Source organism: Providencia sp. PROV223 (assembly GCF_028479245.1).
Lineage (GTDB): Bacteria > Pseudomonadota > Gammaproteobacteria > Enterobacterales > Enterobacteriaceae > Providencia > Providencia rettgeri.
The window spans coordinates 1-42112 of record NZ_JAMPNG010000026.1 but is presented as its reverse complement, the minus strand read 5'-3'; the positions used below and the strand labels follow the sequence as shown (position 1 = coordinate 42112).

At 41.0% G+C, this 42112-nt stretch carries 38 protein-coding genes; 24 read left to right on the top strand and 14 right to left on the bottom strand.

Going from position 1 to position 42112, the window contains the following annotated elements; translation table 11 throughout:
• The 4 genes from ftsY to rpoH form a co-directional block, all read left to right on the top strand.
• A partial coding sequence (gene ftsY, locus PR767_RS19815; protein WP_272520847.1) for a signal recognition particle-docking protein FtsY occupies positions 1-1023 on the top strand: 1023 nt, incomplete at its 5' end.
• Positions 1024-1029: 6 nt separating this feature from the next.
• Positions 1030-1695 carry a cell division ATP-binding protein FtsE gene (gene ftsE / locus PR767_RS19810; RefSeq protein WP_004908148.1) on the top strand — a complete coding sequence of 222 codons (666 nt, stop codon included), beginning with the start codon at positions 1030-1032 and terminating at the stop codon, positions 1693-1695.
• The gene (gene ftsX, locus PR767_RS19805) at positions 1688-2665 is read left to right on the top strand and encodes a permease-like cell division protein FtsX (protein ID WP_109911659.1); all 978 of its coding nucleotides are present in this window, start codon (positions 1688-1690) and stop codon (positions 2663-2665) included. Before ftsE ends, ftsX begins: the two co-directional genes overlap by 8 nt.
• A gap of 257 nt (positions 2666-2922) precedes the next feature.
• A complete protein-coding gene (rpoH, locus tag PR767_RS19800) occupies positions 2923-3801 on the top strand; it encodes an RNA polymerase sigma factor RpoH (RefSeq protein ID WP_004908152.1) in 879 nt (292 codons plus the stop codon).
• A gap of 109 nt (positions 3802-3910) precedes the next feature.
• Here the strand turns inward: rpoH and gloA2 are convergent, their stop codons facing one another.
• The gene (gene gloA2, locus PR767_RS19795; protein WP_272520846.1) at positions 3911-4297 is read right to left on the bottom strand and encodes an SMU1112c/YaeR family gloxylase I-like metalloprotein; all 387 of its coding nucleotides are present in this window, start codon (positions 4295-4297) and stop codon (positions 3911-3913) included.
• Positions 4294-4698, bottom strand: coding sequence for an aspartate 1-decarboxylase autocleavage activator PanM (gene panM, locus PR767_RS19790; RefSeq protein WP_123382261.1), 405 nt, complete (start codon positions 4696-4698; stop codon positions 4294-4296). The genes gloA2 and panM overlap by 4 nt, the downstream gene beginning before the upstream one ends.
• Positions 4699-5077: 379 nt before the next feature.
• On the opposite strand from panM, the gene PR767_RS19785 reads away from it, so the two are divergent.
• From PR767_RS19785 to PR767_RS19730, 12 genes are all read left to right on the top strand, one after another.
• Positions 5078-6187 (top strand): branched-chain amino acid ABC transporter substrate-binding protein, encoded by a 1110-nt coding sequence (locus PR767_RS19785; RefSeq protein WP_004908157.1) that lies wholly within the window; start codon positions 5078-5080, stop codon positions 6185-6187.
• Between the two features lie 102 nt (positions 6188-6289).
• Positions 6290-7216 carry a high-affinity branched-chain amino acid ABC transporter permease LivH gene (livH, locus tag PR767_RS19780; RefSeq protein WP_272520845.1) on the top strand — a complete coding sequence of 309 codons (927 nt, stop codon included), beginning with the start codon at positions 6290-6292 and terminating at the stop codon, positions 7214-7216.
• Positions 7213-8484: a high-affinity branched-chain amino acid ABC transporter permease LivM gene (locus PR767_RS19775; RefSeq protein ID WP_272520844.1), complete on the top strand. Its 1272-nt coding sequence runs from the start codon at positions 7213-7215 to the stop codon at positions 8482-8484. Before livH ends, PR767_RS19775 begins: the two co-directional genes overlap by 4 nt.
• A complete protein-coding gene (gene livG, locus PR767_RS19770) occupies positions 8481-9260 on the top strand; it encodes a high-affinity branched-chain amino acid ABC transporter ATP-binding protein LivG (protein ID WP_004908162.1) in 780 nt (259 codons plus the stop codon). Before PR767_RS19775 ends, livG begins: the two co-directional genes overlap by 4 nt.
• A complete protein-coding gene (livF, locus tag PR767_RS19765; protein ID WP_004258508.1) occupies positions 9260-9961 on the top strand; it encodes a high-affinity branched-chain amino acid ABC transporter ATP-binding protein LivF in 702 nt (233 codons plus the stop codon). Before livG ends, livF begins: the two co-directional genes overlap by 1 nt.
• A gap of 790 nt (positions 9962-10751) precedes the next feature.
• On the top strand, positions 10752-12419 hold the full coding sequence (gene hutU, locus PR767_RS19760; RefSeq protein ID WP_272520843.1) for a urocanate hydratase: 1668 nt from the start codon (positions 10752-10754) through the stop codon (positions 12417-12419).
• Positions 12420-12475: 56 nt separating this feature from the next.
• Complete coding sequence (locus PR767_RS19755; RefSeq protein WP_004908167.1) at positions 12476-13660, top strand: CaiB/BaiF CoA transferase family protein; 1185 nt, start codon at positions 12476-12478, stop codon at positions 13658-13660.
• Positions 13657-14796, top strand: a complete 1140-nt coding sequence (locus PR767_RS19750) for an acyl-CoA dehydrogenase family protein (protein WP_004908169.1) — start codon at positions 13657-13659, stop codon at positions 14794-14796. Before PR767_RS19755 ends, PR767_RS19750 begins: the two co-directional genes overlap by 4 nt.
• A gap of 275 nt (positions 14797-15071) precedes the next feature.
• Positions 15072-16511 (top strand): purine-cytosine permease family protein, encoded by a 1440-nt coding sequence (locus tag PR767_RS19745; protein WP_004908172.1) that lies wholly within the window; start codon positions 15072-15074, stop codon positions 16509-16511.
• 152 nt (positions 16512-16663) lie between these two features.
• Entirely contained in the window at positions 16664-17419 is a 756-nt protein-coding gene (locus PR767_RS19740; protein ID WP_109911663.1) for an electron transfer flavoprotein subunit beta/FixA family protein, read from the top strand.
• Between the two features lie 15 nt (positions 17420-17434).
• The gene (locus PR767_RS19735) at positions 17435-18385 is read left to right on the top strand and encodes an electron transfer flavoprotein subunit alpha/FixB family protein (RefSeq protein WP_004908175.1); all 951 of its coding nucleotides are present in this window, start codon (positions 17435-17437) and stop codon (positions 18383-18385) included.
• Between the two features lie 11 nt (positions 18386-18396).
• Positions 18397-20079: an electron transfer flavoprotein-ubiquinone oxidoreductase gene (locus tag PR767_RS19730; RefSeq protein WP_272520842.1), complete on the top strand. Its 1683-nt coding sequence runs from the start codon at positions 18397-18399 to the stop codon at positions 20077-20079.
• An 89-nt stretch (positions 20080-20168) separates the two neighbouring features.
• Here PR767_RS19730 and PR767_RS19725 read toward each other — a convergent pair whose 3' ends face one another.
• Positions 20169-20882 (bottom strand): UTRA domain-containing protein, encoded by a 714-nt coding sequence (locus tag PR767_RS19725; RefSeq protein ID WP_004908180.1) that lies wholly within the window; start codon positions 20880-20882, stop codon positions 20169-20171.
• A 276-nt stretch (positions 20883-21158) separates the two neighbouring features.
• Between PR767_RS19725 and PR767_RS19720 the strand changes: the two genes are divergently transcribed.
• The 7 genes from PR767_RS19720 to PR767_RS19690 all read left to right on the top strand — a co-directional run bounded on the left by PR767_RS19720 (position 21159) and on the right by PR767_RS19690 (position 29002).
• Complete coding sequence (locus PR767_RS19720) at positions 21159-22412, top strand: hypothetical protein (protein WP_164529171.1); 1254 nt, start codon at positions 21159-21161, stop codon at positions 22410-22412.
• Positions 22409-23536, top strand: coding sequence for a hypothetical protein (locus PR767_RS19715; protein WP_272520841.1), 1128 nt, complete (start codon positions 22409-22411; stop codon positions 23534-23536). The genes PR767_RS19720 and PR767_RS19715 overlap by 4 nt, the downstream gene beginning before the upstream one ends.
• A gap of 532 nt (positions 23537-24068) precedes the next feature.
• Positions 24069-24743, top strand: a complete 675-nt coding sequence (locus PR767_RS19710) for a CsgG/HfaB family protein (RefSeq protein WP_110731665.1) — start codon at positions 24069-24071, stop codon at positions 24741-24743.
• Between the two features lie 9 nt (positions 24744-24752).
• Positions 24753-25106 carry a DUF4810 domain-containing protein gene (locus PR767_RS19705; protein ID WP_004908184.1) on the top strand — a complete coding sequence of 118 codons (354 nt, stop codon included), beginning with the start codon at positions 24753-24755 and terminating at the stop codon, positions 25104-25106.
• On the top strand, positions 25103-25759 hold the full coding sequence (locus PR767_RS19700) for a DUF799 domain-containing protein (RefSeq protein WP_004908185.1): 657 nt from the start codon (positions 25103-25105) through the stop codon (positions 25757-25759). The genes PR767_RS19705 and PR767_RS19700 overlap by 4 nt, the downstream gene beginning before the upstream one ends.
• A 528-nt stretch (positions 25760-26287) precedes the next feature.
• Positions 26288-27691, top strand: coding sequence for a tryptophanase (locus PR767_RS19695; RefSeq protein WP_004908186.1), 1404 nt, complete (start codon positions 26288-26290; stop codon positions 27689-27691).
• 63 nt (positions 27692-27754) lie between these two features.
• The gene (locus PR767_RS19690) at positions 27755-29002 is read left to right on the top strand and encodes an aromatic amino acid transporter (protein WP_004908187.1); all 1248 of its coding nucleotides are present in this window, start codon (positions 27755-27757) and stop codon (positions 29000-29002) included.
• 91 nt (positions 29003-29093) lie between these two features.
• Here the strand turns inward: PR767_RS19690 and PR767_RS19685 are convergent, their stop codons facing one another.
• Both PR767_RS19685 and PR767_RS19680 read right to left on the bottom strand, forming a co-directional pair.
• On the bottom strand, positions 29094-30071 hold the full coding sequence (locus tag PR767_RS19685; protein WP_164529168.1) for an energy transducer TonB: 978 nt from the start codon (positions 30069-30071) through the stop codon (positions 29094-29096).
• A 20-nt stretch (positions 30072-30091) separates the two neighbouring features.
• Positions 30092-32227 carry a TonB-dependent receptor gene (locus PR767_RS19680; RefSeq protein WP_227024202.1) on the bottom strand — a complete coding sequence of 712 codons (2136 nt, stop codon included), beginning with the start codon at positions 32225-32227 and terminating at the stop codon, positions 30092-30094.
• Positions 32228-32701: 474 nt separating this feature from the next.
• On the opposite strand from PR767_RS19680, the gene PR767_RS19675 reads away from it, so the two are divergent.
• Complete coding sequence (locus PR767_RS19675) at positions 32702-34252, top strand: methyl-accepting chemotaxis protein (protein WP_109911670.1); 1551 nt, start codon at positions 32702-32704, stop codon at positions 34250-34252.
• A gap of 64 nt (positions 34253-34316) precedes the next feature.
• On the opposite strand, the gene fis is transcribed toward PR767_RS19675, so the two are convergent.
• The 9 genes from fis to PR767_RS19630 form a co-directional block, all read right to left on the bottom strand.
• Positions 34317-34613, bottom strand: coding sequence for a DNA-binding transcriptional regulator Fis (gene fis, locus PR767_RS19670; protein ID WP_004258438.1), 297 nt, complete (start codon positions 34611-34613; stop codon positions 34317-34319).
• Between the two features lie 7 nt (positions 34614-34620).
• The gene (gene dusB / locus PR767_RS19665; protein ID WP_004908195.1) at positions 34621-35604 is read right to left on the bottom strand and encodes a tRNA dihydrouridine synthase DusB; all 984 of its coding nucleotides are present in this window, start codon (positions 35602-35604) and stop codon (positions 34621-34623) included.
• Between the two features lie 317 nt (positions 35605-35921).
• Positions 35922-36806 (bottom strand): 50S ribosomal protein L11 methyltransferase, encoded by an 885-nt coding sequence (prmA, locus tag PR767_RS19660; RefSeq protein WP_272520848.1) that lies wholly within the window; start codon positions 36804-36806, stop codon positions 35922-35924.
• A gap of 198 nt (positions 36807-37004) precedes the next feature.
• Positions 37005-38465, bottom strand: a complete 1461-nt coding sequence (gene panF / locus PR767_RS19655) for a sodium/pantothenate symporter (protein ID WP_004908200.1) — start codon at positions 38463-38465, stop codon at positions 37005-37007.
• The gene (locus PR767_RS19650) at positions 38455-38697 is read right to left on the bottom strand and encodes a DUF997 family protein (RefSeq protein WP_004908202.1); all 243 of its coding nucleotides are present in this window, start codon (positions 38695-38697) and stop codon (positions 38455-38457) included. The genes panF and PR767_RS19650 overlap by 11 nt, the downstream gene beginning before the upstream one ends.
• Before the next feature lie 176 nt (positions 38698-38873).
• The gene (accC, locus tag PR767_RS19645; RefSeq protein ID WP_004908205.1) at positions 38874-40220 is read right to left on the bottom strand and encodes an acetyl-CoA carboxylase biotin carboxylase subunit; all 1347 of its coding nucleotides are present in this window, start codon (positions 40218-40220) and stop codon (positions 38874-38876) included.
• A 12-nt stretch (positions 40221-40232) separates the two neighbouring features.
• A complete protein-coding gene (accB, locus tag PR767_RS19640; protein ID WP_004908206.1) occupies positions 40233-40703 on the bottom strand; it encodes an acetyl-CoA carboxylase biotin carboxyl carrier protein in 471 nt (156 codons plus the stop codon).
• 18 nt (positions 40704-40721) lie between these two features.
• Positions 40722-41186, bottom strand: coding sequence for a type II 3-dehydroquinate dehydratase (aroQ, locus tag PR767_RS19635; RefSeq protein WP_004908209.1), 465 nt, complete (start codon positions 41184-41186; stop codon positions 40722-40724).
• A gap of 232 nt (positions 41187-41418) precedes the next feature.
• Positions 41419-42112: acrylyl-CoA reductase family protein (locus tag PR767_RS19630; RefSeq protein ID WP_272520840.1), on the bottom strand; the 694-nt coding region annotated here is incomplete at its 5' end.

The following is a 42112-nucleotide window of genomic DNA, read 5'->3' as shown; positions in this document are numbered from 1 at the left end:
GCCGCCGAAGATGCGAGAATTGCAGAGGAAGAAGCTGAAGCTGAGCGCTTACGTTTAGAAGAAGAAAAAAATAATTTACCAACAGAGCAAGAAAAACCTAAAAAAGAAGGTTTCTTTGCTAGGCTAAAGAAAGGGTTATTAAAAACTCGCCAGAATTTAGGTTCAGGTTTTTTTGGGCTGTTTTCAGGTAAAAAAATTGATGATGACTTATTTGAAGAGCTTGAAGAGCAGCTATTGATTGCTGATGTCGGGGTTGATACCACTCGCAAAATCATTGATAACTTAACGGCACATGCGAGCCGTAAAGAGCTCAAGGATGCAGAAGTGTTATATGGCAAATTGCGTGAGGAAATGTCTGATATTTTAGCGAAAGTGGATAAACCACTCGTGATTGAAGACAAAAAACCCTATGTTATTCTTATGGTTGGTGTTAACGGGGTCGGGAAAACGACAACAATTGGTAAATTAGCACGTCAATATCAGTCGGAAGGGAAAAGCGTCATGTTAGCCGCGGGGGATACTTTCCGTGCAGCAGCCGTTGAGCAACTTCAAGTATGGGGAGAGCGCAATAAGATCCCTGTGGTCGCTCAACATACTGGCGCAGATCCTGCATCGGTTATTTTTGATGCGATTCAATCAGCGCAGGCGAAAGGGGTTGATGTTTTAATTGCAGATACCGCTGGGCGCTTACAAAATAAATCGCACTTGATGGAAGAGTTGAAAAAAATTGTCCGGGTGATGAAAAAACTCGATGAAAATGCTCCCCATGAAATTATGTTAACGCTAGATGCAAGTACTGGACAAAATGCGGTAAGTCAGGCAAAACTTTTTGATGATGCGGTCGGTTTAACAGGTATAACATTGACTAAGCTCGATGGCACAGCAAAAGGTGGCGTAATTTTCTCTATTGCCGACCAATTTGGTATTCCAATTCGTTATATTGGTATTGGTGAGGGTATTGAAGATTTACGTCCATTTAAAGCAGATGACTTTATCGAGGCTCTATTTGCCCGAGAGGAATAATTTTCGATGATTCGCTTTGAACACGTTAGTAAAGCTTATCGCGGTGGCCGCCAAGCACTCCAAGGGGTTGATTTTCATCTTCAACCTGGAGAAATGGCATTTCTAACAGGCCACTCAGGCGCAGGTAAAAGTACATTACTTAAACTGATTTGTGGAATTGAACGCCCAAGTGCGGGTCATATTTTATTCAATGGTCATGATATCAGTCGCTTGAAAAATCGAGAGATCCCGTTTCTGCGCCGGCAGATCGGGATGATTTTTCAAGATCACCACCTGTTATTTGATCGAACGGTATATGACAATGTCTCAATGCCGCTAATCATTTCTGGTGCTAGTACCGAGGATATTCGTCGGCGAGTTTCCGCTGCATTGGATAAAGTTGGGTTATTGGACAAAGCGAAAAACTTCCCAATTCAGTTATCTGGTGGGGAGCAACAACGTGTCGGTATTGCCCGAGCGGTGGTGAATAAGCCAACGATGTTATTAGCGGATGAACCAACAGGTAACCTTGATGGTGAATTGTCTGAAGGAATCATGCGTTTATTCGAAGAATTCAATCGTGTAGGGGTGACCGTTTTAATGGCGACCCATGATATTGCATTGATTGAGCGTCGTAACTGCCGTGTTCTTACATTGAGTGAAGGTCGTATGCTTGGAGGTCAACATGGCTAAGAATGTCCGTAAAAGCAAACCGGAACGAGCCAAGCAATCGAAAAGTAAAGCATTAAAAGGCGGTTGGAAAGAGCAGTGGCGTTACTCGTGGTTGAATGCGCTCGCTGACATGCTAAGACAGCCTTTGGCCACCTTTTTGACTATCATGGTTATTGCGATTTCACTCACATTACCGAGCCTTTGTTATATTGTGTGGAAAAACGTTTCGCAAGCCGCGGAGCAATGGTATCCAACACCACAACTCACTGTTTATCTTGATAAATCTCTTGATGAACAAGGTGGGCAAAATGTAGTAACACAACTGCAGGCTCTTGATGGGGTTGACCATGTGAATTACCTTTCACGTGACCAAGCCATGAGTGAGTTTCGCAGTTGGTCCGGTTTTAGTACTGCACTCGATATGCTAGAGGAAAACCCACTGCCTGCAGTCGCAATAATTACGCCTAAAATTGATTTTGAAGGTTCTAATGTATTAACAACACTGCGTGATAGAGTCAGCCAAGTCGATGGCATTGAAGAAGTTCGCATGGATGATAGCTGGTTTGCGCGGTTAGCTGCACTAACGGGTTTGGTTGGGAAAGTCGCTTCTGTCATTGGGGTTTTAATGATTGTGTCACTATTCCTTGTGATAGGTAATAGCGTACGGCTCAATATTTTTGCTCGCCGCGATACGATTAATGTGATGAAGTTAATTGGTGCTACTGATGGGTTTATCATGAGGCCATTTTTAAATGGTGGCCTTGTATTGGGTGCATTAGGTGCCATTATTTCCCTAATTATGACCTTTCTACTTGTTTGGCAGTTAGCGGACGGTGTGGCAAAAGTAGCCAGTGTATTTGGTACGCAATTTCAGATTGAAGGATTGTTATGGGAAGAGTCTTTATTGATTCTACTGTTATCCGCTATGGTTGGTTGGATAGCGGCATGGTTGGCAACACTTCAACATTTACGACACTTTACACCTGAGTAATATGTTGTTTTTTCATCATTTTTATTCAAGAGTCATGATTTGATTATATCATGACTCTTTGATTCTATTGCAAATTTTCGTTAAAAATGAACTTAGTCTGAATTGTTTTGTCCTACATTGACCTACTGTTAACAAATTTTGTATATAATTTATTTAACGCGGTTAAACTGGTAGACTAAAAATGTTTACCTCATGGCTAACCAATGCGGTTATCAATACAAACTAATCTGTTTCCTATTATTTTATTGAGGATCTGAATGACCAAAGACATGCAATCATTAGCTCTTGTTCCACAAGGAAGTATTGAAGCCTATGTTCGGGCTGCTAATGCTTACCCGATGCTCACCGCTGAGGAAGAAAAGGAACTTGCTGAACGGCTGCATTACCATGGTGATCTGGATGCTGCAAAGCAACTGATCTTATCGCACTTGCGCTTTGTTATTCATGTTGCTCGTAGTTATGCAGGGTATGGTTTACCACAAGCTGACTTAATTCAGGAAGGTAATATCGGCCTGATGAAAGCGGTGCGTCGTTTCAATCCTGAGGTTGGCGTTCGTCTTGTTTCCTTTGCGGTTCACTGGATCAAAGCTGAAATTCATGAATATGTTTTACGTAACTGGCGTATTGTCAAAGTCGCGACAACAAAATCGCAACGTAAGCTATTCTTTAACTTAAGAAAGAATAAAAAGCGTCTTGGTTGGTTTAACCAGGACGAAGTTGATATGGTTGCCCAAGAGTTAGGGGTAAGTACTAAAGATGTGCGTGAAATGGAATCACGTATGGCTGCACAAGATATGGCATTTGATATGTCAGATGACGATGACAGCAGTGATTTTGGTGGCCCTGTAGCCCCAGTCTTATACTTACAAGACAAAGCATCAGACTTTGCCGGTTCAATTGAAGATGATAACTGGGAAAGCCATGCAACTGACCGCTTAGCAGATGCGTTGGATTCTTTGGACGAGCGCAGTCAGGATATCATCCGAGCTCGTTGGTTAGACGATGACAACAAAACGACGTTGCAAGAACTCGCTGATAAATACGGTGTTTCTGCAGAGCGTGTTCGTCAGCTTGAAAAGAACGCAATGAAGAAGTTACGTTTGGCGATGGAAGAAGACGAAGATAGCGAAATGTAATTTATGACTGGCCAATTCGTTGTTCACTAAAATTATCTGCATTTATTACCCGTTAAGAGGTGGATAAATGCAGATAATCATTTCTACTTTTACATTTTTTATTGTTCAATTAATCACCGTATAACTCTAGCGGTAAGCCATCGGGATCTGTGAAAAATGTAAAACGCTTTTGGGTATAGGGGTCGATGCGTATGGCCTCACAAGCCACACCTTGTTCAGTTAAATAAGTGACCCATTTATCTAAATCATCAACACTGAAGGCTAAATGGCGCAGCCCCGTGGCTTCAGGATAACTCAACCTTGCTGGCGGATTAACAAAACTGAATAATTCAATTTGGTAATGTTCACCAAAGGCTAAATCCGCTTTCCATGAATTATTTTCTGGGCGGAAATGTTCTTCAAGTAGATTTAACCCCAAAATACGGCAATAAAAATCCTTACTGACCTCAAAATTGGATGCAATAATAGCAACATGATGAATTTTATTTAACTTCATGCTGTTTTTCCCCATATATCAGGTTGTGCGGTGGTATTGAAGCCATTAGCAGCCAAGAATAGCCGCACCGCTTCTTTTTCTTGTAGGGCTACCCCGCTAATATCAAATTTCCATAGTGTAATGTCAGGAATAGCTTGGCAAATTTCTTCTAATAAATATGAGCCAACACCGCGTCGGCGAGTGACCTCTCGTACGCAAAAATCCTGCAAAGTGGCAGTGTTATGATCCACCGTAATTTTTGCAGCTCCAAGAAGGCGTTCATTAAAACGGGCGGCATAGAATAGGTCACCTGCTTTGCACATTTTGGCTAGTTCAAAAGGACTCTGGTCAGGCCAGATTTTATGTAAGTCCAGATATTGTTGCTCAGTAGGATTGACCAGCGGGATAATAGTAAGTCTCATGATATTTTGTTTGTTTCCCTGTAAGAGTTGCAGTCACTCATCCTGCCAGAGTGATCTACAACCGATTTTTTGATTTTAGAGAGAAAAATTTGGTGATACTGAATTTTCCGAATTTCACTCGGATTAATTTAAATTTAACCCGAATATAACACTAGTATTTACAAAAAACCTACTTTAACACATCAGTTTTTTATTCTGCTTCTAATGTAAAAACCTGCTATATACATTTGCTATTTAGCATAATTATCTTGTTTAATGTTATGAAATATATAGCCTTATTCGCTGTATTTTGAAATCTCAGGCATTGTACCTGTCAACTATAATAATCTACTACAAATCAAACACAAACACTCAGAACCACGAAGACGGGGACGATAAAATGAAGAATATGAATAAAGCATTATTAGCGGGCTGTATTGCGATGGCATTCAGTTCAGCAGGATGGGCAAAGGAAATTAAAATAGCGGTTGTTGGCGCGATGTCAGGGCCTGTAGCTCAATATGGTGATATGGAATTTACAGGGGCACGCCAAGCGATCGCAGATATTAATGCTAAAGGTGGCATTAATGGAAACACATTAGTGGCAGTAGAATATGACGATGCCTGTGACCCGAAACAAGCGGTTGCGGTGGCAAATAAAGTGATTAACGATGGTATCCGCCATGTTATTGGGCATTTATGTTCCTCTTCAACACAGCCGGCATCCGATATTTATGAGGATGAAGGTGTCATTATGATCACCCCAGCTGCAACTAATGCGGATTTAACCACACGTGGTTATCAAATGGTTCTGCGTACAACCGGTTTGGATTCGGACCAAGGACCCACTGCAGCTAAGTTTATTATGGAAGATATCAAACCAACTCGTATTGCTGTTGTGCATGACAAACAACAATATGGGGAAGGTTTAGCCCGTTCTGTACGTGAAAGCCTCAATAAAGCTGGCGTTAAAGAAGTGATGTTTGAAGGGGTAACGGCGGGTGACAAAGACTTTTCCGCTTTAGTGGCAAAATTGAAGAAAGAGAATGTTGATTTTGTTTACTTTGGGGGATATTACCCAGAGATGGGGCAAATTTTACGCCAAGCGAAGCAAGCTGGCTTGAATATTCGCTTTATGGGGCCTGAAGGCGTCGGTAACTCTTCATTATCAAATATTGCAGGTGATGCCTCTGAGGGCATGTTGGTAACTTTACCAAAACGTTACGACCAAGTTGCGACTAACCAACCAATTGTTGATGCCATCAAAGCGAAGAAAGAAGACCCAACAGGGCCATTTGTTTGGACAACTTATGCTGCTATCCAAGGTTTAACGACGGCAATGGAGCGTACTGGCAGTATTGAGCCTGAAGATTTAGTGAAAGACCTGAAAGCAAATCCGGTCGAAACTGTCATGGGAACATTAAGCTGGCAGCCAAACGGTGACCTGAAAGGGTTTGAGTTTGGTGTATTTGAGTGGCACAAAGATGGTACTTCCACCTCTGTAAAATAGTACTCAGCAGTGTTCCAGCATAGTGAATAAGAACCGGAAGTAAGTCACTTGCTTCCGGCTTCTGTTCTCTATAGAGGACAAGTAGTTCGAAAGGATAGTCTTATGTCAGATCAAATTCTGTATTTTATTCAGCAACTTCTGAATGGTTTAACCCTCGGTAGCACTTATGCACTGATAGCTATCGGCTATACGATGGTGTATGGCATCATTGGGATGATTAACTTCGCCCACGGCGAAGTGTACATGATTGGTAGCTATGTCTCTTTTATTGTGATCGCAGGCTTAATGATGTTTGGGATTGATATCGGTTGGATCCTTGTTGCTGCGGCCTTCATTGCGGCAATTGTGGTCTCTAGTGCCTATGGTTGGAGTATTGAACGGGTTGCTTATCGGCCGGTCCGTCATTCTAAGCGATTGATTGCATTGATCTCTGCGATCGGAATGTCTATTTTCCTGCAAAACTATGTCAGTTTGTCACAAGGTTCGCGTGATTTAGCCCTACCCAGTTTGATTACAGGGCAATGGGTTCTCGGTGAAAGCGATGGTTTTGAAGCCACGGTGACTAAGATGCAATTGACCATCTGGGTGGTTACCGTGCTTGCGATGTTAGCTTTGACGCTATTTATTCGCTATTCAAAAATGGGAAGAGCCTGCCGAGCTTGTGCAGAAGATCTTAAAATGGCCAGTTTATTAGGCATTAATACCGATCGCGTCATTTCATTAACTTTCGTTATTGGTGCCGCAATGGCGGCTGTAGCGGGTGTGCTATTGGGGCAATTTTATGGTGTGATTAACCCCTATATTGGTTTTATGGCAGGAATGAAAGCATTTACTGCGGCGGTATTAGGGGGAATTGGGAGTATTCCCGGCGCCATGTTAGGTGGTTTAATCTTAGGTGTTGCAGAAGCGATGACCTCTGCATATTTAAGTACAGAATATAAAGATGTTGTGTCATTTGGTTTATTGATTGGTGTGTTGTTAATCATGCCAACCGGCATTCTGGGACGCCCGGAGGTCGAAAAAGTATGAGAAAAGAAAATTGGATTAATGCCATTGTGGCTTCAGTGACTTTTTTCGTATTGGCTCTGTTCATGATGGGGTTGCAGCTCACTCTTGATGGCACAAAACTGGTTGTTACGGTTGGGGATTCTGTACGTTGGAACTGGATCATTGCGGGTATTATTGTCATCTTTGTTTACCAGTTGGTTCGTCCGACATTAAATAAAGTATGGCAAGGAGTTCCTAAAAAGGCGTGGGCGATCCCTGATTTTGATGGTTCGACAGCCAAGCAAAAGATTCTTGCAGCTGTAATTATTATTGCCGCAATTATTTGGCCGTTTATTGTTTCTCGCGGAAGCGTGGATATTGCCACCCTGACATTAATTTATGTGATGTTAGGCTTAGGGTTAAATGTGGTTGTTGGGTTATCTGGGTTACTGGTTCTTGGGTATGCCGGCTTTTATGCCATTGGTGCTTATACTTTTGGTTTATTAAATCATTACTATGGTTTTGGTTTCTGGGAAAGTTTACCGATTGCAGGGTTAACCGCTGCGTTAGCCGGTTTTTTATTGGGATTCCCTGTTCTAAGGTTGCGGGGGGACTATCTTGCAATAGTGACGCTCGGCTTTGGGGAAATTGTTCGTATTTTATTACTGAATAATACCGAAATCACTGGCGGGCCAAATGGGATCAGTCAATTACCGAAACCGACTTTCTTTGGTTTGGAATTTAGCCGTACCGCTAAAGATGGCTGGGATACCTTCCATAACTTTTTTGGCTTAGATTACAGCCCTGGTGACCGTATTATTTTCCTGTATTTTGTCGCCTTGTTATTAGTAGTCTTAACTTTATTTGTTATCAATCGCTTACTGCGTATGCCATTAGGTCGTGCATGGGAAGCATTACGCGAAGATGAAATTGCCTGTCGCTCATTAGGGCTAAGCCCAACTCGAATAAAATTAACCGCATTTACTATTAGTGCGGCCTTTGCGGGATTTGCAGGGACGTTATTTGCCGCACGACAAGGCTTTATCAGCCCAGAATCTTTTACCTTTGTGGAGTCGGCATTTGTGTTAGCCATCGTCGTTTTAGGGGGAATGGGCTCACAAACTTCCGTGATTTTAGCCGCAATTATCTTAGTCGTATCACGGGAAATGATGCGTGACCTTAACCAATACAGCATGCTGTTATTAGGGGCATTGATGGTGCTGATGATGATCTGGCGACCACAAGGCCTATTACCGATGAAACGTCGTCAAATGCAGGTGAAAAAAGTCCCTGAAGGGGAGGGCGTATGAGCCATATAACAACGCCTTTGCTACAAGTTAATGGCTTAACAATGCGTTTTGGTGGGTTACTTGCCGTCAACAATGTTGAGTTAACCATTAATCAAGGGGAAATAGTTTCACTGATTGGCCCGAATGGGGCGGGTAAAACCACCATTTTTAACTGTTTAACGGGGTTTTATAAGCCGACCAGCGGCACGATTTTATATCGTGAAAAACACCTTGAAGGGCTGACAGGGCAGTCTATTGCTCGCCTTGGTGTCATCCGAACATTTCAGCATGTGCGGTTATTTAAAGAAATGACGGTGATTGAAAATTTACTTGTGGCGCAACATCAACATTTAAAAAGTGGCATTTTTTCTGGGCTATTGAAAACCCCTGCGTTTCGTCGGGCAGAAGCTGAAGCGCTTGATAATGCGGTAAAATGGCTTGAGCGTGTTGATTTACTCCCCTTTGCCAATCGACAAGCGGGTAATTTAGCCTATGGGCAGCAGCGTCGGTTAGAAATTGCTCGCTGTATGGTCACTCGCCCTGAAATATTAATGTTAGATGAACCAGCAGCAGGTCTTAACCCTAAAGAAACCAATGATTTGGATGACTTGATTGCTGAGTTACGAGCTCATCATAATGTTTCAATTCTCTTAATTGAACATGATATGAAATTAGTCATGGGAATTTCAGATCGCATTTATGTCGTGAATCAAGGAACGCCATTAGCGAATGGGACACCGAGTGAGATCCGTCAACATCCTGATGTGATAAAAGCCTATTTGGGGGAAGCTTACTGATGCTAGAGTTTAAAAAAGTTTCTACCCATTATGGAAAAATTCAAGCACTACATGAAATTAGTTTGAATATCCAAAAAGGTGAAATTGTGACCTTAATTGGAGCAAATGGTGCAGGGAAAACCACCTTGCTCAGTACGCTTTGTGGCGATCCACGTGCATCGGAAGGCCAAGTCATCTACCGAGGCGTGGATATCACCCAATTGCCCACTTCGAAAATTATGCGTGAAGACATTGCATTAGTACCCGAAGGGAGGCGTGTATTTTCTCGTATGACAGTGGAAGAAAATCTCGCAATGGGGGGCTTTTTTGCCGATCGCCAACAGTACCAAGAACGTATTGAGCGAGTTTATAAGCTATTTCCAAGGCTGTATGAGCGTCGAAGCCAGCGTTCAGGAACGATGTCTGGCGGTGAGCAACAAATGCTAGCGATAGGCCGTGCTTTAATGAGCCAGCCAGAGTTACTCTTACTTGATGAGCCATCCTTAGGCCTTGCTCCCATTATCATTATGCAAATTTTTGATACGATTCAGCAGCTACGCGAAGAAGGAATGACAATTTTCCTTGTCGAACAAAACGCCAACCAAGCGTTGAAACTCGCAGACCGTGGTTATGTGTTGGAAAATGGGCATATTGTGTTGGAAGATAGTGGCAAAGCGTTGCTAGCGAATGAGGCAGTACGAAGCGCCTATCTAGGCGGCTAAAATTTTCGTCATCCTTCACGCTGTGGCGTTGTTGGCTTCACTCGGCTGTTTGGGTCACATACTTAATGTATGCTCCTAATTTTCGTCATCCTTCACGCTGTGGCGTTGTTGGCTTCACTCGGCTGTTTGGGTCACATACTTAATGTATGCTCCTAATTTTCGTCATCCTTCACGCTGTGGCGTTGTTGGCTTCACTCGGCTACTTGGGTCACATACTTATGTATGCTCCCCAAGCTATCCTCATTTTGCCGCCTAGCCACAACGCGAATGATTTAGAAAATTAAATCATCATTCACTTTTTCTGATTGCTCGGGTTATCTGTTGATGCAGGTAACCCGTTATTGTTTCTGGTGTACACCATTTTGAGCGGTACGCATGGGTTTTCTTGCTATACATAGTTGCAACGTTCTGTGAAGTGACTCGCAATTTCGCTATTTACTTGTTTCTATGCATAAAAACAAATGTATATACAACTTTTTCTCTAGAAACATACAGCTACTTGTTGTTGTATAACTTCTCTTGTGTTCCAACCTTCACACTTCCTACAAAATTTCAAATTTAAATGTATATACTTTGTGAAGTAAATGTATATATATTTGAGTCATAGATAAACACCCTAAATGAATGGATAGTCTCGAGTAAGTTGATAGAAAATTAATTTATTGATTTTTAATTAAATAATTAATTTTAGAACACAGGTGCATCGTCACTAACTGGGTATCTCGCAGATTATTATAAATAAAATTGTTAATTTAAAGTTAATTAAAAATGGATGATAGGGGATACAACCATGTTAAATTGTACTGACTCAACTCGAGTGATCCGCGCACCACGTGGCAGTGAGAAAACCTGTAAGAGCTGGCTGACAGAAGCGGTATATCGCATGATCCAAAATAATTTAGACTCTGATGTTGCTGAGCACCCTCAAAGCTTAGTGGTCTATGGCGGTATCGGTCGAGCGGCACGTGATTGGGAATGCTATGACAAAATTTTAGATGTACTGACCACACTGGAAGATGACCAAACATTACTCGTGCAGTCAGGTAAACCCGTCGGAGTGTTCCCTACCCATCCAGATGCGCCCCGCGTATTGATCGCAAACTCAAATATTGTTCCTCACTGGGCGAATTGGGATCACTTTAATGAGTTAGATCGTAAAGGCCTAATGATGTATGGCCAAATGACGGCTGGTTCTTGGATCTACATTGGTTCTCAGGGGATCGTCCAAGGCACCTATGAAACGTTCGTTTCACTGGCCAAACAACACTTTAATGGTAACGCAGCAGGGCGTTGGATCTTAACGGGCGGTTTAGGTGGAATGGGCGGAGCACAGCCATTAGCAGCAACCATGGCGGGCTTTAGCATGATAGCGGTGGAATGTGATGAAAGCCGTATCGATTTTCGTTTAAGAACTCGTTATGTGGACAAAAAAGCGACGACATTAGATGAAGCACTGCAATATATCGAGGAAGCCAAAGCAAATGGCCAGCCAGTTTCTGTTGGGCTATTAGGTAATGCGGCTGATGTTTACAGTGAATTGGTGAAACGCAATATCACTCCTGATTCCGTCACTGACCAAACTAGCGCCCATGACCCTGTACACGGCTACTTACCACAGGGTTGGACACTCGACCAATGGCGTGAAAAACAACAAACCGCACCTGCTGAAGTGACCAAAGCAGCGAAAAAAAGCATGGCAGTCCAAGTGGATGCGATGTTAACGATGCAAAAGCGTGGCTCAGCGGCTTTTGACTACGGCAATAATATTCGCCAAATGGCAAAAGATGAAGGCATTAGTAATGCCTTTGATTTTCCAGGCTTTGTTCCTGCTTATATTCGCCCTCTATTTTGTGAAGGTATTGGTCCATTCCGTTGGGTCGCGTTATCAGGTGACCCTGAAGATATCTATAAAACAGACCAAAAAGTAAAAGAATTATTACCAGATGACAAGCACTTACATAATTGGCTCGATATGGCACGTGAGCGTATCGCATTCCAAGGGCTTCCTGCACGTATTTGTTGGGTTGGTTTAAAAGACAGAGAAAGATTAGGCCGTGCTTTCAACGAAATGGTGAAAAGTGGTGAGTTAAAGGGCCCAATCGTGATCGGCCGTGATCACTTAGATTCAGGCTCTGTGGCTAGCCCTCACCGTGAAACGGAATCTATGAAAGATGGCTCTGATGCGGTATCAGACTGGCCTTTATTGAACGCACTATTAAATACCGCAGGTGGCGCAACATGGGTCAGTTTACATCACGGTGGTGGTGTTGGTATGGGCTTTTCACAACATTCAGGCGTCGTCATTGTGTGTGATGGAACGGACGCCGCTGATAAGCGTTTAGCTCGTGTTTTACATAATGACCCTGCAACGGGCGTTATGCGCCATGCAGATGCAGGTTATGACATCGCCATTAACTGTGCGAAAGAGCAAGGCTTGAACTTGCCGATGGTGAAGTAATGTCCTTTGCCAGCTGAAGTTGAGCTGGCATCTTTCTGGAATAAAAGGAATTCAGTATGAATGCTGCGTTGACTCAGAAAAGACAAGGGCCACTGGCGGGGATCAAAGTGATCGATTTAAGCCGAGTGTTAGCTGGCCCTTATTGCACAGGTATGATGGCCGATCTTGGTGCTGAAGTGATCAAAATTGAAGTGCCTAACCACGGTGATGACAGCCGCCATTTAGGGCCATTCATTGATGGGGAAAGTGTTTATTACGGTTTAATTAACCGAGGTAAACGCAGTATTGAATTGGATCTTAAAGCGGATGAAGACCGAGCGATTTTATTCCAGCTAGTCAAAGAAAGTGATGTGGTGGTTGAAAACTTTCGCCCTGGTGTGACTCAACGACTCGGTATCGATTTTGAGAGCCTAAAGCAGCACAACCCTAAATTAATCTACGCCAGTATCTCTGGATTTGGGCAAAACAGCCCACTCGCCAGTTATCCCGCTTATGACATCGTGGCACAAGCGATGTCAGGCCTAATGAGTGTCACTGGTTTCCCAGAAACAGGGCCTACACGCAGTGGTGAGTCAATTGGCGATGTGTGTGCAGGGATGTTTGCCTCATGGGCGATAAGTAGTGCGTTATTTGCGAGAGAGCGTCATGACGAAGCGGCACAGTATATTGATGTAGCGATGGTGGATGTCTTACTGAGCATGCAGTTAACTGGGCTTTCAAACCTATTTGCTCATGATAAGGCTCCGAGCCTAGTGGGTAACCGCCATCCAGTATCTACGCCATTCGATACTTATCAGGCAAAAGATGGCTTAGTGGTTATCGCGATTGCGAGTGAAAAGCTATTCCAACGCTTTTGCGAATGCATGGAAAAACCAGAGTTATGCCATGACTCACGCTACCTTAATGACCCGAGTCGAACACAGCACCAAGCTGAACTTAGAAAAGAGATTGAAAGTTGGACACGCCAAAAAACCGTTGAAGAGGTATGTGACATTTTATTAAACGCGGGCGTTCCTGCTTCACCAATTCATAATTTACACCAAGCAACACAAAGTGAGCATGCCCAAGTGAGGCAAGTTCTGACGCACCTGAATGATGGGGGAACGCCTTTGGTTTCTCAACCGGTTTTTTTCAATGGGAATAAACCTCATTCGACCCGCCGTGCACCAAAATTAGGTGAGGCAAACTTAGTGTATAAGCCAGCGAGAACAACCATTAAAAATGCGGAGACGATGCAATGAGTTTTGATATTAATGAAACAGAACAAGCGGTTGTGGATGCGATAGAAAAAGTTTGTCATGACATTTTACAGCCGAATGCACAAAGATACGATGAGACAGAAACCTTTTGTGCGGAAAGTTTACAAGCGTTGGGGGAAATGGGCTGCTGGGGAATCAATTTACCTGAGCAGTATGGCGGTTTTGGTATTGGCAGTGTGGCGATGAGTCAGGTAGTCGAAGCTGTTGCTGCCGCTTGTGCTTCGACTTCATCGGCTCTAACGGCACATTTTTTGGCGACAGATTCGATTTTAATTGGTGGTACTGAAGAGCAAAAAAATTATTGGTTACCAAAAGCCGCTGCAGGGGAATTATTAGGTGCATTTGGTTTAACTGAGCCGGCTGCAGGTTCTAATCCTGCAGATATGCGAACCGTGGCAACTCGTGAAAATAGTGGCTGGCGTATTCGGGGTAATAAACACTATATTACTAACGCCAAAGAGGCTGACTTTATCGTGTTGTATGCGAAAACGGATGTAGAAGCGGGAGCCCGCGGGATCAGCGCATTTATGATCCCTAAAGGCACGGAAGGCGTGGCATTTTCTCAACCTGAAAAAACCATGGGATTACGGGGTAGCACGATTTATGAATTAGCGCTGAATTGTTGGCTACCGGAATCGGCATTATTGGGAGAGGAAAATAAAGGGTTCCATACCGCGATGGAAGTTTTAGATAAAGGGCGTGTTGAAGTGGCCGCAACGTCACTCGGTATTGCTCGGGCTGCGATGGAAAGTGCTTTAGGTTGGGTAAAAGAACGCCAAATTGGTAAAAAGCCCTTAGCCGCATACCAAGGAACTCAATGGCGTATTGCGGATATGCATACCCAGTTGGAGGCCGCTCGTATGTTGACTTGGCAAGCTGCGGAATTACGTGATTCAGGGGAGCGTTTTAGTTTGCAATCTGCGACGGCGAAATTGTTTGCCGCTGAGTGCGCGGGTTTTGTTACGGATGCAGCATTACAGCTTCATGGCGGCTACGGCTATATTCGTGACCTTCCCCTTGAACGTTATGTGCGTGATGCACGGATTTTACGGATTTTTGAGGGCACATCAGAAATACAAAAAATTATTATTTCACGTGCCGTTTTAGATGCCCATTAAGTTATTTTAAGTATTGAGCCGAGTAAGCGGGACAGGCGTTTACTGGTTTATGGAGCACCATAGGAAGCACTACCTGACAACAGGATCATGGAATTAAAAACACAACAACAATCAGGTTTAAGAATGTATTTCAATTAGTTATTTAGGGTGAATAACAGATAAAACATCACCCAACGTAATGCTTAATAACTGTACCTTACAACTGTAGTTATTGCGGTTCCATTACGATTAATTGGTTCATTCTTTAAGCCAGCCTTGCTTAAAGAGGAGTTACCATGACAGTTTCAAACGACATCGCTACAGGGCAAAAAAACCGGCAGGAGAATGTACCTTTAATCGAAGCGCGTTCCATCGATTACATTCCAGAGTCCGAGCGCCACGGCACTTTATCAAGCCAATTCACACTTTGGTTTGGCTCTAATTTACAAATAACTGCAATTGTAACCGGAGCCTTGGCAGTCGTACTGGGTGGGGACGTATTCTGGTCATTAATTGGCTTATTTATTGGCCAACTGTTAGGTGGTGCCGTGATGGCCTTGCATGCGGTGCAAGGGCCAAAATTGGGGTTACCACAAATGATTTCGAGTCGTGTACAGTTTGGCGTATACGGTGCGGTCATCCCTATTTTATTAGTTTGCATGATGTATGTCGGGTTTTCTGCCAGTGGTACCGTGCTGGCAGGGCAAGCGGTCGGTCAGCTATTACATGTGACGGATTGGGTTGGAATTATTATTTTTGGTGTGGTGATTATCGGCATCACAATTTGTGGTTATCGCATCATCCATATTTTAGGGAAAGTAGCGAGTGTTATCGGCATAATTACGTTCTTCTATCTATTTTTCCGTCTATTTTATATGAATGATGTTTCGGTTTTACTGGAAAACCGTCATTTTAGCTGGACTAACTTTTTATTAGCGATGTCATTGTCTGCTTCTTGGCAAATTGCATTTGGGCCTTATGTTGCGGACTATTCACGTTATTTACCGACTAAAACTCCGACAATCAAAGCCTTTTTGGCCGTAGGTTCAGGTACAGTCATTGGTACGCAAGCATCAATGATTTTAGGGGTTTTTGCCGCAGCGCTTGCCGGCAATAAGTTTGCGGGTAACGAAGTCTCGTATATTGTGGGCTTAGGTAGTACTGGTTTGATAGCGGCTCTGTTATATATCAGTATTTTCTACGGAAAAGTGACGATAACTGCACTGAATGCTTATGGCAGTTTTATGTCTATGGCGGCAATTTGGTGTGGCTTCCGTGGGAAAAGCCAAATTTCTCGTGGGCAAAGGTTGTTCTTTATTATTTTAATGGTCAGTTTCTCAACCTTACTTGGACTAGCGGGCCAGCATTCATTTTTAAAACTCTTTTCTGCTTTCTTATTGTTTTTGCTTGCATTCTTTACCCCTTGGAGCGCAATCAACTTGGTTGACTACTATTGGGTCACTAAAGGCCGCTACGACGTTCCTGAACTCGCAAACCCAAATGGCCGCTATGGGCGCTGGAATAAAGTTGGGATATTTACTTACATTGCGGGTGTGTTAATACAGTTACCCTTTATTTCAACAGGGTTTTATACCGGGCCTTTAGTCGAAAAACTCGGTGGTGTTGATATCTCATGGATTGTGGGCTTGGTGGCAACCAGTGTTATTTACTATGTTGCGATTAAAAAATGGCCTATGTCAGTGGCAGACCGATTGATATTACCCACAAGTAAATAACCATTTCATCAAAAACTAGCATTAAAAATAGTAAAAATTGAGATAGCCAGTAGCAGTGTGAATATCACTGTTACGGTTTCTCTCAACCTAAAAAACGATTTTAGAACATTATCAAACCCAATAATCGTTGAAGAATTGGGATAGGAGTTGCTATGAAAATTTTAGTCGCAGTGAAGCGAGTAATAGACCATAACGTCAAAATAAGAGTAAAAGCCGATGGCTCAGGCGTTGAATTGGCGAATGTAAAAATGGCCATCAACCCCTTCGATGAAATCGCTGTCGAAGAGGCTGTACGTTTAAAAGAGGCGGGAAAAGCGACAGAAGTTATTGCTGTTTCCGTTGGTGATATTGGCTATCAAGAAACATTACGCAGTGCGATGGCGATTGGGGCTGACCGTGGCATTTTAGTCCAGAGGCCTGGAGAATTAATTTTAGAACCACTGGATATTGCGCGCTTACTTCAACGAATCGTGGAAAAGGAACAGCCGGATCTTATTTTATTAGGCAAACAAGCTATTGATGATGATTGTAATCAAATAGGCCAAATGCTTAGCGCATTATTGGATTATCCGCAGGCGACATTTGCCTCACAAATTAAGCTTGAGGGCCAACTACTGCAGGTTACAAGGGAAATTGATGGCGGGTTAGAAACGTTAGAGATGCCATTACCCGCAGTTATCACAACGGACTTAAGGCTCAATGAACCTCGTTATGCAACTTTGCCTAATATCATGAAAGCTAAGAAAAAAACGTTAGATATTATCGATATTGCTGATATGAATTTTGCTCTATTAGGGCAAATTAAAACGCTTAGTGTCTCAGAGCCTAAAAAACGGGCAGGGCAATGTACATTGTTAGGCAGTGCGACAGAGCTAGTCAGTGCATTGCAAGCGAAAGAAGTGATTTAATCGAGGAAAATATCCATGAGCCAAATATCTGTATTAGTGGTTGTCGAGCATGATAATCAAACAATAAAAAACTCTACTTATCATAGTATTAATGCTGCAAAACAGCTTCTTACCGCAGGTGATCATTTGCACTTATTAATTGCAGGAGATGAGACGGAATTGGTCGCTCAGCTAGCTGCGAGTATACAAGGCGTGAGTAAAGTTCTAGAAATACAATCAGATAACTTGAAAAACCAACTCGCAGAACCGATGGCTCACGCCGTGGTTAATATTGCAAAGGAATATACCCATTTACTGTTTCCTGCGACGACATTTGGGAAAAATATAGCCCCACGGGTTGCTGCAACGTTAGGGGTAGCACAAATTTCAGACATTACTCAAGTTATTGATTCTCAAACCTTCATTAGACCTATTTATGCAGGAAATGCGTTAGCAACAGTACAAAATAATGGCCAACAAGTCGTGATTACGGTGCGTAGTTCGGCATTTTCAGGGGGATATGAAACACAAAATAATGCTGAAATTGAAACCATTTCCCTTGCCGATATTCCCTTGCGCAGTCAGTTAAAAAGCCAATCTCTAACCCAAGTTAGCCGTGCGGAATTGAGCTCTGCAAAAGTGGTTATTTCAGGAGGGAGAGGTTTGAGCTCTGGTGAAAATTTTGCACTATTGGAAACAATAGCTGACAAATTGGGCGCTGCGGTTGGTGCCTCACGTGCTGCGGTCGATGCAGGTTTTGTTCCGAATGACTATCAAGTCGGACAAACAGGAAAAATTGTCGCGCCAGAATTATATATTGCAGTAGGAATTTCGGGTGCTATTCAGCATGTTGCAGGCATGAAAGAAAGTAAAGTAATCGTTGCGATTAATAGTGATCCTGAGGCGCCGATTTTCCAAGTTGCGGATTACGGCATTGTTGGCGATCTGTTTGAGATCTTACCGGAATTTGACAAAGCATTAGCGTAAGAGGTGGACGAATGGCTATCGACAAGATTGATAAGATAAACGAGGCTCCCGAGCGGGAATCGATGGAGTTCGATGTCCTGATTGTCGGTGGTGGACCCGCAGGGTTATCTGCAGCAATACGATTAAAACAGCTAGCCGCAGAGAAAGGAACAGATATCTCGGTTTGTTTAATTGATAAAGGCGCACAGATAGGTGCTCATGTTTTATCTGGTGCAGTGATTGATCCACGGGCTCTCGATGAATTGCTGCCAGGCTGGCAGCAAAAAGTTTCAGGCCCCTTAACACCTGTAAACCATGACCGTTTTTTATGGTTGAAAGAAAAAAAAGCAAGTCATTTCCCCCTATCTTTATTACCAAACTGTTTGAAAAATGATGGTAATTTCATTGGCAGCTTAGGGCAGGTAAGTGCGGCTCTTGCTGTTGAAGCTGAAAGATTAGGGGTTGATGTTTTTGCTGGTTTTGCTGCAACTGAAGTGCTATTTGATGAGACAAACCAAGTAATTGGCATCACCACCGGAGATATGGGGCTTGATAAATCAGGTAACCCAACGGCGATGTATCAACCGGGTATGAATTTACTTGCGAAAATGACCTTTTTTGCGGAAGGGTGCCGAGGTCAACTCGGTAAACAATTAATCAACCATTTTAATTTAGCCGCAGAGAGTGGCAAACAAACCTATGGTTTGGGAATTAAGGAAATCTGGCAAATTCCAAAAGAGCAACACCAAGCAGGGTTAGTTGTCCATTCTGTTGGTTGGCCACTAGATAACCACACCTATGGCGGTGGTTTTGCTTATCACTATGGAGATAACTTAGTCGCAGTGGGTTTGGTCGTCGGGCTAAATTATGAAAACCCTTATTTATCGCCATTTGATGAGTTTCAACGCTTAAAAACTCATCCTGCTTTTAGTGATTTTTTATCGGGTGGAGAACGGATCAGTTATGGTGCTAGAACGATGGTGGCGGGGGGATTAGCCGCATTACCTGAATTAAGCTTTCCTGGTGGGGTGCTAATTGGCGATGATGCTGGTTTTTTAAATGCGGCTCGTATTAAAGGCACCCATTGTGCTGTTAAAAGTGGCGCACTAGCGGCAGAAGCGTGCTTTAGTGCTACCCAGAATGGAATGGTTGATTATTTACAGTTTAAAAAGCAGTTCCGCCAACTATTTGAAGAGAGCTGGTTATATCAAGAGCTTTACCAAACACGGAATTTTAAGCCTTATATGAAAAAAGGGTTAGTAGTTGGTTCAATGCTATTTGGTGCAGAACAACTGTTATTAAAAGGGCGTAGCCCGTGGACGTTGAAATTAAAACAATCGGACCACGAAGGAATAAAAGAAGCGAAAGGTTTTACACCGATAAACTACCCAAAACCCGATGGTAAATTAATTTTTGATAAGCCTTCTTCCGTGTTTTTATCGAATACCAACCATGAAGAGGAACAACCCTGTCATTTAAAACTGGCTGATACTAATGTCCCTATCCAAATTAATTTAATGAAATATGCCGCACCTGAGACGCGTTATTGCCCCGCTGGAGTCTATGAAATTATAGGGGATAAAAGTGAAGAAAAACTGCAAATTAATGCACAGAACTGCCTGCATTGTAAGGCTTGTGACATAAAAGATCCGTTACAAAATATCACCTGGACTGCTCCCCAAGGAGGGGAAGGGCCTATTTATCAAGGAATGTAAAACGAATTTATTGTGATGTAGATGTGCTTGATATTTTTTGTTTTATCAGTCGCTTTGGGGCAATTTTGCCCCATTTTTTTATTTCTGCATTAATTCTCAATTCGCGAATGTAATTTTAATTTGTAGCGCGAACCAGCGGTGATCATTTTAACATAGCTAATTAGGGTACTACCCGTCCAAGTGCGTCGACTAAGTTGTAAGCAAGGTGAGCTTTCTTTAATTGATAATGATTGAGCGATGGACTTTGTGGCTAATGCGGCTTCAATGGTATGTTCCATTTCACTGACAGGAAAATGGCGTTGCAAATAACCGCTAGGTGTTTCTGTATCGCCATATTTTTGCTTCACAAAGTCAGGCACAATGGCGTGGTTAACATAACGTTCTTCTAACATTAAAGGAATATCGTTTTCAAAATGAAGAACTTTACAGTAGCCCACATCACTTCCTTCGCTAATTCCGAGCTGTAGCGCGATTTCTGCTGATGCGGAAATAGTTTTAAGTTGTAATTGGTGACCGCTATATTTGTTACCGCTCGTTGAGATCTCATCAAAAATATCAAATGCTTTTGTAACCGGAAGCTCATGTTTTTGGGTGGCAACAAATGTGCCTTTCCCTGCAATACGATTTAGGATCCCTTTTTGGCTTAACTCTGAAATGGCTTTATTCACCGTCATACGGCTTACATTAAATTGAGCGCATAGCTCTAATTCTGTCGGTATTTGAGTTTCAGGCTTAAAAATACCTAAATCAATACTGCGTAAAATGTAAGACTGAATTTGCTTATATGCAGGTTGTGATGTCATCGCTATTATTCAAAATTATTGTTAAAGGAAGGAGTGGTAAAATTGCTTTATTGCCACATTTCACTCACAAACTTTGTATTGAATGCAAGTTTATCAGTAATTGCCGGCTTTGCTAGTAGGAGACACCTATTTCTAATGATTAACCTGAGTTAAATAACAGTTTAGGGTGCTCGTCATTGTCTGAATTATTTTATTATAAGGTAAGTTTTACTAGGGCTATATACCTTTATTTATTATCATAATGTTAAATTTACTTAGCGAAATAGGCATTTACTCATGCGAGTTCAATATTTCCATGTCAGTCTTACTCAATGTGATTATCAAAATGTCAGTCCAATGGGGATGGTAAGATTGATTGCCTCTGAAAAAGTATTTTTCTTTAATCAGGATGATTTTTCAAATAGCCAAATTTTTTTAGAGCGCATACAGCAAGGTGACTCTTTGGTTATTTGTGCAGAAGAGATGAATGATGGAAGCTATTGGGTTGAATGGGTTTACCATGCAGAGCATGGCCGGCTTGAGCCTGATAGAACCGTTAGCTTCAATCGTTCATTAGGAAAACAATACTTAATTTCGTTAGCCTTAATGGCCCTGATACCTGCGGTGTATTACTGTTTTACTGAGGCAGACGACAGTTTCTTGATGATCATATTAGTGGCCATTTTGGGTTGTGCTGCTTTCTCTGGGATCGTTCTTTTTGGCTTAGCACTCGCACAAACAAAGCATATTTTAAGTCCAAAACGAAAGTTAATTTTGAAAGCGCTAGATTCACTTATTGCTGGGAAATATAAACTGTTTGAAGAAACTTCATATATTGAAATCGACGGTATCAAAAATCCTAAATCTAAGCCTGTAAAGTTACATAAAGCCGCTGAAATTAATGTTGATAAAACATCACTATCAGTTACAAAAGGCAAGGTAAATATCACTGCAAATTACAACCTTACGATCGCTGCAGGAGATACTCTCCAAACACTCAATAAAGTTAATTTACAGATTAATAAAAAACACATGGGAGTTTTAGTCTCAGCAAATGAGCCTCTTTTTAATAATCATAAACTATTTATTGCGCAGGGGGATGAACTTGAGGTTTTACATAAAAACATTCAGGAAAATTCAAAGGAACAAGTGGTTTTTGGCATTCTCAATCATCAAGACGGACTAGCATATAGTCTGATTGGTAAAGGTGCTCCACAAGAAAGAGGGTTCTATATTGGTTTATGGGGTTTTATTTTTTGTATTCTAGCGCTTTTCATTCTAGTTGCTGGTTGGGCATCTATTAGTGAAACCTTTGAAAAAGGCGGCTATTGGGATTATTGGGACTGGATGAATATTATTGATACTGGTGTCATGTTTATCAGTTTCTCAGGAACTATTTTACTCGGAATAAGCTTCCTTATTGCTTTATGTGTGGCGATTTATTTTAAAGTGTCAAAACGCGGTAATGCCTATTATCAATCTCAATATTTTTTAAAACAACTTCGTCGGCAGCACGGTAAAACAGATTATGTGACGGAGGTGCGTTCATGAACCCATTTCTCAGTAAACGATTCCTTATTTTAACGTTTATTTTTTCATTCAGTTTATTGTTAACTCTTTTTATTTTTATTCGTGGTGGCACGGAAGATTGGCAATGGCAAAACCATAATGAAAATAGTGTAGCAATAGGTAGCTATGATTTCGCAACGACATTTCCATCTGAAAAGGGGATGCTAATAATAGCTCAAAAAAGCAGCCGTTCTAGCTATTATTATTCTTATAGTCCTTATGAAACGTTGAGTGAATATGATTACCAGATATTGTTTGCAGATAATCAAGGTGTCCATTTTATTACGTATGGTGACCAAAGCTTCTATAATGCTGTTTGTGAAAGAAATGAGTGCTTAATCATGCTAAGGGATGGCTACCGTACTATTAATTTAACCAACTTTTCGGTAAGTGAATTAATTCCTTGGGGAGATAAGCCCAGTACTCTATTTTCGACATTAATTATGGGTAAAATTTATCAATCTAAAGGTTCTCCTTTTTATGTGGTTGCGGATAATGAAAATATCTTTATTAGCACAGATAAAGGAATTACATGGGAACATTTTATGAATGTTCGTGATTTAGCTAAATCATTATTCCCTGAGGAAATTGCGGGTAATTCAAATTTCTCCTACGCGACTTATCGAGATAAAATCGTAATGTGGTACAGCTATGGTAATCAAATGGGATCGCTAGAAGTTATTATGGATATCCCCACTAAACAGGTTATTAGTAGTAAATGGCTACCTGTCAGAATTAATGAATCAGCACAAAATCGTCATGGCGATATTTTTGTGGTTGCTCAGGAGCCTTCACGCCGTTTATTTTCTTTGATGCAATTCCAGACTAATGGTGATTTTGACGTTATTGCAGAAAGCGGTTATAACCATTTGAACAGCTTAAAAGTTGGTAATCAGGGGGTAATTGTTTCGAATTCAGTTAGAGGTTCACAACAATACTTAATGATGGATATTGCAACGAAAGAGATCCGTTATCGCCCTGAATATCCTTTGTATAACAAAATATATAATATGACGGACCAATCCTTGATTGAAATAGAAAGTAGTTATTCTAATGAAAGTAACCTGACTAAGGGAACGCCTATTACTTATCAATCTTTGCATTGATATGCGATTGTGATTTAGCGTGTTCTCATTCAAGAAGGATAGGGGAAACTCTATCCTTTTTTATATTGGTTACTTAAAAGGTTGATTTAATGCGGAGATGGGGATAGCTTGCGGTAAAAATTTTCGAGTTAAGATGAGTAAGAGGGCCTTTCAATGGTAGATTGAAAAATAGATAAAAATTAATCAATTCTAATTAATTATATGGAAATATTACCTTTAATCAGAAAAAAACAAATAAAATAAAAGAAATATAGATAATAATATATATTATTATCTATAGAGGGTGATATTCGATATCATCACTAAAGATTACTAATTAAATTATTTTTTTAAATTTATCCATGTTTAATCAAACGGTTGATTTTATTTTAGTAAACCTTAGTGACTTTATGAATATTATCGTAATTGAAAATTAAGCTAAACATAAGGTAAAAAATAGGTAGTATTGACTAGATCCTATTCTTCATTTAATGCAAAATAACAGTGCAAAAATTAATTCTAATTCTAATTTTATTTTAATTGAGATAGCTAAATGAATATATCCAAAATCAGTATTGCATCTATTTTTATTGCAAGTGCATTATTAAGTGGTTGCGCTAAAGAATCTTCTCGCTCTTTAGCTGTAGAAAAAGTTGCGACATATAATACTCAATATTCAGGTCCAAAAAGCCCAATATCAATAGGGAAATTCGATAATCGTTCTAGTTATATGAATGGTATTTTCTCTGATGGTGTAGATCGTTTAGGTAATCAATCTAAAACCATTTTGATGACACATTTACAGCAAACAGGTCGTTTTAATGTATTAGACCGTGCAAATATGCAAGAGCTTAAAGAAGAAGCTGGCATTAATGGTCAGTCTCAACAGTTAAAAGGTGCAACTTATGTGATTACTGGTGATGTTACTGAATTTGGGCGAAAAGAAGTTGGGGATCGCCAGTTATTCGGTATTTTAGGTCGTGGTAAATCACAAGTAGCATATGCCAAAGTCAATTTAAACGTTGTTAATGTTCAAACATCTGAAGTGGTATTTTCTTCACAAGGTGCTGGTGAATATGAATTATCAAATAGGGAAGTGATTGGTTTTGGTGGTACCGCTAGTTATGACTCAACATTGAATGGAAAAGTATTAGATTTAGCCATTAGGGAAGCTGTAAATAACTTAGTTTCGGGGATTGAAAGCGGTGCATGGCAGCCAGCTAAATAAGGAAATACGATGAAAATTAAATTATTGGCTGTTATGGCCGGTGCGATTTTATTAAATGGCTGTGCCAATGAACCAAAACCATTATATAACTGGGATGGTTATCAAACAACGGTTTACCAATATTATCAACAAACAGAAACTAGCCCCCAAGAACAAATTCAAGCTTTGAAAAAGAATTTGGAAATGAGCAAAGCAAAAGGTTTGGCAACTCCGCCAGGGTTACATGCACATTTAGGGTTATTGTATTCAACAACCGGAGCGGTTGATCTTGCAATGCAAGAATTCACTGCAGAAAAAGCATTGTATCCAGAATCTGCGGCTTACATGGATTTTCTCATGAAAAATAAAGGAAAAGTAAAATGAAACATTTACTTATAGTCTGCGGATTGGTGATGACATGGTTATTAACGGGATGTGCTCAGCCAACTAAAGTTGATTACACGGCATTTAATCAAAGTAAACCAAAAAGTATTCTGGTGCTATTACCACAAAATAGTTCACCAGAGATACAGGCAAGTCATGGTTTATTATCACAAGCGACCTTTCCTTTAGCTGAGGCGGGTTATTATGTGTTCCCTGTTGCTGTTGTTGAGGAAACTTTTAAGCAAAACGGGATGACAAATGCGGGTGATATTCAGGCTGTTCCTCCAGCAAAATTACGTGAAATTTTTGGTAATGATGCGGTACTTTATTTGAATATCACTGAATACGGAACAAGTTATCAGGTTATTTCCAGTGATACTCGCGTTACAGCGGATGCAAAATTGGTTGATGCTAGAACAGGGGCGTTACTATGGAGTGGCTCCGCAACTGCATCGAGTGCTGAAAATAATTCCTCGTCAAATGGTATTATTGGGGCGTTAGTGTCTGCTGTTGTTAACCAAATCGTAGATACAATGACAGATAAAAGCTATGCAATTGCAGGTATAACAAGTGTTAGGTTATTATCTGCTGGTAAGCCTAATGGTATCTTATATGGGCCTAGATCACCTAAATACGGTAAAGATGCTCAGTAATTATTAATTATTTGAATAATGGGTAAAATAGGATAAAACTATTTTACCCATTTTATTTAAGTTATCTTTTATTTAAGTTAAATTAATGTATTTAATTATGTTGTTATATTAAGTATATGTATTTTTTATTAATGTAGTTAAACTAAATTTAATAAAATTAAACTCTTATTTAGTAAATAAATTAAGACTGTGACTTGAGTCAAGTTGTTCCAGCCTCTCTTACTAATAATGTGATAGAGGTACAATATTATGACAATAGCGATTACTTTAGTAATACAACTGTTATATATATAATAGTTGTCGGTTGTACTAATTCCTCGTTGATAGGAGTCATAGTATGTTCTTGTTAAACGAATCTCTTATTTCAAGGTATTTCTTCTATATGAAGAAATGGTTCAATATTGATATCTCTTTAGCCTTCTTTTTCCCAAATAAATAACCTTTCTATTTTCCTTTCTTAAAGTTTTTTTAACTTATTTCACTATGGGTTAAATCTCTATTATTTAATGAAAAATTAAAGGTATTATCATGGCTAAAAGAATCGTAGAACCATTCCGTATTAAAATGGTAGAAAATATCCGTATTCCATCAAGAGAAGAACGCGAAGCGGCGTTAAAAGAAGCAGGATATAACCCATTTTTACTACCAAGCAGTGCGGTTTATATTGATTTATTAACTGACTCAGGTACTAATGCGATGAGTGACCACCAGTGGGCAGCAATGATTACTGGTGATGAAGCGTACGCAGGATCTCGTAACTATTATGATTTAAAAGATAAAGTGAAAGAGATGTTTGACTATGATTATGTCATTCCTGCTCACCAAGGTCGCGGTGCTGAAAATATGTTATTCCCTGTTTTATTGAAAGTAAAACAGGAACAAGGCGGTGCTAAAAAACCGGTATTTATTTCTAATTTCCACTTTGATACAACAGCAGCACACGTTGAATTAAACGGTTGTAAGGCAATTAATATTGTTACCGAAAAAGCCTATGACTCGGATACTTATGATGATTGGAAAGGCAATTTTGATATCCAAAAATTAAAAGATAATATTGCTGAGCATGGTGCAGAAAACGTTGTTGCAATTGTATCTACTGTAACTTGTAATAGTGCGGGCGGTCAGCCAGTATCAATGGCGAATTTGAAAGAAGTTTATGAGATTGCTAAACAACATAATATCTTTGTTGTCATGGACTCGGCTCGTTTTTGTGAAAATGCGTATTTTATTAAAGAGCGTGATCCTAAATATAAAAATTCGACAATTAAAGAAATTATTCTTGATATGTACAAGTATGCTGATGCATTAACGATGTCAGCGAAAAAAGACCCACTATTAAATATCGGCGGGTTGGTTTGTATTAAAAATGACGAAAAAATCTTCACACTGGCAAGACAACGCTGTGTTCCAATGGAGGGGTTCGTGACCTATGGTGGCTTAGCGGGTCGTGATATGGCCGCAATGGTGCAGGGTCTTGAAGAAGGGGCTGGTGAAGAATATCTGCATTATCGTATAGGGCAAGTTAAATACTTAGGCGACCGCTTACGCGAAGGTGGTATTTCAATTCAATATCCTACAGGCGGGCACGCAGTATTCGTCGACTGTAAAAAACTGGTTCCACATATTCCAGGTGACCAATTCCCTGCGCAAGCTGTTATAAACGCACTTTATTTGGAGTCTGGTGTTCGTGCGGTTGAAATTGGTTCATTCTTATTAGGCCGTGATCCTGAAACGGGCAAACAAAAACATGCAGACATGGAATTTATGCGATTAACTATTGCGAGACGCGTATATACCAATGACCATATGGATTACATTGCAGATGCTCTCATTGGGTTAAAAGATAAATTCGCAACTCTGAAAGGTCTTGATTTCGAATATGAACCACCAGTATTAAGGCACTTTACTGCAAGATTAAAACCAATTAAATAATAGGTCGTTCTTATGGTTCCCGTGCAATGCGGGAGCCTCATCCTTATTCTTAAGGTAAACACCATGAATAATTCGGCAGCCAAAAAAGAACCCTCCATAATGGTAGGGGGTTTTGTGCTAGGCGGTGCCATGATAGGGGCGGGTATGTTTAGTTTGCCCACTATTATGGCTGGAGCTTGGTTTATTAACTCTGTAGTTATCTTGTTAGTTGTTTGCTTTTTTATGTTTCATTCAGGGATTTATATTTTAGAATGTATATCGAAATATGGATCAGGAACGAATTACTTTTTCATATCTAAAGAATTATTACCAAAATGGGCATGCTATATAGCTAATATGGCATTAATATTTGTACTCTACATATTAATATATGCCTATATATCAGCCGCAGGTTCAGTGATTAAAGAAGCCGCCGCCATTTATGGATACAACATCAACTTAAGGTTAATATTTATTATCTTTACATTAATATTAGGTGCGAGTATTTGGTGGAGTGGTGTTGGAGCAAGCCGTTTAACATCATTATTTTTATTTATTAAAATAGTTTTATTTATTTTGGCTTTCTCTGGGTTATTTTTTATTGTAAAAACAGATTTGTTATTAACTTCACCGGTTGAGGGCGGACAAACAGCATTGCTACCTTTTGTCTTTATTATTATCCCCTATGCAATTACTTCTTTTGGTTATCATGGGAATGTTTGTAGTCTATATAAGCTTTATCATGAGAATGAAAGAAAGGTTGTTAAGAGTTGTGTTATCGGTTGTGTATTAGCACTGGTTCTCTATTTTCTTTGGATCATGGGGACAATGGGAAATCTACCACGGGCAGAGTTTTTAACAATTATTAATAAAGGCGGTAATTTAGACGCATTTATTGAATCATTATATGCAGTGCTAAATAGCAAAAATATTGCGACATTCTTACTGTGGTTTTCTATTAGTGCTGTATTCTGTTCATTCTTAGGTGTCGCAATTGGGTTATTTGATTACATTCTTGCTTCGCTAAATTTTAAAGATAACCCATCAGGTAGAATGAAATCTGCATTATTATGTTTCTTGCCTCCTCTTATTCTTTGCATGTTATTCCCAAATGGTTTTTTGATCGCAATAGCTTATGCAGGTATGGCGGCATGTATATGGGCGATTATTTGCCCTGCAGTTATGGCATTAAAGGTAAGAGAGCGTTTTCCTGAATCTAAATTTAAAGTGTGGGGCGGAAAGGGGTTAATCTATGCCGTAATCGCTTTTGGTGTCTTTGGTATTATTTGCCAATTGTTAGCGCAGTTTAATTTGTTACCGATATACCGTTAATTTTTCAAAATACAAGCTGTAAAATAACTGTAAAGGTACAGTGAGGGTTCGCTGTACCTTTTTTCTGTCCAACAATATGGCTGACTGTAAGCTAGTATTGAAATATGACCGTTTTTTTAAAGTACATTTTAATATTTTGTCCTTGATAAATAATGGGTTTAAAGGTCATTTTTTTAATCGCTTTCACCGCTTCTTCTTTAAAACCTAAATCAGGGATCTTGTTGTTTAATATTTCAACGGATTCAACTTGGCCATCTAATCCAACTAATAACCGAATTTGTATTTTAACCACTTTTGTATAGCCTAAGGAGCGAGCCTCTTTTGGATACTTAGGGGTCGCATCCTGTAAAATTGTATAGGAAATACCACTCGAACCGAGTGCGGTATAACTTCCATCACCATTAGCAGCGAATTGGTTATTACCCGATAATATATTATTCCCTTTACCACCTTGACTACTTTCTGAAGTTGATGAGGTGGTGGAAGAATGATTTTTAGCCGCTGAATTGGATGGTGTTTCTTTAGCTGTTTCTAGTGAGTCTTGCTGTGTTTCATGGCTTATTTTATTGGCAATAAGCTGATTTTCTGTGTTATTTCGAGTGTCATTGTTCAGTAATTTACTTTGTTTTTCTTGTTTTTTTCCTTGTACGGGCTGACTGATCTCCGGTTTTATATTTACTTTGGTTTTCTGTGTGAGCAAAGGTGATTCAATTGTATTATCAACGGGGACATTAACAGGAGTTAATGAATTTTTAAGTTGGGTTTTTGAGGGTATTTTACTTTCATTAGGTTGAGACTTGCTAAGCTGCTTCAATTGCGAAGCAGCTTCAGCCTTCGAGGAGGATTCTGATATAACTTCTTGTAATTGCGCTTGTCTCTTACTACTCTGTTCTCCTGAGCCCCCAGCGGAGCCCATTGGTCCCCCTAGAGATAGTGTTATCGTTTCCTCACCTTCGACCATAGGTACCGCCCTACCTGCTTGTAGGGCGATAAACATAATGGCAATGATATGGATAACGAGTGACAGTGCTAAAGCAAGTTTATAACGAAAAAACGGGTTTATAGTCACTGAAACATTTCCTGTTTAAATCAATAGGTGGCTTTGATACCTGCAAAGAATGAGCGCTCATTTCCAGGAATCAATGAGCCGTAGCCTGCAGTAACATAGTCGTAGTAAGTTTTATTCATTAAGTTAGTGACCCCACCATATAATTCAATGTGTTCAATCGGTGTGTAACGAACACTCAGGTCAATGAGCTCACGTGATTTAACAACGCCATCTTCTTCTTTATTGGCATCAGAAAGGAAGTTATTGTACGAACCATAATAGGTGTACTGAATATCTCCTGATAAATCCTCAGTAAAGTCGTATTTTACTTTTAGTTTAACGGAGTGCTCTGGCACTTTAGTTAAACCACTTTTCGTGTAATCAATGGTGTTTTTGCCGTTTTCTTCCAAGAATTGGCGGCCATGGTTGTTATAATCAGAACGTCCTCTGAGCCATGAATATGATTCTTGGAAGGTGAAATCACCGAGCGTTTGCTGGAAGTCAACATCGGCTCCCCAGCGGCGAGTTTTCAACAAATTCATTGTCTTCGCATCATTGACGCTAGTGAGATAAATGCGATTTAACTGATTATTTGTATTGGATGTCCAGAACGTGACATTGACAGTACTAAACGCTAATTTGTCTCTTAAGCCGACCTCAAATAAGTCATATTTCTCATCTTCTGCCTTAGTCGGCGTGTAAATTTTTTCACCATTAACGACCGATTGGTCACTGATTTGCAAGCCATCGGGAAGGGTGTAGCCTCGTTCATATCGCCCATAAACTCGACCTGTATCGCGATAAAGGTAAGCGAGAGAAAGTTCTGCAGCGGTATTCCAACGGTCTGAAGTACCAGATCCATTTACCGTACCGCTTTTATCAAATGACCATTCAGCCAATTCACGTCTTAGCCCTTGAGTAAAAACAAATTGATCTGATTTCAGGCTGTTAAGGACATAAATTGCCTTTGTGGTTTTATCATAATCGAAATTATGAGGAACCCCATAATATCGGCCTTTACTGTCCTTTTTATAGCTTCCAATATAATGAATAGAAGCCTTTTGTTTGGAATAATCTATGCCCAAAAGTAGGTTACTATCATCAAGATAGCCGATATCTAATTTGATTTTTGTTCCGTGGCTTTTTTGATTAACTTTTTGTTCCCAGTTGGCATTATTAGTATAAAAACCATCAGTGTAGAAAACATCAGTAGCAAAATTGAGTTTATCCGTAAATGCATTTTGGTAACTTAAATTATAGCTATCGACCTCGCGGTCACCAGTCAAATAACCGCTGATTGTTTTTTTAATTAACTTACCATTTTCATCAATACCGACAGTGACGGTTTTGTCTGGTGGAACGTAGTCTTTACCATACTTTTTGATATTACGTGATGTGAGCGTTTTTACGTATTGGGAACTTTCAGTGAGATGGCTTCCTCGCAACATCAGGCTTTGATCTGAAGTGAGATCCCATCTTCCACCTAATGAATAATATTCTGAATTACGGTAGGTATCTTTATAGTAAAGGTCACGATTTAGTTTACTGGCTGTGCCTAAAATTGAAAATTTATCATTAACCCGCACTCCCAAATTAGCATTTAAACGGTATCCTTCTGAGTTCCATTCAGATAAAACACTTGTTTTGGGATTAGCCATACTTCTCAGGTTAGACGTGATATTAATGACTCCACCTGCAGTCCCTGAGCCGTAAATAACGCTTCCACCACCGGGAATGATTTCAATACGCTCAAGTTGTTCAACGGGAATAATATCGTAGTTAGTGGTGTAAGGGTGATTTGCTAATGTGGTAATTGGAGCCCCATCAAGTAATACTTGTAGGTTACGTTGTGAGGTTTCAGCCCCTTGTCCTCGCAAGTCTATATTACCTTGCCCAGAGGTATCGACACTAATACCAGGAACGGATTTAAGCACATCAGAGATTGTGCGATTTCCTTTACCTTGAATATCTTCTTTTGAAATAACAATAATTTGCTTGGTATCTCGTAAACGTTCTATTTCAACGTAGTCAGGCCTTGCATAACTATCTTGTAGCTCAATTGCATCGGTAGCATCTTGAAGCTGCGATGATTTAAGCTCTTTATTGGCTGCATGAGTTGTAAAAGAAAGTGTTGATAAAATAATGAAACAAATAAAATCTGGCTTAAATTTAACCATATTGTTTCCAACGGAGGAAATGTTTTTCATTGGAGTCGGTTTGCCTTTTTGTAATGATAATGCAAATGATAATCAATCTTATTATATTATTATTAATTTCAAGATCAATTAATTTAAACCAATTTATTCTATGTCTAATTATTTGATTTAAGTGGAAATAAATTGTTGACTTAGGGGGTATATGTTACTGAGGGGATGGTAGCTTTTACGTCAGGATAGACATGAAAATAGTATTCGAGATGGTTCATTTACTCAGGTTGGATTCTTGTATTTAGCGATCTACTTCAAATTACTCACATTAATCTCAAATTTTTAATTTTCTCTGATTCCCAAAATCAAATAGTAACCCCCTTGAAATATAAGTATTTTTACCTATTTAGGATAAAGAACAACCAAATCTAGCGGTTAAAATATTTTCCTATAACGCCGATAAAGTTAAATATTGTCAGATTATCCCACCAAAAGAGAAATTCTATGCAGAAACTTCGAAATTACTCAATTCGCACTGTGGTCTTCGTATTGTTAAGTATTTTGTGTCTGATCTTGGGGGGAACGAATGTATATAGTGGTTGGTCACTATCACGCATTGCTGATGGAAACGATATTGATAGGCAATTAGTACAACAAATGACGGTGATCAGTCAGGGAAATGACCAATATTTCCGTTTTGTTACACGGTTAACCCGGGTAATGGAAAGTAAAAGTGAAGGAAAAACAGTGGACTATGGCCCCGTCAAAGAGGCAATGTCCAATATGGAAAAATATTTAGAGCAGATGAAATTGATTTCCCCAGGGCCAATGACTCCTGAAATTGCAGAGCAGGTAATTAGCAGCTGGCAAGCACTACTTGATGATGGTGTAAAGCCTCAATTAGCCCTTAGTATGGAAAGTGATACCAATAAATATTTGTCCCACGCCCATAATATCACTCCCGCATTGAGCCGAGCGTTTGGTTCTTCAATTCAAAAATTCAACCAGACAGCAGAAGAGTTGATTAGCCAAGCTCGAAATCATGTTGATAACGTGATGGATATTACGCGAATGGTTATGATCATCACTGCAATATTAGGGATCTTTATGCTCATTTTTACGGATCGCTATATGGCAGAAATGATGCAAAAACCACTAGGTTTACTGAGACAGCATTTTATTGATATCGCAAAAGGTGATTTAAGCCATCCTGTACAGTCATTCGGAAATAGCTGTGTAGGAAAATTATTTCCAATACTTGAAGGGATGAGAAAAGATTTAAGTGAATCGGTCAATACAATCCGACAAGGAAGTGACAATATTTATTTGGGGGCAAGTGAAATTTCAAACGGTAATAGCGACCTTTCATCTCGAACCGAAGAGCAGGCCGCCGCGTTAGAAGAGACGGCAGCGAGTATGGAGGAAATTACAGCAGCAGTTCAACTGAATATGGAAAACACACTTCAAGCTAATCAACTAGTCGGTGAAGCGTTCGTGGTCGCGAATAAAGGGAATAGCATTGTTGATTCAGTTGTCGTTACTATGAGTGAAATATCCCAAAGTTCACAAAAAATCGCAGATATCATCAACATGATTAACGATATCAGTTTCCAAACTAATATCTTAGCGCTCAATGCTTCTATCGAAGCGGCTCGTGCAGGTGTGCATGGGCGCGGTTTCATGGTGGTCGCTGCAGAGGTGCGTAAGTTAGCGAGCCACAGTGCAGAAGCAGCGATGGAAATTGAACGGTTAATTGCAGACTCAGGAACTTGTGTACAAAAAGGAACTGGTTTAGTGAACGAGATGGGCAAAACGATGGAGCATATTTTACAAGGAATCAATGAGGTGACAGCAATTATGGAGCAAATCACCGTAGCTTCAGAAGAGCAGAGCAAAGGGATCGCCCAAGTTGGGGTCGCTATTACACAGATGGACGGTGTTACACAGCAAAATGCCTCTTTAGTTGAGCAAGTGGCTACAGCAGCCAACTCATTAGCACAGCAAACTCAAGACCTACAACAAGCGGTTCAGAAGTTTAATCTATCTGCGGCTTGATAATAAAAAGCCCTCACTGGATTACAGTGAGGGCTCACAAAAATACTGCATTAACCGACTAGGATTAGTTCATGCCGTATTTTTTCAGTTTCTTACGCAGAGTGCCGCGGTTGATACCCATCATCAGGGCTGCACGGGTCTGGTTTCCACGGGTATATTGCATAACCATGTCCAACAAAGGCTGTTCTACTTCAGCCAATACCAGCTCATATAAATCATTAACATCTTGATTATTTAATTGAGCAAAATAGTTCTTCAGTGCTTGCTTGACTGAGTCACGTAACGGTTTTTGAGTTACTTGATCTTGTGAATTTACAGTAGCAACGGTTAGTACGTCAGAATTTACGCGTTGTTCGAACATAGTTCTGTCAGCTCTTATCTTTATTTACGCAAAAATTTTCAAAAAATGCCTCCAACACCTCCAGCTGTTCGCTGGCATCCTCAATGGTGTTGAATGAGCGCCGAAACTGGTCATCAGGTGCATGTTCTTTCAAGTACCAAGAAACATGTTTGCGCGCAATACGGGCTCCTTTGCCTTGACCATAAAAGTCGTGCAATTCCTGTACATGCGCTAGCATAATACGTTGTACCTCTGCCATAGGCATCGGTGGCAATATTTCACCTGTGTCCAGATAATGCTGGATTTCCCGGAAGATCCAGGGTCTTCCCTGAGCCGCTCTGCCTACCATCAAGGCATCCGCCCCTGTGTAGTCTAAAACAGCTCTGGCTTTTAGCGGGTCAGTAATGTCGCCATTGGCAATAACCGGAATGGTAACAGTCTGCTTAACTGCCCGAATATTGTCATATTCAGCTTCCCCATTAAACAGACAGGCTCTAGTTCTGCCATGAATAGTGAGAGCTTGAATGCCGCAATCTTCGGCCAATTTGGCAATCTCTATGCAGTTTCGCTCTTCAGGTGACCAGCCTGTGCGGATCTTAAGGGTAACTGGCACATCCACTGCTTTGACGACACCTTCAAGAATCGATTTCACGATTTCTGGGTAGCGTAGCAGTGCCGAGCCTGCAAGCTTACGATTCACTTTTTTAGCTGGACAGCCCATGTTGATATCGATGATTTGAGCGCCACTCTCAACGTTGATTTGAGCCGCAGCAGCCATTTCATCGGGATCATTGCCAGCTATTTGCACTGAACGAACCCCAAGTTCATCGCGATGAACCATTCTGAGTCTAGATTTGTCGGTCTTCCAAACTTGAGGATTAGAAGAAAGCATCTCTGATACTGTCATCCCAGCACCCATGTCATAACAGAGTGACCTAAACGGTTTATCTGTAATGCCTGCCATGGGGGCAGCAATAAGGCAGTTTCTCAACTGATATTGTCCGATTCGCATAACTAAATGGGGGCCATACTGTGACTGCAAGGGCGCGTATATTACGCATTTTTTACGAGATATGAAAGGACAAACTTTGAGCAAACGGTTATTTATCACTAATTTTTTTATCTTGCAGCTTTGCAATTATAAAATTAGTTATATTTAACAAATAGTTAAGTTGGTTCCATAACGATTTATTAAAATAACTGTTGTGCTGTTCAAATCTCGTGCAGAACAGATTATCGCCAGCTATTGAGCAATATTTGAGCTATAAGATAATCTATTCTGGCGTTGTTTTCAAAGAAATTATTCTCTGATTTTAATAAAAAAAATCACTAAAAATGCTTGACACCCGTAATCCGGCACCATTCTTCTTTTTCAGCGACAGGGTCAATTTCAAAAGTTGAACGGTATGCATCCGCAACACTTTCAGCTTGACTGGCGAGTACACCAGAAAGACCTAATAACCCACCCGGTCGTGGTAGTACACTAATCATAGGGGCAAGTTCGCGTAATGGGCCAGCAAGGATGTTAGCAACCACGACATCGGCTTGTAAGTCATTAGGTTGGTCTTTCGGTAAGTATAGGGATAAACGCTCTGAAACACCGTTACGTTGCGCATTATCGCGGCTTGCAGTGATAGCTTGAGGGTCGATGTCGATCCCAATCGCATGAGCGGCACCTAATTTTAATGCAGCGATCGCTAAAATTCCGGATCCACAACCAAAGTCGATCACGGTTTTACCTTCGAGATCAAGACCGTCTAACCATTGAAGACACAATGAGGTGGTTGGATGTGTTCCAGTACCAAAGGCGAGACCAGGATCTAACATCACATTAACCGCTGTTGGGTCGGGTACATCACGCCAGCTTGGGCAGATCCATAAACGTTCTCCAAAGCGCATTGGATGAAAATTATCCATCCACTCTCTTTCCCAATCTTTGTCATCTAATTGTTCGATTTTATGGATAAAACCCGTGCCCAGTAGAGGACTATTTTCTAGTTGAGCGACGACAAGTTTCATGTCGGTTTCTGCATCGTAGAGCCCGATAACATCGGTATCACCCCAAAGACGTGTTTCCCCTGGAAGTGGCTCAAACACGGGTGTGTCATGGCTATCTTGAAAAGTGACGGATACCGCCCCTGTTTCGATTAACTCATCGCCAAGGTTTTCAGCATCTTTTGCGGTTGAGTTTAGTCTTATTTGTATCCAAGGCATTGTTTTTTCTCTTCTAAAATGCTCGTCATTCTTCACGCCATAGCGTTGTTGGCTGCGCTCACTAACCCTAGTCACATACTGGTGTATGCTCCTAGGGATTAGCTCGTTTGCCGCCTATCTATGACGCGAATTATCTAGAGCATTGCATTTGTTCATTTACATTAGGTAACGCCAAATTCACCTATCAGTAGATAGGAATCAGTGAGTGCTAGTTACCTGTTCGTTTGCTGGTGATTGTACTGGATTTTTGCCAAAAAGATTACCGACAAAAAAGGCAATAAGACTAAAAATCAGTGATGGGACGATAGCGTGAAAGCCCATGATTTCAATTTTAAAACTTGCCAATATGGCATAACTGACGCCACCGACGACCATACCACTGATTGCACCTGTTCCATTGGCTTTTTCCCAATAGAGCCCGAGGACTAATGGCCACAAGAAAACGGCTTCTAAACCACCAAAAGCCAGTAAGTTCAGCCAGATAATCATTTGAGGCGGGTTCCATGCAGCAACTAAAAGCAACGCACCTAAGACCAAAGTGGAAAGGCTAGAGATCCGCGCAAGACGCTTTTCATTTTTGATTTGCTTTGGCACAGTGTTCAGATAGATATCTTTTACGATGGTCGCTGAGGATTGCAGCAGTTGTGCGTTGATCGTCGACATAATCGCAGCCATTGGTGCCGCTAGGAAGATCCCCGCAGCGAAAGGTGGCAGAACTTGTACCATCAAGGTCGGGATCACTTGGTCTGGGATCGTGAGGTCAGGTAAAATTGCGCGACCGAGAGCGCCCGCAAAGTGCATACCAAACATCAGCACTGCCATGACGATAGTTCCCAAAATAATGCCGCGGTGAACCGCTTTACTGTCTTTATATGAAATACAACGTACTGCGGTGTGAGGTAAACCAATCACCCCAAAACAGACCAAAACCCAAAATGACGCTAAAAATGGCCCGCTTAAAATGTCATCTGCACCTTCAGGCGATACCAATTTCGGGTCTATGCTATGCATTTTTTCTATTGCAGAGGGTAGACCACCGGCATGGTAAATAATCGCCACTAGTAGGATCACCGTGCCTAATAGCATCACTAGCCCTTGCAGTGCGTCATTTAATACGCTAGCTCTAAACCCACCAATTGCGGTGTAGAGTGCGATGGAAACCCCAAAAATTATTAACCCGTAAGTATATGGAATACCTGCTGCTGTTTCTAATAAGCGCGCACCACCAATAAATTGCACTGTCATGGCACCAAAAAAGGCAATGAGCAGGCTAACACTGGCAAACCACACTAAAAATCGGCTTTGGTAGCGTGCATACAGCATATCGTTGAGCGTAACGGCATTATAGCGACGCGCCAAAATAGCAAATTTTTTACCAAGTACGCCGAGGGAAAGCCAAATAGCAGGCAGTTGGATCATCGCCAATAGCACCCAACCTAGGCCATATTTATAGGCAGCTCCCGGCCCACCAATAAAAGAACTCGCACTAATATAGGTAGCGGTAATGGTCATCGCAAGGACAAAGCCGCCCATTGAACGATTACCTAAAAAGTATTCATTTAAAAACTCGCCTTTTGTTCGTTTTTTATATGCATAAATGGATAGCAAAAAGACGAGAGCTAGGTAGCCGACGAGAGGCAGGAGAACTTCAATCTGCATCATTCTCCTCCAGAGAGATGTCTTTAAAAATCAGTTTAACCATCATAATGCAGAGCAAAATAAAAATGATGGGTAAGATGAGACAAGACCATTCAAACCACAGTGGTAGCCCTGTAACTCCAAGTGTATTGTCCGGCAGGTAGGCACTAATAACCCAGCCGACTAGATAGGCGATAGTCAAATAAAATGACCAGCGTGCTTCTTTATTTGATTGAAGAAAACGTTTATCCACCCGTTATTCCCCTTCATTCCCATAAAAAAATAATCAGCAATTGTACGATAATCCGTGGGCTGAGTGTGAAAAATAGCAGAAGAAAAGTGCAATAAAGCGTATTTAGCATAAAAAAATACCGTAACGCAGCGCGTTACGGTATCGATTAACGATGAGTTAAACAGGTTATCGCTGACTTATTCAGCAATACCCAGTTTTTTCTCTAAATAGTGGATGTTAGTTCCGCCTTTTTGGAAATTTTCATCGCTCATAATCATTTGGTGCAGTTCAATATTGGTTTTAATACCATCGACGATAAGTTCGTTTAACGCATTTTTCATACGAGAAATAGCGATTTCACGAGTTTCACCATAAGTAATTAATTTACCAATCATTGAGTCATAATACGGAGGTACAGTGTAGCCTGCGTAAATATGAGATTCCCAACGTACGCCAAAACCACCAGGAGAGTGGAAACGGGTGATTTTGCCCGGGCTTGGGATGAAGGTATTCGGGTCTTCTGCGTTGATACGGCATTCCACAGCATGGCCGTGAACCACAATATCTTCCTGCTTAACTGATAATGGTAACCCAGATGCAACACGCAGCTGCTCTTTAATCAAGTCTACACCAGTGATCATTTCAGTGACTGGGTGCTCAACTTGAATACGGGTATTCATTTCGATGAAGTAGAACTCACCGTTTTCAAATAAGAATTCGAAAGTACCTGCACCGCGATAACCGATTTCAATACACGCATTGGCACAGCGCTCACCGATATTGCGGCGAATTTCAGGTGTAATACCTGGAGCTGGTGCTTCTTCAACCACTTTTTGGTGGCGACGCTGCATTGAACAGTCACGCTCAGCCAAGTAAACCGCATGGCCTTGGCCATCAGCCATGACTTGAATTTCAATATGACGTGGGTTTTCAAGGAATTTTTCCATGTAAACCATATCATTATTAAAAGCGGATTTCGCTTCAGCACGCGTTAGGTTGATAGAAGATTCTAAATCTTTCTCATTACGTACCACACGCATACCACGACCACCACCACCACCAGATGCTTTGATGATGACAGGGTAGCCGATACGTTTCGCGATGGCTTTATTTTTTTCAGTGTCGTTCCCTAATGGGCCATCAGAACCCGGAACGCAAGGTACACCGGCTTTTTTCATCGCGTTAATGGCAGAAACTTTATCACCCATTAGGCGGATGGTTTCAGCTTTTGGACCGATAAAAACAAAACCTGAGTTTTCAACTTGTTCTGCGAAATCTGCATTTTCAGCCAAGAAACCATATCCTGGGTGAATTGCTTGCGCACCTGAAATTTCCGCTGCTGAGATAATCGCAGGGATATTTAAGTAACTTTTCGCTGATGCTGCTGGGCCGATACAAATTGTTTCATCAGCCAGTAACACGTGTTTTAGATCGCTATCTGCCGTAGAGTGAACCGCTACTGTTTTGATGCCAAGTTCTTTACAGGCACGCAAAATACGTAATGCGATTTCTCCACGGTTAGCAATAACAATTTTTTCCAGCATGGAAACGCCTCGTTATTCGATGACAACTAATGGCTCGTCAAATTCTACTGCATCACCGTTTTGCAACAGAATGGCTTTAACAACGCCTGCTTTATCTGCTTCGATTTGGTTCATCATTTTCATCGCTTCAACGATGCAAAGTGGATCACCAACGCTGACCGTTTGACCAACTTCGACAAATGGCTTCGCTTCTGGGCTTGGTGCGCGGTAGAAAGTACCGACCATTGGTGAGCGAACTTGGTGACCTGCAACTGCGGCTGGTGCAGCTGGCGCTACCATTGCTTCAGATGGTGCAACTGCATTAGCCAGAGCAGGTTGTTGTGCAACCGGTGCTGAGTAATACTGTTGAGGTGCAGCCATAACCTGAGCAGCAGGTGAAACGCGGCTGATACGTACTGACTCTTCCCCTTCAGAAATTTCCAGTTCAGAAATGCCAGACTCTTCGACCAGCTCGATCAGCTTTTTAATTTTACGAATATCCATGGATATGATTCCGTACTCTTATATTTGGATTGAATTAATTAGGCGCAGACGGTTAACCGCTGCCTGTAAAGCAAAACTATAACCATCAGCACCTAGACCACAAATTACACCGATAGCTTTATCGGAGAAATAAGAATGTTGGCGAAATGATTCCCTAGCATGCACATTAGACAGGTGGATCTCGATAAACGGGATACTCACCGCGAGTAATGCATCACGTAGTGCAACACTGGTATGTGTGAATGCAGCCGGATTGATGAGGATAAAATCAACATCATGACGTGCAGCATGAATTTTATCGATGAGTTCAAATTCTGCGTTTGACTGAAAATGACTCAGTTTTACTCCTAGCGGGTTTGCCTCTGCCTCGAGCTTGGATACGATATCAGCAAGAGTTTGGTTGCCGTATTTATCAGGTTCCCGTGTACCTAGCAGGTTCAGGTTTGGCCCATTCAAGAGTAAAATGTGAATATCTTCTGCCATTATGCTGCTAACTCCGACGATATTATCAATAGCCCGACAACATAACGCGATGCTAAGCGTTTGTCATCTTTTATCATAAAAATAAATGGATTTTCTACTGACAAAGTCCGTCATTATAATTATTTCGTGACATATAGCAGCAAAATACTGGTCTTATCAGAGAAATTACCCGAATTTATTTTTGAAAATGTGCGGTAATCCCTATTTAGGCGGGAGTACCGCAATAAATGCGTTACTCCGCTAGTAGGTTAACTAGCGTACGCCCAGTGACTTCATTTTTTAAGAGTTTTTTTGCATATTCGACACAATCTTCTAATTTAATCTCATTGCTGACTTGCTCATAGAAAGCCGCGGGGAGAGTATCTGCAAGGCGCTGCCATACTTTAGCGCGACTTGCAGCAGGGTAGTAAACAGAATCCACACCTTGAAGGCGAACATTACGTAAAATGAATGGCATGACGCTAGTTGGTAAGTCGAAGCCACCGGCTAAACCGCAGGCAGCAACAGTACCATTATAGTGCGTTTGTGCAAGAAGATTGGCGAGTAATTCACCGCCTACAGTATCAATCGCCCCTGCCCATAGCTGTTTGTCTAATGGCTTAGCAGGGTGAGTGAAATCACTGCGAGGTAATACTCTCTTGGCACCTAAACTTTGCAGGTAACTGCTGTTTTCTTCTCGACCTGAAATCGCGACAACCTCATAACCCAGTAGAGACAGTAATTGCACGGCAGTACTACCAACACCACCGCTAGCGCCACTCACGATGACTTCGCCTTTATCTGGCGTCACACCCGCTTCTTCTAAAGCGTTTACGCAAAGCATAGCGGTAAAGCCAGCAGTGCCAATAACCATCGCTTGCTTTAAAGATAAATTCTCTGGAAGAGGCGTTAAATATTTAGCCGGAACCCTTGCTTGAGACGCTAAA

Bases quoted from the DNA above. Each gene is read 5' to 3' on its own strand.
- PR767_RS19720 (WP_164529171.1), top strand. From the start codon at position 21,159: ATGCGAGTTCAATATTTCCATGTCAGTCTTACTCAATGTGATTATCAA.
- PR767_RS19735 (WP_004908175.1), top strand. From the start codon at position 17,435: ATGAGCCAAATATCTGTATTAGTGGTTGTCGAGCATGATAATCAAACA.
- dusB (WP_004908195.1), bottom strand. From the start codon at position 35,604: ATGCGAATCGGACAATATCAGTTGAGAAACTGCCTTATTGCTGCCCCC.
- PR767_RS19695 (WP_004908186.1), top strand. From the start codon at position 26,288: ATGGCTAAAAGAATCGTAGAACCATTCCGTATTAAAATGGTAGAAAAT.
- PR767_RS19700 (WP_004908185.1), top strand. From the start codon at position 25,103: ATGAAACATTTACTTATAGTCTGCGGATTGGTGATGACATGGTTATTA.
- accC (WP_004908205.1), bottom strand. From the start codon at position 40,220: ATGCTGGAAAAAATTGTTATTGCTAACCGTGGAGAAATCGCATTACGT.
- PR767_RS19745 (WP_004908172.1), top strand. From the start codon at position 15,072: ATGACAGTTTCAAACGACATCGCTACAGGGCAAAAAAACCGGCAGGAG.
- hutU (WP_272520843.1), top strand. From the start codon at position 10,752: ATGTTAAATTGTACTGACTCAACTCGAGTGATCCGCGCACCACGTGGC.
- panF (WP_004908200.1), bottom strand. From the start codon at position 38,465: ATGCAGATTGAAGTTCTCCTGCCTCTCGTCGGCTACCTAGCTCTCGTC.
- PR767_RS19730 (WP_272520842.1), top strand. From the start codon at position 18,397: ATGGCTATCGACAAGATTGATAAGATAAACGAGGCTCCCGAGCGGGAA.
- rpoH (WP_004908152.1), top strand. From the start codon at position 2,923: ATGACCAAAGACATGCAATCATTAGCTCTTGTTCCACAAGGAAGTATT.
- prmA (WP_272520848.1), bottom strand. From the start codon at position 36,806: ATGCCTTGGATACAAATAAGACTAAACTCAACCGCAAAAGATGCTGAA.
- fis (WP_004258438.1), bottom strand. From the start codon at position 34,613: ATGTTCGAACAACGCGTAAATTCTGACGTACTAACCGTTGCTACTGTA.
- PR767_RS19750 (WP_004908169.1), top strand. From the start codon at position 13,657: ATGAGTTTTGATATTAATGAAACAGAACAAGCGGTTGTGGATGCGATA.
- PR767_RS19710 (WP_110731665.1), top strand. From the start codon at position 24,069: ATGAATATATCCAAAATCAGTATTGCATCTATTTTTATTGCAAGTGCA.
- livG (WP_004908162.1), top strand. From the start codon at position 8,481: ATGAGCCATATAACAACGCCTTTGCTACAAGTTAATGGCTTAACAATG.
- aroQ (WP_004908209.1), bottom strand. From the start codon at position 41,186: ATGGCAGAAGATATTCACATTTTACTCTTGAATGGGCCAAACCTGAAC.
- PR767_RS19785 (WP_004908157.1), top strand. From the start codon at position 5,078: ATGAAGAATATGAATAAAGCATTATTAGCGGGCTGTATTGCGATGGCA.
- PR767_RS19725 (WP_004908180.1), bottom strand. From the start codon at position 20,882: ATGACATCACAACCTGCATATAAGCAAATTCAGTCTTACATTTTACGC.
- ftsE (WP_004908148.1), top strand. From the start codon at position 1,030: ATGATTCGCTTTGAACACGTTAGTAAAGCTTATCGCGGTGGCCGCCAA.
- gloA2 (WP_272520846.1), bottom strand. From the start codon at position 4,297: ATGAAGTTAAATAAAATTCATCATGTTGCTATTATTGCATCCAATTTT.
- accB (WP_004908206.1), bottom strand. From the start codon at position 40,703: ATGGATATTCGTAAAATTAAAAAGCTGATCGAGCTGGTCGAAGAGTCT.
- PR767_RS19705 (WP_004908184.1), top strand. From the start codon at position 24,753: ATGAAAATTAAATTATTGGCTGTTATGGCCGGTGCGATTTTATTAAAT.
- PR767_RS19680 (WP_227024202.1), bottom strand. From the start codon at position 32,227: ATGGTTAAATTTAAGCCAGATTTTATTTGTTTCATTATTTTATCAACA.
- livF (WP_004258508.1), top strand. From the start codon at position 9,260: ATGCTAGAGTTTAAAAAAGTTTCTACCCATTATGGAAAAATTCAAGCA.
- livH (WP_272520845.1), top strand. From the start codon at position 6,290: ATGTCAGATCAAATTCTGTATTTTATTCAGCAACTTCTGAATGGTTTA.
- panM (WP_123382261.1), bottom strand. From the start codon at position 4,698: ATGAGACTTACTATTATCCCGCTGGTCAATCCTACTGAGCAACAATAT.
- PR767_RS19775 (WP_272520844.1), top strand. From the start codon at position 7,213: ATGAGAAAAGAAAATTGGATTAATGCCATTGTGGCTTCAGTGACTTTT.
- PR767_RS19675 (WP_109911670.1), top strand. From the start codon at position 32,702: ATGCAGAAACTTCGAAATTACTCAATTCGCACTGTGGTCTTCGTATTG.
- PR767_RS19690 (WP_004908187.1), top strand. From the start codon at position 27,755: ATGAATAATTCGGCAGCCAAAAAAGAACCCTCCATAATGGTAGGGGGT.
- ftsX (WP_109911659.1), top strand. From the start codon at position 1,688: ATGGCTAAGAATGTCCGTAAAAGCAAACCGGAACGAGCCAAGCAATCG.
- PR767_RS19740 (WP_109911663.1), top strand. From the start codon at position 16,664: ATGAAAATTTTAGTCGCAGTGAAGCGAGTAATAGACCATAACGTCAAA.
- PR767_RS19755 (WP_004908167.1), top strand. From the start codon at position 12,476: ATGAATGCTGCGTTGACTCAGAAAAGACAAGGGCCACTGGCGGGGATC.
- PR767_RS19715 (WP_272520841.1), top strand. From the start codon at position 22,409: ATGAACCCATTTCTCAGTAAACGATTCCTTATTTTAACGTTTATTTTT.